Origin of the sequence: Vibrio sp. OPT24 (assembly GCF_015163545.1) — a bacterium.
Classification (GTDB): Bacteria; Pseudomonadota; Gammaproteobacteria; order Enterobacterales; family Vibrionaceae; genus Vibrio; species Vibrio cyclitrophicus.
Genome location: NZ_JADDYI010000005.1, coordinates 37,988 through 95,658 on the forward strand (window position 1 = coordinate 37,988; position 57,671 = coordinate 95,658).

At 43.8% G+C, this 57,671-nt stretch carries 45 protein-coding genes (1 of these 45 cut by a window edge); 20 read left to right on the forward strand and 25 right to left on the reverse strand.

Annotated elements, in window-relative coordinates:
- Positions 1-562 (forward strand): hypothetical protein (locus IQO02_RS01950; protein ID WP_228005988.1); only part of this gene is annotated, 562 nt, incomplete at its 5' end.
- 155 nt (positions 563-717) lie between these two features.
- Here IQO02_RS01950 and IQO02_RS01955 read toward each other — a convergent pair.
- The 3 genes from IQO02_RS01955 to IQO02_RS01965 all read right to left on the reverse strand — a co-directional run bounded on the left by IQO02_RS01955 (position 718) and on the right by IQO02_RS01965 (position 6,937).
- A complete protein-coding gene (locus IQO02_RS01955; RefSeq protein ID WP_010441347.1) occupies positions 718-1,212 on the reverse strand; it encodes an outer membrane beta-barrel protein in 495 nt (164 codons plus the stop codon).
- Positions 1,213-1,355: 143 nt separating this feature from the next.
- Positions 1,356-5,399: an ATP-dependent RNA helicase HrpA gene (gene hrpA / locus IQO02_RS01960; RefSeq protein ID WP_016788761.1), complete on the reverse strand. Its 4,044-nt coding sequence runs from the start codon at positions 5,397-5,399 to the stop codon at positions 1,356-1,358.
- A gap of 221 nt (positions 5,400-5,620) precedes the next feature.
- Positions 5,621-6,937 carry a MipA/OmpV family protein gene (locus IQO02_RS01965; RefSeq protein WP_010441351.1) on the reverse strand — a complete coding sequence of 439 codons (1,317 nt, stop codon included), beginning with the start codon at positions 6,935-6,937 and terminating at the stop codon, positions 5,621-5,623.
- A gap of 135 nt (positions 6,938-7,072) precedes the next feature.
- On the opposite strand from IQO02_RS01965, the gene IQO02_RS01970 reads away from it, so the two are divergent.
- The 3 genes from IQO02_RS01970 (at position 7,073) to IQO02_RS01980 (ending at position 10,164) form a co-directional block, all read left to right on the forward strand.
- Positions 7,073-7,591 carry a hypothetical protein gene (locus tag IQO02_RS01970; RefSeq protein ID WP_016767263.1) on the forward strand — a complete coding sequence of 173 codons (519 nt, stop codon included), beginning with the start codon at positions 7,073-7,075 and terminating at the stop codon, positions 7,589-7,591.
- A 22-nt stretch (positions 7,592-7,613) separates the two neighbouring features.
- Complete coding sequence (locus IQO02_RS01975) at positions 7,614-9,602, forward strand: alkaline phosphatase D family protein (protein ID WP_102282782.1); 1,989 nt, start codon at positions 7,614-7,616, stop codon at positions 9,600-9,602.
- 112 nt (positions 9,603-9,714) lie between these two features.
- Positions 9,715-10,164 (forward strand): TerB family tellurite resistance protein, encoded by a 450-nt coding sequence (locus IQO02_RS01980; RefSeq protein ID WP_010441358.1) that lies wholly within the window; start codon positions 9,715-9,717, stop codon positions 10,162-10,164.
- Positions 10,165-10,195: 31 nt separating this feature from the next.
- Here IQO02_RS01980 and IQO02_RS01985 read toward each other — a convergent pair whose 3' ends face one another.
- Together IQO02_RS01985 and IQO02_RS01990 are read right to left on the reverse strand one after the other, a co-directional pair.
- Positions 10,196-10,633 (reverse strand): hypothetical protein, encoded by a 438-nt coding sequence (locus IQO02_RS01985; protein ID WP_010441360.1) that lies wholly within the window; start codon positions 10,631-10,633, stop codon positions 10,196-10,198.
- Positions 10,634-10,638: 5 nt separating this feature from the next.
- Positions 10,639-11,355 carry a winged helix-turn-helix domain-containing protein gene (locus tag IQO02_RS01990; RefSeq protein ID WP_029203055.1) on the reverse strand — a complete coding sequence of 239 codons (717 nt, stop codon included), beginning with the start codon at positions 11,353-11,355 and terminating at the stop codon, positions 10,639-10,641.
- 844 nt (positions 11,356-12,199) lie between these two features.
- Here IQO02_RS01990 and IQO02_RS01995 point away from each other — a divergent pair.
- Both IQO02_RS01995 and IQO02_RS02000 read left to right on the forward strand, forming a co-directional pair.
- Positions 12,200-12,721, forward strand: a complete 522-nt coding sequence (locus IQO02_RS01995) for a hypothetical protein (RefSeq protein ID WP_016784558.1) — start codon at positions 12,200-12,202, stop codon at positions 12,719-12,721.
- A gap of 11 nt (positions 12,722-12,732) precedes the next feature.
- Complete coding sequence (locus IQO02_RS02000; RefSeq protein ID WP_193838494.1) at positions 12,733-14,418, forward strand: LruC domain-containing protein; 1,686 nt, start codon at positions 12,733-12,735, stop codon at positions 14,416-14,418.
- 119 nt (positions 14,419-14,537) lie between these two features.
- On the opposite strand, the gene IQO02_RS02005 is transcribed toward IQO02_RS02000, so the two are convergent.
- Positions 14,538-15,068 carry a 3'-5' exonuclease gene (locus IQO02_RS02005; protein ID WP_016767256.1) on the reverse strand — a complete coding sequence of 177 codons (531 nt, stop codon included), beginning with the start codon at positions 15,066-15,068 and terminating at the stop codon, positions 14,538-14,540.
- Positions 15,069-15,155: 87 nt separating this feature from the next.
- Complete coding sequence (locus IQO02_RS02010; RefSeq protein WP_016793766.1) at positions 15,156-16,694, reverse strand: sensor domain-containing diguanylate cyclase; 1,539 nt, start codon at positions 16,692-16,694, stop codon at positions 15,156-15,158.
- 350 nt (positions 16,695-17,044) lie between these two features.
- Here IQO02_RS02010 and IQO02_RS02015 point away from each other — a divergent pair, with 350 nt between their 5' ends.
- The 3 genes from IQO02_RS02015 to IQO02_RS02025 all read left to right on the forward strand — a co-directional run bounded on the left by IQO02_RS02015 (position 17,045) and on the right by IQO02_RS02025 (position 22,751).
- Positions 17,045-17,677 carry a DUF2760 domain-containing protein gene (locus IQO02_RS02015; RefSeq protein ID WP_010441373.1) on the forward strand — a complete coding sequence of 211 codons (633 nt, stop codon included), beginning with the start codon at positions 17,045-17,047 and terminating at the stop codon, positions 17,675-17,677.
- The gene (locus tag IQO02_RS02020; RefSeq protein ID WP_016799385.1) at positions 17,677-19,641 is read left to right on the forward strand and encodes an Hsp70 family protein; all 1,965 of its coding nucleotides are present in this window, start codon (positions 17,677-17,679) and stop codon (positions 19,639-19,641) included. The genes IQO02_RS02015 and IQO02_RS02020 overlap by 1 nt, the downstream gene beginning before the upstream one ends.
- Positions 19,642-19,910: 269 nt before the next feature.
- Positions 19,911-22,751: an Hsp70 family protein gene (locus IQO02_RS02025; RefSeq protein ID WP_102282783.1), complete on the forward strand. Its 2,841-nt coding sequence runs from the start codon at positions 19,911-19,913 to the stop codon at positions 22,749-22,751.
- Between the two features lie 207 nt (positions 22,752-22,958).
- On the opposite strand, the gene IQO02_RS02030 is transcribed toward IQO02_RS02025, so the two are convergent.
- The 8 genes from IQO02_RS02030 to IQO02_RS02065 form a co-directional block, all read right to left on the reverse strand.
- The gene (locus IQO02_RS02030) at positions 22,959-23,174 is read right to left on the reverse strand and encodes a hypothetical protein (RefSeq protein ID WP_010441378.1); all 216 of its coding nucleotides are present in this window, start codon (positions 23,172-23,174) and stop codon (positions 22,959-22,961) included.
- Positions 23,175-23,429: 255 nt separating this feature from the next.
- Positions 23,430-23,903, reverse strand: a complete 474-nt coding sequence (locus IQO02_RS02035; protein WP_010441382.1) for a DUF2947 domain-containing protein — start codon at positions 23,901-23,903, stop codon at positions 23,430-23,432.
- Between the two features lie 167 nt (positions 23,904-24,070).
- A complete protein-coding gene (gene rimJ / locus IQO02_RS02040) occupies positions 24,071-24,658 on the reverse strand; it encodes a ribosomal protein S5-alanine N-acetyltransferase (RefSeq protein ID WP_010441383.1) in 588 nt (195 codons plus the stop codon).
- A gap of 65 nt (positions 24,659-24,723) precedes the next feature.
- Positions 24,724-26,268, reverse strand: coding sequence for a transcriptional regulator TyrR (gene tyrR, locus IQO02_RS02045; RefSeq protein WP_010441386.1), 1,545 nt, complete (start codon positions 26,266-26,268; stop codon positions 24,724-24,726).
- Positions 26,269-26,391: 123 nt separating this feature from the next.
- Positions 26,392-27,444: a YcjF family protein gene (locus IQO02_RS02050; RefSeq protein ID WP_016793763.1), complete on the reverse strand. Its 1,053-nt coding sequence runs from the start codon at positions 27,442-27,444 to the stop codon at positions 26,392-26,394.
- A 14-nt stretch (positions 27,445-27,458) separates the two neighbouring features.
- Positions 27,459-28,832: a YcjX family protein gene (locus IQO02_RS02055; RefSeq protein WP_016795314.1), complete on the reverse strand. Its 1,374-nt coding sequence runs from the start codon at positions 28,830-28,832 to the stop codon at positions 27,459-27,461.
- A gap of 207 nt (positions 28,833-29,039) precedes the next feature.
- Complete coding sequence (locus IQO02_RS02060) at positions 29,040-29,225, reverse strand: hypothetical protein (RefSeq protein ID WP_010441392.1); 186 nt, start codon at positions 29,223-29,225, stop codon at positions 29,040-29,042.
- A gap of 164 nt (positions 29,226-29,389) precedes the next feature.
- Positions 29,390-30,907 (reverse strand): fumarate hydratase, encoded by a 1,518-nt coding sequence (locus IQO02_RS02065; protein WP_010441395.1) that lies wholly within the window; start codon positions 30,905-30,907, stop codon positions 29,390-29,392.
- Between the two features lie 254 nt (positions 30,908-31,161).
- On the opposite strand from IQO02_RS02065, the gene pabB reads away from it, so the two are divergent.
- The gene (gene pabB, locus IQO02_RS02070) at positions 31,162-32,559 is read left to right on the forward strand and encodes an aminodeoxychorismate synthase component I (protein WP_016789486.1); all 1,398 of its coding nucleotides are present in this window, start codon (positions 31,162-31,164) and stop codon (positions 32,557-32,559) included.
- Positions 32,560-32,697: 138 nt separating this feature from the next.
- On the opposite strand, the gene IQO02_RS02075 is transcribed toward pabB, so the two are convergent.
- Both IQO02_RS02075 and IQO02_RS02080 read right to left on the reverse strand, forming a co-directional pair.
- The gene (locus IQO02_RS02075; protein WP_016795313.1) at positions 32,698-34,416 is read right to left on the reverse strand and encodes an ATP-binding protein; all 1,719 of its coding nucleotides are present in this window, start codon (positions 34,414-34,416) and stop codon (positions 32,698-32,700) included.
- A 1-nt stretch (position 34,417) separates the two neighbouring features.
- Positions 34,418-34,960, reverse strand: a complete 543-nt coding sequence (locus IQO02_RS02080) for a heme NO-binding domain-containing protein (RefSeq protein ID WP_010441399.1) — start codon at positions 34,958-34,960, stop codon at positions 34,418-34,420.
- A 369-nt stretch (positions 34,961-35,329) separates the two neighbouring features.
- Here IQO02_RS02080 and IQO02_RS02085 point away from each other — a divergent pair, with 369 nt between their 5' ends.
- The 3 genes from IQO02_RS02085 to IQO02_RS02095 all read left to right on the forward strand — a co-directional run bounded on the left by IQO02_RS02085 (position 35,330) and on the right by IQO02_RS02095 (position 38,974).
- The gene (locus tag IQO02_RS02085; RefSeq protein WP_016767251.1) at positions 35,330-35,929 is read left to right on the forward strand and encodes a CoA pyrophosphatase; all 600 of its coding nucleotides are present in this window, start codon (positions 35,330-35,332) and stop codon (positions 35,927-35,929) included.
- Positions 35,930-36,238: 309 nt separating this feature from the next.
- Positions 36,239-37,492, forward strand: a complete 1,254-nt coding sequence (locus IQO02_RS02090; protein WP_010441402.1) for an aromatic amino acid transport family protein — start codon at positions 36,239-36,241, stop codon at positions 37,490-37,492.
- A gap of 120 nt (positions 37,493-37,612) precedes the next feature.
- Complete coding sequence (locus IQO02_RS02095; protein WP_010441404.1) at positions 37,613-38,974, forward strand: L-serine ammonia-lyase; 1,362 nt, start codon at positions 37,613-37,615, stop codon at positions 38,972-38,974.
- A 227-nt stretch (positions 38,975-39,201) separates the two neighbouring features.
- Here the strand turns inward: IQO02_RS02095 and IQO02_RS02100 are convergent, their stop codons facing one another.
- The 3 genes from IQO02_RS02100 to queD all read right to left on the reverse strand — a co-directional run bounded on the left by IQO02_RS02100 (position 39,202) and on the right by queD (position 41,450).
- Positions 39,202-40,344, reverse strand: coding sequence for an amino acid permease (locus tag IQO02_RS02100; protein ID WP_016767250.1), 1,143 nt, complete (start codon positions 40,342-40,344; stop codon positions 39,202-39,204).
- Positions 40,345-40,424: 80 nt separating this feature from the next.
- Positions 40,425-40,622, reverse strand: a complete 198-nt coding sequence (locus IQO02_RS02105) for a hypothetical protein (protein WP_022570769.1) — start codon at positions 40,620-40,622, stop codon at positions 40,425-40,427.
- Positions 40,623-41,087: 465 nt separating this feature from the next.
- The gene (queD, locus tag IQO02_RS02110; protein ID WP_010441408.1) at positions 41,088-41,450 is read right to left on the reverse strand and encodes a 6-carboxytetrahydropterin synthase QueD; all 363 of its coding nucleotides are present in this window, start codon (positions 41,448-41,450) and stop codon (positions 41,088-41,090) included.
- A gap of 353 nt (positions 41,451-41,803) precedes the next feature.
- Between queD and IQO02_RS02115 the strand changes: the two genes are divergently transcribed.
- On the forward strand, positions 41,804-43,438 hold the full coding sequence (locus IQO02_RS02115) for a methyl-accepting chemotaxis protein (protein WP_010441410.1): 1,635 nt from the start codon (positions 41,804-41,806) through the stop codon (positions 43,436-43,438).
- A 151-nt stretch (positions 43,439-43,589) separates the two neighbouring features.
- Here the strand turns inward: IQO02_RS02115 and IQO02_RS02120 are convergent, their stop codons facing one another.
- Entirely contained in the window at positions 43,590-45,080 is a 1,491-nt protein-coding gene (locus IQO02_RS02120) for a SulP family inorganic anion transporter (RefSeq protein ID WP_016799392.1), read from the reverse strand.
- 737 nt (positions 45,081-45,817) lie between these two features.
- Here IQO02_RS02120 and asnS point away from each other — a divergent pair.
- Positions 45,818-47,218, forward strand: a complete 1,401-nt coding sequence (gene asnS, locus IQO02_RS02125; RefSeq protein ID WP_016767247.1) for an asparagine--tRNA ligase — start codon at positions 45,818-45,820, stop codon at positions 47,216-47,218.
- Positions 47,219-47,365: 147 nt separating this feature from the next.
- On the opposite strand, the gene IQO02_RS02130 is transcribed toward asnS, so the two are convergent.
- The gene (locus IQO02_RS02130; RefSeq protein WP_016784568.1) at positions 47,366-47,572 is read right to left on the reverse strand and encodes a hypothetical protein; all 207 of its coding nucleotides are present in this window, start codon (positions 47,570-47,572) and stop codon (positions 47,366-47,368) included.
- 144 nt (positions 47,573-47,716) lie between these two features.
- The gene (locus IQO02_RS02135) at positions 47,717-49,120 is read right to left on the reverse strand and encodes a PLP-dependent aminotransferase family protein (RefSeq protein ID WP_016789482.1); all 1,404 of its coding nucleotides are present in this window, start codon (positions 49,118-49,120) and stop codon (positions 47,717-47,719) included.
- A 220-nt stretch (positions 49,121-49,340) separates the two neighbouring features.
- Between IQO02_RS02135 and IQO02_RS02140 the strand changes: the two genes are divergently transcribed.
- The 3 genes from IQO02_RS02140 (at position 49,341) to IQO02_RS02150 (ending at position 52,871) form a co-directional block, all read left to right on the forward strand.
- Complete coding sequence (locus IQO02_RS02140) at positions 49,341-49,640, forward strand: hypothetical protein (protein WP_016788028.1); 300 nt, start codon at positions 49,341-49,343, stop codon at positions 49,638-49,640.
- Positions 49,641-49,975: 335 nt separating this feature from the next.
- Positions 49,976-51,478 (forward strand): HD-GYP domain-containing protein, encoded by a 1,503-nt coding sequence (locus IQO02_RS02145; RefSeq protein ID WP_010441426.1) that lies wholly within the window; start codon positions 49,976-49,978, stop codon positions 51,476-51,478.
- A gap of 202 nt (positions 51,479-51,680) precedes the next feature.
- Positions 51,681-52,871 (forward strand): amino acid aminotransferase, encoded by a 1,191-nt coding sequence (locus IQO02_RS02150; RefSeq protein WP_010441428.1) that lies wholly within the window; start codon positions 51,681-51,683, stop codon positions 52,869-52,871.
- Positions 52,872-53,006: 135 nt separating this feature from the next.
- Here the strand turns inward: IQO02_RS02150 and IQO02_RS02155 are convergent, their stop codons facing one another.
- Positions 53,007-53,648: an outer membrane beta-barrel protein gene (locus IQO02_RS02155; protein WP_016795218.1), complete on the reverse strand. Its 642-nt coding sequence runs from the start codon at positions 53,646-53,648 to the stop codon at positions 53,007-53,009.
- 150 nt (positions 53,649-53,798) lie between these two features.
- On the opposite strand from IQO02_RS02155, the gene IQO02_RS02160 reads away from it, so the two are divergent.
- Positions 53,799-55,688 carry a DUF294 nucleotidyltransferase-like domain-containing protein gene (locus IQO02_RS02160; protein WP_010441436.1) on the forward strand — a complete coding sequence of 630 codons (1,890 nt, stop codon included), beginning with the start codon at positions 53,799-53,801 and terminating at the stop codon, positions 55,686-55,688.
- A gap of 5 nt (positions 55,689-55,693) precedes the next feature.
- Positions 55,694-56,410, forward strand: a complete 717-nt coding sequence (locus tag IQO02_RS02165) for a 3'-5' exonuclease (protein ID WP_016797407.1) — start codon at positions 55,694-55,696, stop codon at positions 56,408-56,410.
- A 94-nt stretch (positions 56,411-56,504) separates the two neighbouring features.
- On the opposite strand, the gene IQO02_RS02170 is transcribed toward IQO02_RS02165, so the two are convergent.
- Positions 56,505-57,671, reverse strand: partial view of a GGDEF domain-containing protein gene (locus tag IQO02_RS02170; RefSeq protein ID WP_016793759.1) — the 3' portion only. Its footprint extends 849 nt past the window's final position; the window shows 1,167 of its 2,016 coding nt (coding positions 850-2,016); the start codon falls outside the window, past its right edge — the gene reads right to left on this strand; it ends in the stop codon at positions 56,505-56,507.

The following is a 57,671-nucleotide window of genomic DNA, read 5'->3' on the forward strand; positions in this document are numbered from 1 at the left end:
TCCGGCAGAGTTAGAGCTGACTGATTGGTGTATCCATGTGTTTGGTTCTTTCTTAAGCGTGTACGAAACACAATGGGAATACCAATACGGGAGCGAGCCGAGCGGTAAGTTTATTGAATTTGCTAACTCAGTCGATTCAGACGGCCTTAACCGCGTGCTAATGCACTGTCATGAACGTATTCAACTTGGCAACAGTTGGCCGCCGCAAATGGGTGAGCTTTGGATCCTGAAAGATTCTTTGACTGAAGAAGAGTTGTTGGATAGCCGTATTCGAGTGTTGTCACGCTCTGCAGATAATAAGATTGAGCAATGGTTAATCCAGAATAAACTGTACGATTTAAAGCGTACGGCTGAAAACAAACTCGATGGCCTGTTCAAGAAGTATTACTTGGAAGCGAAACGTTTAGATGAGAAAGGCATGCTTGAAACTGAGTTACCAGAATTCCTTCTTGCCGCTAACTCTGTAAAGAACCTGAACGATTTAAAACGTGAAGAGTACGAAAGTAAACACGGTAAAGCGATAAACCCAAGAATTCAGCGTATTCTGAACAATAAAAAATAACCATCCGCTTGCTATCTGTTATAAGAAAACAGAGTAGCGATTACACGGTTAACAGATACAAAAATGCCAGCTATCAAGCTGGCATTTTTTACGAATTCTTACGAACTCTACAAATATCCGTGACCAACGGTACGTCCGTCACTGACTGCAAGTAATTACAGTAGGTGGATAGTTGCGTTTAGCGTGAATACGCCAGAGTCGTCATCTTTCATTTTGAAGTTTTGGTAGCTAGCGCCTACAGATAGTGGACCAAAGATGAAGTATTCAGCGCCTACACCGTACATGATATCAACATCGTCTTGCTTGAAGCCATCAGCTTTAAGCTCGTAAGAGTGAAGACCACCCTTCGCGTATACGTGAAGAGGACCAAAATCGATGCTTGGTTTAATCGCTAAGTAAGCAGTGCTTGCGTCTAAATTCTTAAGATCGCGGTTGCCGTAATTAACGCTGCCGAAAGAACCAAGATCCCAGTAACCCGCTTCAACGCCGATTAATGGAAGAATACCAGTACCTACGTGGATACCCATCGCTGTCTCTTCTTTATTGCCTAATGAGTTTTGACCACCCATTACACCACCGTACAACCAAGAATCAGCCATTGCTGTTGAAGATGCACCTAGTAGTGCTAATGCCAATAACGTTTTTTTCATATTCGACCTTTTTCGTCCTAGTGGCAGGCCTTGAGTGGTAATAAATTGCCACCAAGTCGCCCTGTATGTAATAACTATTCAATTAGTAATGTAATAAGCAAGATTTATACCCAAACCTTGCTATTGCGTCTAGCTTTATTCCTTTAGCAAGCATCAATCGCGTTTTTAACACGCTTATCTGATACTGGGTAAGGCGTACCGAGCTGCTGTGCGAAGAAGCTTACACGAAGCTCTTCAATCATCCAACGCACCTCTTTTACGTTTTCTGGAACCGCGATCCCTTTTGGAATTTTATTCAGCAGTTCTTTGTAATCATTCATTACCGACTCAACTTTGATCATATGTAGGCGATCTTTGTTAGGGTCAATCGGCAGTTTTTCCATTCGACGCTCAATAGCTTTCATATAGCGTAGAATATCCGGCAAGCGTTTCCACCCGCATTCTGTGGCAAACCCCTTAAAAATCAAACCTTCTACCTGAGCTTTGATGTCTGAAAGTGCAAATGCCATCGAAAGATCTACGCGGCCCTTCAGCTTCTTACTGATACTGAACGCCGTAGTTAGAATAGTTTCTACCTGTTGAGCAATCTCAACAACCGTATCGCCTAACTCTGCACGTACGTGTTCTTTCAGTGCTTCAAACTGCTCTGGTTCCCAAACCAAACCGCCCTTCTCTTCAATTAGCTTATCAATACCACAAGCGATACAGTCATCGATAAGATCGAGTACTTGTCCGTATGGGTTGAAGTATAAGCCTAACTTAGATTTGTTCGGCAAGTTAGAGTGCAGGTATTTGATCGGCGATGGCACGTTCAACAGGATTAAACGACGCTGACCCGATTTCATTGCCGAGATCTGCTCTTGTTCGGTTTCGAACAGTTTGATCTCTACGCTGTCTTTAGAATCCACCAGCGCTGGGAAGGCTTTAACATCGTAGCCGCCGCGTTTCTGCTGATACACTTTTGGTAACTCACCAAAGCTCCAGGTATGCAGGTTCTGTTGTTCAATATCGTCGTCAGCAACCTTAGAAAGCGTTTCTTGAACCTTGTCTTTCAGACTTTCTTTTAGCTCATGCAGGTCTTTCTGTTCTTTCAGCTTACGCTTGCGATGATCTACAGCGCGGAATGTTACCTTTAAGTGCTCAGGGATCTGGTCTAACTTCCAGTCGTCACGTACCACTTCAACACCTGTCATGCGGCGTAGCTCTTTCTCAAGAGAATCCAACAACGGTGCTTCTAATGGGGTTACACGTGCCAAGAAAGCATCGGCATAGTTTGGCGCAGGCACAAAGTTACGGCGTAGCGTTTTTGGTAGTGACTTAATTAGGCTAATCACCAGTTCCTGACGCAGGCCTGGGATCTGCCAATCAAAACCGTTTTGGTCAATTTGGTTCAAGATAGGCAGCGGAATGTGTACCGTTACACCATCATTGTCGTCACCTGGCTCAAATTGGTAGCTCAGTTTCAACTTAATACCGTTTTGGTGCCAGAAGTTCGGATAATCCAAATCAGTAACGTGGCTAGCATCGCCTCGGAACAGCATCGACTTTTCAAAGTTAAGCAGCTCAGGTGTTTTCTGACTGGTCTTCTTCCACCACGTATCAAAATGACGGCCTGACACTGCCTCTTCGCCAACACGTTGATCATAGAAGTCGAACAGTTCATCATCATCGATCAAGATGTCGCGACGACGCGATTTATGCTCAAGCTCTTCCACTTCTTGCAGGAGCTTGCGGTTCTGTTTGAAGAACGTATGTTTGGTTTCCCACTCACCTTCAACCAATGCACTGCGTACAAACAATTCACGGCTGACAGTGGCATCAATCGCACCGTAGTTAACTAAGCGTTTTGGAATGATTGGGATTCCGTAAAGCATCACTTTTTCGTGTGCCATTACTGCCGCTTGCTTCTTCGACCAATGTGGTTCGCTGTAACTACGTTTGATCAGGTGTTTCGCTAGCGGTTCAATCCATTCCGGTTGAATCTTCGCGATAACACGACCCCATAGTTTTGAGGTTTCCACCAGCTCAGCAGACATGATCCACTTAGGCTGCTTCTTGAATAAGCCAGACGCAGGGAAGATATGGAAGCGTGCGTTACGAGCACCTTGATATTCATTCTTCTCTTGGTCTTTCATACCGATGTGCGAAAGCAGACCTGACAGCAGAGACATATGAATACCATCGTAGCTACCCGGCTCAGTATTCAGCTTGGTATCCAATTCACGCATTGCTTGGTGAATTTGGAAGTACACATCTTGCCATTCACGAATACGTAAATAGTTCAGGTAATCTTGCTTACACTGTTTGCGGAACTGATTACTCGACAGCGCTTTTTGCTGCTGCTTGATGTAATCCCACAGGTTCACAAACGTGATGAAGTCCGACTCTTTATCGAAGAAGCGCTTGTGTTTATCGTCAGACGATTGCTGCTTATCCGATGGACGCTCACGCGGATCTTGAATCGACAACGCAGACGCAATCACCATGACTTCGTGCAAGCACCGGTTGCGTGGCGCTTCAATTACCATACGAGCCAAACGCGGATCAATCGGCAACTTAGCCAATTTACGACCAATAGCGGTTAGCTTCTTCTTGTCGTCGCCTTGATTCTTATTTTTGTTCGCAGCGGGTTCGGCTGTCGCTATCGCACCTAGCTCTTCAAGTAGCCTTACACCATCTTGAATGTTGCGCTTATCTGGCGCTTCAACAAATGGGAACGCTTGAATGTCGCCTAGGCCAAGAGCTGTCATCTGAAGGATAACGGAGGCTAAGTTAGTGCGGAGAATCTCTGGGTCGGTAAACTCTGGGCGTGATTCGAAATCTTCCTCAGAGTAAAGACGAATACAGATACCTTCAGCAACACGTCCACAACGACCTTTACGCTGGTTTGCGCTTGCTTGAGACACTGGCTCAATCGGTAGGCGTTGTACTTTGGTGCGGTAACTGTAACGGCTAATACGTGCTGTACCCGGGTCGATGACATACTTAATACCAGGAACGGTTAACGAAGTTTCTGCCACGTTGGTTGCCAGAACGATACGTCGGCCAGTATGAGACTGAAAGATACGGTTCTGCTCGCCCGCCGATAGACGTGCGTAAAGCGGAACTATTTCAGTATCACGCAGGTTACGTTTACTTAATGCATCTGCGGTATCTCGAATCTCTCGCTCACCGTTCATGAAGATCAAGATATCGCCTTGCCCTTCATCACACAGTTCATCAACAGCTTCAAAGATGCCTTCAATTTGGTCGCGATCGGAATCACTTTCATCACCACCTAACGGGCGGTAACGCGTATCTACAGGATAAGTACGACCTGATACCTCGATGATAGGCGCATTATTGAAGTGTTTAGAGAAACGCTCTGGATCGATGGTTGCCGATGTGATGATCACTTTCAGATCTGGACGCTTTGGCAGCAACTCTTTCAGGTAACCCATGATGAAATCTATGTTAAGGCTACGTTCGTGCGCTTCATCGATGATGATGGTGTCGTACTGATTTAAGAAACGGTCGTGTTGGATTTCCGCCAGTAGAATACCGTCGGTCATCAATTTGATTTGTGTGTTTTCAGAGATTTGGTCGTTAAAACGAACCTTATAACCAACAAACTCACCCAGTTGCGTTTCCATCTCTTCGGCAATACGGTTCGCAACCGAACGGGCCGCAAGACGACGAGGCTGAGTGTGACCAATTAAACCAAAGCGGCCACGACCAAGCTCAGAACAGATTTTTGGTAACTGCGTGGTTTTACCTGAACCTGTTTCACCCGCCACGATAACCACTTGGTTTTCAGCGATGGCTTTCGCGATGTCTTCGCGCTTCTGGCTGACGGGTAGAATTTCTGGGTATTCAATCGTTGGCTTTTGCGCAGCACGCTGGGTTGCCGTCATCATCGACTTGGCAATGTCCAATGCAATCTCATCAAAGACAGCATTTTTAGATTGTTCATTTTTGATTCTGCTTGCACCAGCAATTCGCTTACTCAAACGGAAGCGATCGCGCATCATACATTCGTTGAGCGCTTTACGAAGAGAAGCTGGGCTATTCTGAGAAGTTTTAGCAGGTTTTACTGATTGTTTGGCAGACGAGTTCGATGCAGGTTGAGTCGATGTCGACTTTTTGTTTGTCGCTTGAGATTGCACTGCATTCTTGTTGTTGTCTGCTTTTTCCGGAGACGAAGTCAAAGCGTGTCCTATTCTTGTACTTATTAAACTCGCGCGATTGTACCACAACTCTTCAACAAAAAAGCCTGACATAAAAGGGAAAACCTTTTGCTATCAGGCTGATTGTTCAAGCCAACACTAACGAAGGCTATGAAAGCTAACTCGGATACACATCATATTTATCCAAACGATGGTTAAAAATGACAACATAAACCATCGTTAAAACACGGCTGAAACCGCGCTTAAAATTCGTATTGGAAGTAAACCGTGTTGTAGTTACTACCGCCTTTGATACGTCCAAACTGAGAGGCGTTTTCAAAGATCGCAGAACGATGATGCAACGAATAACCGAACCATAAATTGTTTAAGTCGTTCTTGCCGATCAAATCACCCACATTGACATCAAATGAGAAGTCTAGGTAATTCAACAAGTGGCTTGCGGTGTAACCTTTACGATCCATCTCAGAGCCTTCGATGTAGGTGATCGAGTCGATGTACGACATACCTTCAGCCACACCAAATCGCCACTGTGTCGGCCAATCAAAGGTGTAATACGCTTTGATCGCAATAATGTACTCGGTGCTACTCGATTGAACATCTGAATTCCAGTGATGCGCGATACCCGGTGTTAGGTAGATATCCAGCGGGAGACCAAAGATTTCGTCTGTTAGCGGGTGGCCGTAGAAAAACGAGGTCAGTTGGTTATTGTATTCGTCTTTCTCAGTATTGAACTTCATAATCTCGCCAATATTCGATGGCGTTGCCCAACCGTGCGCGACACGTAAATACGGCGCGTTACTCAATTTCGGTTTCGGCGCTTTCTCTTTGTCATTGAAGAAGCCAAAACCAAGATAAAGTTCACCTTGATAACGATCTTCAACTACTGATGAATCATAAGCGTTGTCGTCTAATCGAGTGACACTAGTTGAACCAAGTAGGTATAAGTTGGAAACCACGTGGTAACGTGCTTCAACACCCACATTAAGATCGATACCTGCGCCAATCGACTCGCCTTCGGCTGAATAGTAAGCACTATTGAAATCGGCACTTTTATAACGAAGTGTCGCACTCGGAGTAAACTCCCAATCGCCCGTTTCATACTTTGCTTTGGCGCGTAGATTTCCGTGAAAATTGTATTCACTGTCGCTCATTAGCTCGGTTTCAAGCTTCCACTGCTCATCCCACTGATAACTGACTTGCGCACCAAAATCGGCAGTATCACCCTCAATGGCATTTTGTTCTGAAGCAGGGATATCAATAAAACGCATACGCGATATCGCATTAAGAGACCATTTTTCGTCGTCAGTCTGGTAGAGGTAAGCCCCCATTTCAGTACCGTCGATAAATACATAGTCATTCTTAAAAAATAGCATCGGAACAAAAGAACCGACGGTTTGATCCCCACCTGATGTATCGTAGGGAATACTCGCACTGCGGAACATTGCAGCAATGCCCCATTCTTGCTCTTCGGCAGCCCAGGCTACGCTATTACCTAGAAAAGCGTTACTTAATAAAACCGCTCCATACGAAATGAGCTTCGGTGAAAATTTGTGCTTCATTCTTGTGTAATTACTCTTTGTAATAATTTTTGTGTTACTGAATAGACATTTATTGGCCATGCCAGCCAACTAGTTTTAGGTTTGATCGACTTTGACCGTTACAATGAAGAATATTCTCGGTTAAATGAAAGTATTGTGAAAGTCTCAGAATTACAAAACATTATAGACCACTTACCCCAAGATTCCGATCCAGATATTGTCATGGGCGAAGAGTGGTTGCCTGAGCGTTTGGTTAACACCAGACTCGATAGCGACATGCTGTTTCTTGAGTTTGATAATGCCCCTGAAGAAAACCAAGGGGACGATGAAGGCCGTGGTTTCGTCGAACACGAAATCGCTATGATTCGAGAAAAACTCGAACAAGTACTGGACGATCCGTCCGATACCAAAACAAAAGCCGATGCCCTATTGGCAATATTTCTAATGGGCCATGAACTTTCTAGTTCAGAAGTTATCGAAATACTTGAAATGACAGAGCTTGAGGCAACGGAGTCTGAAATCCCAGATCAGGCAACGACAGAAGCTGAAACAACGGAACTCGAAGCAAATCAATCTGAAGCGATAGAGCAGGACATCTCTGCTCTCGAAATTAACGAGCCTGACACACCAGAGTTCGAAACCTCTGATCTTGAAACGAGACAACTCAAAGACTAACGCTACCGATTTAGGAACCGCATTGAAACGTTTGACGACATCATCTCTTCCCTTCTTACTTGCAGGCCCAATTTTAAGAAAAACCACCGCCAACGAGGTGGTACTGTGGATGGTGACGAGTTCACAACCTACAGGCTCAACTGAACTATTCAACGCAGAGCAAGATTCGCCTTTTTATTCGTCGCCACTTGATGAACAAGGGTCAATTCAAGTGGGGACACATGCTTGGGTAACCCTGATTCAATTAAAGGGTGAGTTCCCTACCAATACGCCCCTTGAATATGACATTCACACCGAACTAGGGTCACTGGCCACATGGGCTCCTCACCTTGTTTATAGCGACAAGTCTCGCGTTGAATTTAAGATCTCAACGACTGCTGATTATATCCTGCATGGCTCTTGTCGTAATCCTCATCACCCAAGCAAAGACAGCCTAGTTGCCGCAGATAACAAGGTCGGAAAGCAAACGGTACTTGAACGGCCAGATATGCTAATGATGAGCGGCGACCAGATCTACGCCGATCATGTAGCAGGTCCAACGCTTGATGCTATTCAACAAGTGATTCAACTGCTTGGTCTTGTGGGCGAGAGCTTGCCGACGGATTCACAGGTAAGCACAATCGACAGTAGTGAAGCCTTGTTTAAGAGTGAATATCAGCTGTATCGACGTCATCATTTACTGCCACACCACAACACCTCTGCTTCGTTGCTTGATAAGCTATTTCCTAAGCGCGGAATCCCTATTTTCAGCTCGACCGATTGTAAGAATCACTTGGTCACCTTGTCAGAATTCATCGCGATGTATTTGCTGGTTTGGTCTCCGACATTGTGGCAATGCATCAACCGAGAGCAATTGATCGAAAATGATTTCACAGAAGCTGGACGTCAATTATCACCGGCAGAGCAACAACAATGGCGTGACGAGAGCATTATCATTGATGACTTCATAGCAGGTCTACCGAAAGTGCAGCGTCTGTTCGCTCATATTCCAACGTACATGATCTTCGACGATCACGATGTCACCGATGATTGGAACCTGACTGTGGGTTGGGAACATGCTGTCGATCAAAATCAGTTTGCTACTCAAGTGATTGGTAACGGCCTTGCCGCCTACTGGATGTGTCAGGGTTGGGGTAACAAACCGGAGAGCTTTAACAAAGAGTTCATCAAGCAAGCAAAACAGCTCTTTGGTTTTCAATGGCATGCTGAAAATCAAGCGCAGAATGAAACTGGCGGCAACAATACTGAACACTCTGTTGGCAACATAGAACCAAACAAACACCAGGCCTTCATTGAGATGCTCGGTCGCTTTGAAGAGTGGCATTACACGATAGATACGTCTCCAAAAGTCATTGTGTTGGATACTCGAACGCGTCGCTGGCGATCAGAATCTCGCATGAATAAACCTTCTGGTTTGATGGACTGGGAAGCCTTAATTGAGTTTCAGCACCAGCTGCTCCATCAAGATAAGGTGGTGATTGTTTCTGCTGCGCCGATGTTTGGCGTGAAGTTTATTGAAACACTGCAAAAAATGGCGACCACAATCGGTAAACCATTGGTGATTGATGCGGAAAACTGGATGGCACATCCGGGCAGTGCTAACACACTCATCAGTATCTTTACCCACACCAAAACACCAACCAACTTCGTCGTGCTTTCTGGTGATGTTCACTACTCCTTTGCTTACGACATTAAACTTAGATACCGCCGTAACAGCCCGAATATCTATCAGATTACTTGCAGTGGTATTAAAAACCAGTTCCCTACTTCATTGCTTAAATTCTGTGATGTATGGGACCGATTGCTGTATAGCCCACGCTCAATTCTGAACTATTTCACCAAGCGAAAACGCTTAAAGATTGAAAAACGTAGCCCTGATAATCAGACTTTCTATCGACTTTCAAACCGAAGTGCGATTGGTGAATTAAAGTTAGATAGCGAAGGCAAACCGCAAGCAATAACGACACTAAGTGGTGATGGGAAAGTCACACGATTCCCTGAGCCTGATTAACAAGTGTTCTTTATTGCTCGCTCATCCGTAATGTCAGTTTTGAGTAAAGACGCTTGCGATCACACTCTGTAGGCCCAATAGTAATAATATTCATCATAACTGGAATGATCTTATGTTTAACTCACTTACCTCGTTATTTAAACAATTAGTTGAAGGCTCTGATTTAGGTAAAACGCCAACCGCCTCTCCTAACTTAGCTATCGCCAGCTTGTTATGTGAAGTCGCCGGTGCAGACCACGCGATTAACGAATCCGAACAAGAAGCTAAACTTCACTTGCTTCAACGCCTGCTGAACATAACTGAAGACGAATCCAAAGCCTTATTGGCGCAAGCTGAACCTCAAGTTGAACAATCTGTCTCTCTTTACGACTTTACTTCTCAACTGCGAGAGCTGTCTCAACCAGTCCGCATAGATCTAATAAAGGCAATGTGGGAAGTGGCACATGCTGATGGAGAGATTGATCCACTTGAAGATTCAGTGATCCGCAAAACCGCAGAACTGCTTTACGTTGACCACAGTGACTTTATTAAGACCAAGCTGAACGTCTTGGGTAAAAGCTAACCAAAGGCTTTCTACTCGTTGATACTCTCAACTAGAGTAAGCGATCACCATACATTATGCCTTTCAGCTCTAACGGCGTGCCTTTTTTTGTCACATAAAGGCCACGCTGATTTGACACCAATACACTACGCTTGCCTTGCGTTTGTTGGATGTATAAGTGTTTGATATTGAAAGTCTGTTTATCTTGGGCTTGGTCTTGGTCCAATTGATAAAGGTAGTAGTGATTCCCCCAGCGAAAGAACACTCCAAACATTTGCTTGGTTTGAGCAACATTTCCATCGATGTCGTAACCAATGTACTGCATTTTTACCCGACCACTTTCCAATCGAAGTGAGGTTTTTTCCCAGCCTACCATTGGATACTCTGCGGAAAATTTATAGGTACTTTTAGTTGCGAGCCCAGAGATTAAGCCTACATTTATAATCACAAAAAGCGTGAGCAAGATAGGCATCCAAAACTTACGATTCATATCGGTTAGCCTCGCTCATCGTCATTATCGCCATCACAAGAGAGAGATTTAAACTGATGACTCATCTCTCTCCAGCGCCCATTTATCAGCGCAACGGCTTGAATATTCTGGCACCCAACTCCGATACGATGTAGGTAAAGTAAATCAACACCGAGTTTTGAGACAGTGTTCAACTCAGTTAACAGCGATTGATCAAAGTTCAAATTATCGTGATAAACATCCATGCCACGATAACGACTCTTATCCATAAAAAACGCAAACTGATAAGACAACATGACAAGACACAAGCTGACTACGATTCCAGCGATACGAGATTGATGACGAGCGATAAAGTGCTTCACTATAGACTGATGAGATTGTGGGTACTGTTGCTTTGATTTTCCACCTTGTCTGTTCATGCCAGAAGGCGTGAGCTTTGCTACAAATGTTAAGTCATCTGTGGTGGCGGCATTCTCTGAAAATGTCGATTCAACAATTGCCGATTCAACATGTATGTCAGTCGTAGGCGTTGGCATCGATAAATAGCTACCAACCTGTCTCGGGCCATTGAAGCTATACCCTTCCTTTTGAACCGTTAAAATTTTGCAATCACACTCAAGCGAATTTAATGCTGTACGAATGTTCTTGACCGCAACATTCAGTGAACTGCCCGTCACCACTCGTCCCGGCCAGCCGTGTTCAAGTAAAAAGTTACGACCAACGGCTTTTGGGCTGTTCTTCACTAAATGTTCAAGGATCAAGCTTTCTGAGGGAGATAAGGTGGCCTGATTACCTGATTACCTGATTCAGAATCAATGAGTGTGTTATTAATCAGCTCGATACCCGAAGCGTCTAAGGTGATTTTTTCAGGGCTATTGGCGTTCATTTCAGCGAGGAGTTCATAAATAAAAAGGTCATCAAAAAGGTGTTTGCTTGGTTATTCTAATGCCAAGCTATATATAGAAAAGAGTGGCGCGAAGTTTAACCAATAATTCAGTCAAATATAAGTTCGACGAGTAACAAAATGAAATAACGACAAGGTGAGTCAGTCACGTAAACTCACTCATCTTTAAACATAGCCAAGGTTTAACTCTAAACTTGCCATGGAATAGACAGGCCTGATCATCGCTTTTTGGTTTGGCTTCTCTTGTGCTATTTGTTTTGGGTGAACTAACGCTACCATCTAGCTCTGCCCAATCAAGGTCGAAACCTGCGATTTAATATTAATTAAAGCGCTTCTGACATTTATTAAGAATTAACATTCTTTTCATTCTGTTTGTGTTGATGTAAAAACCGATACCCACCACCTATTGAACAAGAGAAATACCAGTCAAATGTCTCTTATTACAGATTCAACTTTCCTCACTCAGCATTCGTGAAAACTGAATCTAATTCCCTATCCAATCTCATTATCAGGCCGTCATTTATTCGTTATCGTCAGATTGATTCTCTAATTGAGATGCTGATATACAATTAATTTCAAACCACATCAAAAAATCAAATTTTTCCTTTTTTATCAACAACATAAAAACTGGCACAGTCATTGCTCTTTAAGTTTTACACGGCCTCAATTAATTACGGAAGATTATGATGATGAAATTAAAAACACTCCTCTTAACATCGGTCACATCAATGTCTCTCATCGCCTGCGGCGGTGGTGGTGGCGGGTCCGGCAGTTCTGGTGGCGGAGGTGGTGCAAGCGGCTCAACTGACAGCGCTGCGAGTCCTGCCGCAACAGCTGCCAATACGACTTTTGTTGATATTGCTGTACCAGACAGTTTTGAGTGGCGTGGAACGGCTTCGCGAACAATGAGCGTCATTGTCGTCAGTAGTTTTTCATACAAAGACGGTGAGCCGGCTCCGATTCGCGGTTCCCACATCATCAAATTATACAGCGTGACCTCAGACCAAACAGATTCTCAAGCCTTCTACTCTGGTATGTCGAACCGCGATGGTGAATTAGTGAGTGACTTTAGCATTCCAACCAACTGGGAAGGATTGGAAATCGTTGCTCAGGTGCGTGGTCAAGAGTGTAGAAGTACCGTTGACCTAGATAACGTCACTACTGATTTGCTAGTTTCTTGCGACATTGTTCTGGATTCTGACTAAGGATAGCTGCCATGAAAAATATTAAAAAATCTCTAATGGTGATGGGTTCAGTCGCTATGTGTTCTTTCTCGCAACAGACGTTTGCAGCTGCAACAGAAAACACAACAACCACTAACGGTGATGGCTCAATAACAGTGACTCAAAAGATCGATGCAAGTAGTACCTCACCACATTACATCGCGCCTTCTGGTTATGGTTTCGACATCTACAGCCGAGCAAACGAAGACTACTCTTGGCAACATAATTTAACGGTCCCTGATGGCGCACAGATTACCGCAGCGACACTCACTATTTACGCTTATGATGTTGATTCAGAAGCACACCACGGAGAAAACGGAGAATACGACAGTATCGCTGTTGACGGTTCTTTACTTACTCCCGGGTTCTTACAAGGTACCAACAATAACTGGTCGACAACCGTTTTTGACCTCCCTATCGCTTCACTTGACGACAGTCTTGTGAATGTAGACCTAGATATTGATGTGAATAACGACGGTTGGCTAACCACGCTGGATTACAGCCTTATCAGTGTTACTTATGTCACCATTGCTAATAACCCTCCTTCTACACCAACTCTAAGTCGCAGCACTGGACTCGGTGATAATGACGACTTGGTTGTGACAGTAACCGGTCCAACACCGGAAGACCCAGACGGTGATTCTGTAACTTATAGCTACCGTTGGTTTGTCGATGTAGGTCAAGGGTTCTATGTGGATGATGAGTTTGTCGGAAAAAATGACAACAGTAATGCTACGTTGCCGGCCAGTGAAACTGAAGTTGGAGAACTTTGGAAGGTTCAGGTCATCGCTATTGACCAGAATGGGCTGATCAGTGAAATCGCTGAGATTGCATGGCCTTCAATTGGGGATAGTGACGGTGATGGTGTATCAGATGCAAACGACTACGCACCAAACGATCCGACAATCGCTTTTTATAGCCGAACACCAACCAGTGGATGGTACACATTAGCCTACGAAGATTTATGGCCAAATGAAGGTGACTACGATCTAAATGACTTTGTTAGCCACTACGCATTAGGTGTTTATACAAACGCGAATAACCAAATAACTCGTTTTGATTACTACGGTCAAGCTATTGCTCGTGGAGCGGCTGAAGACAATGGTTTCGCTATTTCGTTAGCAGGGCTTGAAGACACGGATGTCACTTCACTGACCAAAACATACAACGGCTCTACCGTAGCGTTAACACCAGAGGCCGGTCACTCAGGCGAGTTGGTATTTGTTGTGATTGATAGTGTCGCGGCGATGCTGCCAAGTACAAGCACTTATAGCTTTTACAACACAGAGTCGGGTGATGCACGAAGCTTAATCGATTACAGTGTCTCGCTGGTGATTGATGGTTCAATTCCTGCGCTAAGCAATACGGATTTTAACCCGTTCATTTACAAAGCCAACGCGAGAGGCAGAGAGATTCACTTGATGAACTATCCAAATACAGATGTAGCAGATACCGCAATATTCGGTGCTGGTGATGATGACACAGTAACAAGTGAAGGTGAATACTATCAAAACACGACTGGCCACCCATGGGCTCTAGATATCCCAGGCCAATGGTCTCACCCATACGAACGTATTGATACTTGTGAATCATATGAACATCTAACCACGTGGGCAGAGTCTGGCGGTACACTTCAAACGGACTGGTTCACATCACCGACAGGGTCGAAGGTATGGTAAGTAACTCGAGCTTGGTCATTAAAAAATGAGTTAATCTTTAGAAATACCGATAAAAATTAAACCAAAAAGCCATCTACAAGTAGATGGCTTTTCTATGTTCGGGTGTTCACTGCTGCTATCTAGAGCATCGTTAACGCCAACTTCGCGAGGTTATACGCATCGACATACCCAGAGTGCTGACGGCCTTCCCACTCAATATTTTTCGCTTCTTGAGCCGCGCGGTGACCAATGCGTTTTTCTTTCAATCGATTCTGAATTCGATAAAGTGTTGCGATATTTATAAACTCGCTAAACGGAGGTTCTATGCCTTTCTCTTTACACTCTTTATGTAAGATCAGATCATCTCGTCCCCACGCTGCATAGATTTTCTTTGGGCCACCGAAGTTCTTAATCATCGACTTGATAACAGACTCTAATGGGCGCCCCTGTTTTTCGATTTTACGAGGTGTAATGCCCGTTAACTCGGCGCAGAACAGAGAGACTTCGTCTTTCTCTGGCTTAACGTAGTATTGCGCTCGCTTCACGATAGTGCCAGATGCTAGATCAATCTCAGCAAGACCCACTTCAATGATCTCCCCTGTTGTTCCTACACCATTTTCGCTCCAACAGCACATTTCCAAATCGAAACACACCACTCGATTGTGATTCATACGTCGCCTAATTCTCTCGTCAAAAATTTCGTGAAATTGTACATGAGCACAGTCAGGAACTCGACCCTTGTTACATCAAGTGCTCATTTAGCCTGCAATTGTGACTCGATTTCGACCGTTTAGTTTACTTTGATACAAGATGCTGTCGGTTCGCTGCTGAATTTCTTCGGTATTTTCATTGCTACGAATAGAAGCGCCAATACTAAGCGTACAACTCAATTGGCGACCTTTGTGCTCACAATGAGAGCGGCTAACAGTATTTAGTATACATTCTAAATAACGCTCCAACGCTTCGTGATCTGAGATACTCGAAATGATGCAAAATTCATCACCTCCTAAACGGAACAGGTCATCACCATCTTTCAAATTAACAGAGATCAGTTTGACGACGTGAATCAGCAATGCATCACCCGCTGGATGACCAAATTGATCGTTGATGTTTTTGAACTTATCGATATCAAAACCAATAAGGCTAAATGGTTTATCGCTGTCGATCGCTTTGTCTAATTTCTTATTAAACGCTCGTCGGTTGTAGACCTCGGTTAAGCTGTCATGATTGGCTAAAAAGCGCAGCTCTTCCGTCCTCTCATATAGCATTTGGTACAAACGTTGTTTCTCACGAATTTGTAGATTAACTATGTAGGCCAGCAGTAAAGAGATAGTGGTCCCAACTAAAGCAATGCCGGCGAGTACCAAGTAGCCGGAAAATGAGATGCATGAACCTATCTTGTAATCAATTTTCCAATCACGGTTGGTTAGGCTAATGGTTTTGGTAATAAGGTGCCCAGTTACGCCTTCAAAACCTTCAGTTTCAAACAAAATGGGAGAATCTTCTGCTTCAAAACCGGTATCGGTCACTCGCACATATACATTCATATCACCCGCAGTGGATGCCAGTAAGTTCTCAAAATAATAAGTCGTACGAACCACACCAATCACAACACCGAGCAAATTGTCACTTTCACCCTCAAATACAGGGTGATACACCAACATGCCACTTTTCGGTGTTTTTGGGTCTAAACCATCTTGTATTAAACGAACTTTGTCTGAAATATTCGCTTGGCGTGTCTGTTTAATATTGTCTAAAACACGCTTAAATCGTTCACGAGAAGAGTAGAAACCAAGAACTCTGTTATTAGGTTCGGTATTTGGGTAGATATCAGTCGCAACAAAGGCTGGCTCACCATCTAAGATGTAACCAAAAGCTTTTGATTCATGTTTTGGAATAGTGAATAACTTATATGATGGGTACTTTTCTTCCATCTGAGCAGTGTGTTCTTCAATCTCATCGGCTGTCACTTTTTGCATCCATTGCAAACCAATTAGACTTTTTGAAACATTAATCGTTTGTTGTGCAAAACGATCAAACTTATCCCAGTTTTCAGGATCATTTGCGTAGAAAAAATTAGCACCAGAACCAATGTAAGCAACATCGTTATCGATAAACGCTTTTAGGCTTAGAGTTTGGTGTTTAGCAAAGCTCTCCAAATTCATGTTCAAGGCACGATTTTGATTGAGAGCCACCAACACAACGCATAACACCGTAATCAGAAAGGTGACCAAAAAAGCAACTACTGGCAAGGTTCTTCTCTTCAACCCTGTCAACGGGTCGATTGTATGCGGCATACATATCTCATGTCGGATTATATAAAGTCATAAGTATATAACGTTAAGGAACCCTGCTCCATTCATGTTTAGTCCTAAATCTGACACAAAATGGGCAATGTTTACCTTCCCCTTACATCAAAGGCTATTATTCAAACAAATCTCGACTAATTTTCACGCTAACACACTAAAAACCCACTTGAATAAAAACATTAAATACAGCCCTTAAGCCTTGAATATGCTAGTATCCATCCATATTTATAGCTTGAAAGATACCGTTTTGCCTGAGTGCGACAGAGTTTTCTTTCCAACCCGTATGTTCAACTTAACCAATGAATATACCGTTAAATCAATTTAAAGAGAAAATCACTATGATCGTTGATTTGAACCTAATTCCACAAACGTTTGATATGCTTCACGCAGGCCTCACTGCATCAAGCGTTTTACTGCTGCTTATTGCCGTTTCTCGTAAATCCAAAGTGGTTGAGAAAGTCGTAGAAAAACCAGTAGAAAAGATCGTTGAAGTTGAAAAACCAGTAGAAAAAATTGTCGAAGTAGAGAAAGTTGTTGAAGTTGAAAAAGTGATTGAAAGAGTCGTTGAAGTTGAATCAAAACTAGCAACAGCACCGACCGATTCAGCAATGCAGCTATTGTCTATCATGCAGCAAGAAGCACGTTTAATTGACTTCCTAAAAGAAGATCTCACTTCGTTTTCTGACGAAGAAGTTGGCGCAGCTGCACGTGTAATCCACACTGGCGGTCAAAAAGTACTTGCTGATTACGTAACCCTCTCTCACATCCGTACGGAAGATGAAGAAACGCGTATCACGGTAGTAGAAGGCTTCAACCCACAAGAAATTCGCCTAACAGGCAACGTAACAGGCAACGCACCATTCAATGGCACATTGGTTCACAAAGGTTGGAAAGCCACTGACATGAACCTGCCTAAGCTTGCTGAAAATTACGATGCATCTGTCATTGCACCGGCAGAGGTGGAGCTATAATGGAACACCAAAACCATTCTTCATCGCAAGAGCATTCACAAGAGCCATCTTCTCAAGAGCAACATCAGGCGCCTAAGTTCAGTGTTGGTATCGATTTAGGTACTACACACTGCGTTTTGTCGTTCATCGACACAACGAATGAAGACGCTCGCGTTGAGGTGATGCCAATCCCTCAACTCACGGCTCCTGGTACAGTAGAAACTCGCAGCCAACTAGGCTCATTCCTATACCAACCGCACGAACATGAAATGAATGCGGGCTCTCGCGTTCTACCTTGGTCTTCTGAGCCTAAAGCACTGGTTGGTGCTATTGCTCGTAACCTAGGTTCTAAAACCCCTATCCGTTTGGTCGCAAGCGCAAAATCTTGGCTATGCCACGGTGGTGTGAACCGTCGTGATGCGTTCCTTCCTGCAGGCAGCCCTGAAGAAGTTGAAAAAGTATCTCCGCTTAAGACCACTGAATTGTACCTTGAGCACCTTAAAGACGCTTGGAACCACGCTAACCCAGAACACAAACTGGCAGACCAAGATGTAACGATCACGGTTCCTGCTTCGTTTGATCCTGCGGCTCGTGACCTAACAGCAGAAGCTGCACGTAATGTGGGTTTCACTCACCTAACGCTTCTTGAAGAGCCACAAGCGGCTCTTTACAGCTGGATTGATAACAGCAACGACACATGGCGTGATGAAGTGAACGTTGGTGACATCGTTCTTGTTGTCGATATCGGTGGTGGTACAACCGACCTTTCGCTAGTTGAAGTAACACAAGATGACGGCAACCTAAGCCTGAACCGTATCGCAGTAGGTGAACATATCCTACTTGGCGGCGACAACATGGACCTAGCACTGGCTTACCGTCTGAAAATGAAACTGGCTCAAGAAGGCAAAGAGTTGGCTCCTTGGCAGGTTCAAGCAATGACTCACGCATGTCGTGATGCAAAAGAAGCACTGCTTAACGATGCTGAACTGCAATCTGTGCCTATCGTTGTACCTAGCCGTGGCTCTAAACTACTTGGCGCAACACTAAAAACAGAATTGACTCAGCAAGAAGTACAACAAACATTGGTTGATGGCTTCTTCCCGAAAGTAGCCGTGAATGAGCACCCAGTTCAAAAGACGCGTGGCGCACTGACTCAAATGGGTCTGCCTTACGCTCAAGATGCGGGTATCACTCGTCATATAGCTGCATTTCTTTCTAAGCAAGCCAATGCGCTTTCTGGAAACAGCGAAACGGCTCAGCAAGATTTCAACCCGTTTGCAAACATGCCCGGTATGCCAGGTGCTGAAGCGCCAGCGGCAGATTTCATCAAACCAACAGCGGTACTGTTCAATGGTGGTGTTCTAAAATCTAACCTACTTGCTGATCGTCTTTCAGATACGATCAACGAATGGTTGATCAATGCTGATGCAGAATTTGCTAAACAGCTTTCAGGTTTGGATCTAGACCTAGCGGTTGCAAGTGGCGCTTCTTACTACGGAGCAGTGCGTCGCGGCCAAGGCGTTCGTATCCGTGGTGGTATCGCTTCTTCTTACTACGTAGGAATTGAAAGCGCGATGCCAGCTATCCCAGGTATGGCTCCGCCAATGGAAGCACTGTGTGTTGCGCCATTTGGTATGGAAGAAGGTTCAAGCGTTCAAGTGCCTAGCCAAGAGTTTGGTTTGGTGATTGGCCAGCCAGTTCACTTCCAATTCTTCGGTTCAACCACTCGTCGTGAAGACGTAGCGGGTACGCACCTTGATCATTGGGCACCAGAAGACCTTGATGAACTTCCAGAGATTCAAGTGACACTGCCAGTATCTGAAGGTCGCCGTGAGGGTGAAGTGGTTCCGGTAACCCTAGCCTCTCGTGTTACTGAACTCGGCACGCTTTACCTAGAAGCAATTGCTGCTGATAACGGTCAGAAATGGCACGTTGAGTTTGATGTTCGTGAAGACGCGAATAACGACTCAAACGACCAAGCATAACGAATCAACGGCACCTTAACGGGTGCCGTTACTTTATCAATGCGATTCCCTACCGCAAGTACGAACAAACTAGGGAATCTGTTTTAACCCCTGTGTTTTTTAACCGCTCTGTTTTAACTTATAGGTTCTAATTTTTCGGTCTCAAACACAGTGTGATGATATTCCCGACTCAGTCGTACCTTCTTCTCGGGAATGACGTTCACGAATAGCAACAATAAGACCAAAACTATCAATAAACTGGTCATCACTTTGGCAGAATAAGGTTTTGTATGGCATCTCCTCGTTTTTTAGTCGGCATTGACTTAGGCACAACCAATACCGTTGTTGCTTACTGTGAAATCAACGACGACCTACAACACGCTCCCGTTTCTCTTTTCGATATTGACCAACTCATCGGCCCTGGTGAAGTGGTTCGAAAACCCCTACTTCCATCATTTCGTTACCACCCAGCACAAGGTCAGATCTCCCCTTTCGACCTCACCATGCCTTGGGCACCGAACTTAGTTGAAGGCGATATTAAAAACGTTATCGTCGGTGAATGGGCACGTGAATTGGGTGCTAAAGTCGAAGGCCGTCAAGTATCCAGTGCTAAAAGCTGGCTGTCACACCAAGCCGTCGATCGTAGTTCAGATATCCTTCCTTGGGCTGGCGCAGCTGATGTCGATAAAGTATCGCCGGTTGTCGCGAGTGCGAGCTACCTGAATCACATCCGCCAAGCGTGGAACTACCGTAATCCAAGCAACAAACTTGAAGACCAAGATGTTGTTGTAACGGTTCCTGCATCATTCGATGAGACAGCACGTAAGCTGACACTTGAAGCCGCAGAACTTGCTGGCTTAGGTAAGATTTTATTACTCGAAGAGCCTCAAGCTGTTTGTTATGACTGGTATGCTCGTCATCAACAAACGGCTGCGGAAGAGCTTCAACAGATCCCATTGATCTTAGTGTGTGATGTCGGCGGTGGTACTACCGACTTGAGCTTAATCGAGGCTAAGTTCGATTCGAACAACGATGGAATTAACGAGTTAGCACTTGATCGTATCGGTGTTGGTGAACACTTGATGCTTGGTGGTGATAACCTCGATTTAGCGCTTGCTCACCTTGCTGAGCAACGCTTCAATCAAAACAAAAAGCTGAATGCTTCTAGCCTAACCAAACTAATTCAACAAACTCGCGCTGCAAAAGAGAGCCTGCTTTCTGCCAATGCGCCAGAAGACGTGAAGATCACCATGCTCGGTAGTGGTTCGAAGCTACTAGGTGGTACCAAGAGCATTGGCTTAACTAAGCAAGAAGTTCATCAAATCGCTTTGGAAGGTTTCTTCCCGCTTTCTGAGTTTACTGAAACACCCGACAAACGCCGCAGCGCCGTGGTTGAATTCGGTCTGCCTTACGTGGCTGACCCTGCGGTGAGTAAGCACGTTGCAGAATTCCTAACGACACACCAACAAGTGTCTAAAGCCGCATTGGAAAACTCAGGCTCTGTTGAGTTCGATGACACCAAACCTGCAATTCCTGTAGGTGTACTACTCAATGGTGGTGTGTTCAACAGTGAACTTGTGACTGAGCGTATTACTCAGCTACTAGGCAATTGGAACGGTTCTCCAATCACAGTGCTTGATAACCCTCACCCTGATTGGTCTGTTGCCCTTGGCGCGGTCGCCTTTGGTAAAGCCCGCCGTGGTGCACAACTGAAAATCGGTGGCGGTGCTGCGCGTTCTTACTTCTTGCATCTACAAGAGAAGAACAAGATGGGTAAAGCACTTTGTTTGCTTGCCAAAGGTACTGAGGAAGGCCAAGAGATACGCTTAAACAGTCGTCGTTTTTCGTTGACGTTAGGTGAGCCAGTACGATTTAATCTACTGACTTCAACACACGACCAAATAGCTCACGACACTGCTATTCAAAATGGTGTGATGGTCAATGTGGATGCCGACTTGTTCTCGCCTCTCCCACCGTATATTTCTACGTTGGAAGGCTCAGGTACTGCAGAACTTCAAGCCAACCAAAAAGAGCGTGTTGAAGTACTGCTCGCTTGTCAGTTAACCGAAGTCGGCACACTAAAAATGGAGTGTGTGAGTACAGAAGATGACTCTAAGCGTTGGTTGCTCGAGTTTGAAGTAAGAAACAAGCAAGGCGATGAATCCGATAACTCTAAACTTCATCCAAGACTGGACGAATGTAAGGAGCTAATTTCTCGCCTATACAGCGGTAACAAGAAGAGTGCTGAATCTAAAGAGATCAAAACACTTGCTAAAGATCTTGAAAAGCTACTCGGTAAGCGCGAAGAGTGGGACTTTACTACTCTCCGTCACCTGTTTGATTCGTTCTCTTTAGGTCGTAAACGCCGTCGTCGCTCTGAAGCGCATGAGAAAAACTGGCTTCGTTTGGCGGGTTACTCTATGCGACCTGGCTTTGGTGACCCAACTGACTCATGGCGTATTGAACAAATTTGGGGACTTTACCAACAAAACATCCAATTCCAGAACCATCAAGGTTGGACAGATTGGTGGGTATTCTGGCGTCGTGTTGCGGGAGGCCTGAATCAAGAACAGCAAGAAACTATCTTGGCTGATATCGCGAAGTACCTTCACCCAGGCGCAATGAAGAACCCTAAAACAGCTAAAGATGCGCAAGACAATGGTTATGAAGCCATGGTTCGTTTAGCGGCATCACTTGAGCAACTGGAAGTGGAAGACAAAGTGCTGCTGGCAAGCTGGTTCTTGAGCAAAGCGATTAACCATAACCAATTTGAACAAGCTCACTGGTGGGCGCTAGGTCGATTAGCATCAAGAACGCCTTTGTATGGCAGCCAACATAGTGTGATTCCAAGAGAACAAGCTGAACAGTGGCTACCGAAACTGCTTGAGCAGAACTGGCACAAAGAACAAATGATAGCCTTCGCTGCTGTGATGATTTGTCGTAAAACCGGTGACCGTCAGTTTGATATCTCTGATGACTATCGCAATCAAGTGATTGAGAAGCTTAAACAAAGCAAGGTCCCTGATTCATGGTTAACACTGGTGAATGAAGTGACAGAACTTTCTGAAAGTGAGTCTAAGCGCGTATTTGGCGATGCATTACCAAGCGGATTAAGCCTGATCAATAGCTAGTTTTAAAAGCTGTTAGTTTTATAGCGATTAGCTTTAGTCACAAGTTAGAAAAGAAAAAGCCACTTTCGATTCGTTGAAAGTGGCTTTTTTATAGGTGGCTAAAGGCCTGTTTGCAAGTGTCTGGTTGGCTAGTGTTTCGCTGGCCAATATCTAATTGATTAGAGGCTCGCTGTTTAAAGGCCTTAGCCGTGTTGCAGTTCATCATTGTTAATGTTTCGTTCCTGTTGGGTTAATCGGAAAATCCGTGTTTTCATAAATATCTGATAGTTTTTTCGGTTTCTTATCCTTGGTTCCTTTAGTTGATTGGTTATGAGTTTCGCTTAAAAGCCATTGCTCATGCATTTTTGCCGAATCCAAAAATTCTGGATCCTCCATTGCTTCCTTGCGAAGTTTATTTACACGTTCGAGAGTATCCCAAATCATAATACTTCACCTCCACTAAGGCAGTAATATAAATATAGCCAAACCTCTTAAAACTTCAAGTGAGCCAATGGGATAGCGGTCTCAATTTCGTAAATCACCCGATCGACACAAACAGAAATACACATCAAAAGCAGGGCTCAAATAGTCGTAAACCCTCAACGATCATTAAAGATCATCGCGCACAAAAAAAGCGAGCTAAGTGCTCGCTTTTTATCTATAGCCCATACAACGTGGCTTAATTAAGCCACGTTGAGTTTAAGCGCGGTTACCGATTTTCACCGTGCCGTTTGTTGCAAACCAAAGCGCTTCCGAACGACGACGACCTAGCAAAATTGGTCCATCATCGTAGAACAAAAAGTTCTTCCAATGTTTCTTAAATACTGACCATTTAGTTTCAAGGACGTTGTATTTTTCGTAACAAAAATAAACAGTTACGTCATCTTGCCAATCAATGAAGTTTAAGATTTCTTCTGGCATTTCTGGTTCGTCGGCTTCCCAATTCGCCATCCAGCTGATCTCTTCGTTCCAGTTCGACGATTTGCTTGGCCAGTCTTGTGAACTCAGTCTTTCTGCATCTGGGCTTTGAGGGCTTACGTTCTCTTTCCAGAACTGAGACGCTCTTGCCTGAGTCATTGGCTTGATCTTTTCCAAGTCTTCCGCTGGCAGCGGCATTGACTGATGAGTGAAAATCCATTTTCTTTGGTATTCGTCCAAAGTTGTATATGACATCAAAATTCCTCAAATATCTTCTAAGGCAAGTGGATAACCATGCCTATATGTACTTTTTGATGCAGCGGCGACTTCATGGTCGCTTAAATGATTGCTGCCTCTAAAATTCTTTTATGTATGCGACGCTATTAGCGTTAAAAATCACTAGGTCTAAGTATTATTGGCGTTTAAAGAACGCGCTTATCTTCCCAGTTTGGGTTAACTAATGCCGTTAGTATATGATCTTCCCATTTACCGTTAATCTGTAGGTAATCTTTGGCAAAACCTTCGCGAACAAAACCAAGATGCTCCAATACACTCGCACTGCGTTCATTGTGAGGCATATAGCCCGCCATTAAGCGGTGCATGTTCTGCACATCAAACATGTAGTCTTTTGCCATGCTCAAGCCTCTCCGCATGTAACCGTGGCCTTGTGCACTTTCAGCCAATGAGTAGCCCACATTACAAGCGTAGAACGGGAACCGTGACAAGTTGCTGAAAGATATTGTCCCTAGCATCTCGTTTGAGTCTGCATTGATCAATAAACAGTAGTAGCCAAGCCCCATTTTATGAAGCTCATTTAACTTGATCAGTCGCTGAGCCCAACCTTCTCTTTCGAAGAACGCATCTTCGCGAATCGGTTCCCATGGCTTGAGGTGCTTTCTATTAATCTGAAAGTACTCACTGATCATACTCGCGTCGTCAACTTGCGCTGTACGTAGAATAAGGTTTCCATCGTGCTTATAAACGCGGGCTGGTGTACTTAAATCTTCCATTCGTTTTTCTTAATCCGTCAACTTGTCTTGTTTTTTTGCTCAGTACGATGGCTAAGCAGGTTCAATCAGTTTTTTCTGATCCCATAGTCACGAAGCTTGTTCGCAATTGAGGTATGAGAGACGTTCAAACGTTTTGCTAACTTACGGCTCGATGGGAAAGACTGATAGAGCTTTTCAAGGATCTGAGATTCATAATCTTTCATGATCTCGTCCAGAGAACCATCCAAGCTCAGATTCGCCATTCCAGCGGTCATGGTTTCAAGTTGAGGCAGATGGAATTGCTCAACCGTTAACGTGTCAGAATCTAATTCAGTGAGTGCACGCAAAACCATGTTGTCCAATTGACGAATGTTGCCCGGCCATTGATAGTTGCCCAATTGGTCGATCAATTCTGGAGTTAACTTTGGCTTTAGCATACCTAACTGCTGTGCGTACTTAGCAACAAACAACTCCAATAACGGTGCTACGTCGTTAGAGCGCTCACGTAAGGCTGGAATTGATAGCGTCAGTACATTCAAGCGGTAGAACAGGTCTTCACGAAACGAGCCTGAGTCAGCTAATTCAGAAAGACGGTGGCGCGTTGATGCAATAATACGAACATCAGCGTGCATCTCTTCTTCTTCACCAACACGACGGAATGAACCATCCTGTAGGAAGCGTAAAAGTTTGATTTGTAGATGCGGGCTCATTTCGCCAATTTCATCTAAAAATACAGTACCGCCATTTGCTTGTTCGAAAATGCCTTTATGTCCTTGTTCATGGTTGAATGAACCCGGAGCATGACCAAACAGTTCCGTTTCTGCCACGTCATCAGGCATTGATGCACAGCTTAAAATCAAGAATGGGAAAGACGATCGGTTTGAGCGGTTATGGCATGCTTTTGCAAGCATCTCTTTACCTGTCCCCGTATCACCTTCAATCAGAAGAGGTTGATCCAACATCGCCAACTTCTTAGCTTGACTGATCAAGGCTTTGTGACGATTAGAGACACCGACAAAATGTTCAAAGCCCAGGTTGTTCTGTTCTGGGATCGCATCTGTCGAGTTCATCTCTTGGTTGCAAGAACGAATCGTCATTACGGCGCTAGCCAGTACCGCTTCGTTCACGTCACCCCCAAGATAAATAGGCAGTATCTCGATAGAAAAATCCAAACCGTCTAGTACTACGACTTCACGATGACGTGTTACATCACCGTCGATCCAACGAGCAAAATTGAAGCTAGGAACAAACGTTGATAACGGCTCGCCAATAACTTCACTTTCTTGCTTACCAAAAAGGTTGAGTGCTGCGTGGTTTGCCATGTCGACTGAACCTTTAAGGTCAATCGCAATCACTGGATCTGGTAGGTTTGCAAGCAGTGCAATCAGCTCGGTGTTATGCCTTTCGCTCGGCATAAATTGGATTTTACGTACATCCTTCACACCTGAAATTCGGCGAATTTCAGCCATAAGTTCACTAAAAGCATCAAAATTAATATCAGGGCAATTTAGGTAAATAATGCCTTTTACATCAATTTCGATTCCTCTTAAATCAATGCTTTTTGAGGCCAAGATATCGAGCAACTCACGCGTTAAGCCGAGTCTGTCTTCACACAATACTTCAAGACGCACAAATAGTCCTATTATAGGTGTCAGGATAAGTTGACAGTAGTGTGGATTAAGGTCTGAGTTCAGTCAAGAAGAAGAGTAAACATATGTTTACCCTTCTTCTCAAACTATTGAGCCTCAAATACTTTATTTGAGAGTAATACGCTTTATTTCAGAAAGGACGGCTTTACGAAGGTCCGATAATTTTACTTTTCGCTCTTTATGCCAAGGCATAGGACGAAGCAAAGTCATGGCTTTTAAGCCCAGTCGAGCGGTTAAAATACCAACACCGAGCCCCTGCCCTGCTCTTGCAGAAATTTTGCCTGCTAAGTCCATCGATACGAGGTCCATGCTCGCATCAATCGCCAATTCACTTGCCCCTGCCGCTGCCATGTTGATTAACACTAATTTAAACAGCTTAATGCGCGACCAGTAGCCAAGTTCAATACCATACACATCGGCTAGCTTGTCTATCATGGTGAAATTACGCCACGCCACCAACAACATGTCTGCAGCAGCCAATGGGCTCACTGCAACCAAAGCTGCAGATTCAGTAGAAAACTTAGTCACGATCTGAGTGGCGACTTTATCCTGATGGCTAACGACCAACGCATCGTACATATCCAGCACTTCGGCATCGCTATGTGCCGGGTTGATACTGTTCCGCCACTTATCGTATGAAGGAGACTCGGCAACAATGCCCCCTTGTTTAGCGATGTGTTCACAAAACGCTTTTCCCTTACCAACGCTTTGACTTTGGAGTAGCTCTTCGCTCTGCTCTTGCACACTGAAATGGTCTTTCAGTGAACGTAGCTTCCATAGCTCTTTACCTATTGCACCAAGGCCTAATGACGCGATTGCAGCAATAAAACCGGCCCAACCTAATGCTAACCAGTCAGCGGCTTGAATCGCGGTGATCACAGAATCGACCGCTTGCCAGCCCACTAAGCCAGAGAAAGCGACCAACAAGCCAGAAGTAAACCACTTTTTCTTTTTACTCGGGCGTATCACTTGCTCCAGTTGTTGCTCAGCTTCGCCATCTAGGTCAATTTCTACTTGTGGTGCGACAGGTACAAATTTTTCTTGTTCGGTGAACATTTGTTGAGCACCTAAATCTGGGCTAACTTCATTCTTATCTTGCTCATCGAACGAGGTCTTCAACGGTTCATCAAAGACTTGTTTCGTTTTTAATTCACTCATTTTGATTGCCTCAATTACTTCAACTTATCGCCAATGAGATACTCTAAAACCTTATCGACTCGTAAGTGCTGACAAGGCTCATCGGAATGTTGTTCCATTGGCCTAAAGCTCGTGAAATCAAACTGATTGGTTTCCCAATATTGTTTGTTCGGCAGCTTACGCGGCACCTCGCCAGGATACATGGTTTGAGACACGTTATCTAAAGTGACCCCTTGCAACGCAGGAACATTGTCTGAACCTGACGAAATATAACCCGCACTGGTCGCTTGAATAGACGCGATGCTCATGCAACTCATGTCGATATGTTCAAACGCCGCCTGTTGCCACGCTGGGTGTACCATCTGTTGTAACAGCGACACCAAGTTCGGATGTTGATCCGGTGTCACATGGTCAGCTTTGGTGGCTGCAAACAAGATCTTGTCGATCTTCGGCGCAAACAGGCGTCTTAAGATATTGCTTCGGCCGTACTTAAAGCTCTTTAATAGCTGCTCTAATGCACCACGCATATCCATGAAAGAGTCGTAGCCCGCATTGAGCGGCTGTAAGCAGTCCACCAGCACGATTTGTCTATCGAACGTCGCGAAGTGATTCTTATAGAACGCCTTTACGACCTTTTGCTGATACTCTTCATAACGTGCTTTTAAAACCGCATAGTTACTTGTTTTTGAGAACTTGCCCTCAGGTGCGATGCACGGGAAAAATTGCAGCACAGGCGCACCTTCAAGCTCACCCGGTAATACGAATCGACCCGGTTGCACCCAATGCAGTCCGTTACTTTTACAAGTATGCAGGTACTGGGTGTAGCTATCGGCAATCGCGACCAGTTTTTTTTCGTCGGCTTCGGCTAGCAAGTCAATGTCACCGCGCATTGCGTTCCACTGTTGCGAGTAGACTTCTCTATCGCCTTTCAATGCGGAAAATTGAGATTGACTCCAAGTATCGAAATCCATATCCAGTAGGGGTAAATCAAGTAGCCACTCGCCTGGGTAGTCGACAATATCGAGATAAAGGGTGCTGTTTTTACTCAGCAGCTTCTTCGCGCCTTTGGCTGGTTTATATTTGATGGCTAAGCGAATCTCACTGACATCACGCGTTGGCACGGGCCATTCTGGTGGCTCCGCATTGAGTGACTCCATCGCTTCATCGTAAGAAAAACGCGGGATCATCATGTTATGTTGTGGAATACGTTTAGCACCAATGATTCTTCCATCTCTCGCCGAGGCAAGTAGAGGCAGATTTTTGTGGGTAGACGTATGAAGAAGTTGATTAACCAGCGAAGTAATGAATGCTGTCTTACCCGCACGAGAAAGCCCCGTGACCGCTACTCGAATATGAGAATCCGTTCCTCTGCTTATAAAGTCACTCATTTCTTGAGTTAGGTGTTTCATTTGAACGACTCCGTAATAGTTAAGCTAACTGATATAGTAATAGAAACGTTAGCCTGTGCTCTTTCCCAGTTGGGTTAGTTTGTATGCTTATGCTTGTTCTTTTGCTAATAGTAGTGAGTATGCAATACACATTCTTAATGCTAGATGAATAAAAGCCCCTGACTACATTCATAATCAGGGGCTTTAAAATTTTCAGTTAATGTCAGACTAATCGTCTTCTATCAGCTTGTAGATAACGAACAGTGTGATCTCAGAAATCAACCATAATACACATGTGATAGTTACGTACTTTTCGTTAAAGATGCTGATTCCGTGCAAGATCAAATCGTAACCAATGAAACTACCAATCACCACTGCCAAGATAATCTGTAGGATCTGAATAAAACGAGGCATTCCTCTCTCCTATGTTCTTATATCAAACGATGTGTTTATAACTATATCATTGATAATAAGACAAAAGTGCAGACAATGCTGCACTTTTATTCTTAAGTTTCTGTCAAAAATTGCAATTCAAACACTCAGGTCAAGGTTAATTGCGCCTTTCTAGCGTTCGTTAATTACGCTTTTTCGGCTTCTGCAATTTTCACTTTCCACGTGTCAGGGCCGATCTGGTGTGCGTTTACGCCGTTAGAGTCAACCGCTACCGTTACCGGCATGTCCTCAACTTCAAACTCGTAAATCGCTTCCATACCGAGATCTTCAAACGCAACCACGCGTGCTTTTTTAATTGCCTTCGCGACTAAATAAGCTGCACCACCAACGGCCATTAGGTAAACCGATTTATGCTGTTTGATTGACTCAACCGTTGCAGGGCCACGCTCGGCTTTACCAATCATGCCCATAATACCGGTTTCTTCTAGCATCATGTCGGTGAACTTATCCATGCGAGTAGACGTTGTTGGGCCCGCAGGACCTACCGCTTCGTCACCCACAGCATCGACAGGGCCAACGTAGTATATGAACTTGCCTTTCAGGTCGACGCCTTCTGGTAAACCTTCACCACTTTCAAGCATGCCTTGAATACGCTTATGAGCAGCATCACGACCGGTTAAGATCTTGCCTGATAGAAGAACCGTTTCGCCAGTCTTCCACTCTTGAACGTCTTCTTTAGTAATTTCATCAAGGTTAACACGGCGTGTATTTGCGCCTGCTTCCCAAGTAATGTCTGGCCACTCTTCTAACTTAGGTGGTGTTAGTTCTGCAGGGCCGCTGCCGTCTAGCGTAAAGTGAACGTGACGCGTTGCCGCACAATTCGGGATCAAGCAAACAGGCTTTGAAGCTGCATGCGTTGGCGCTGTTTTGATTTTAACGTCAACCACAGTCGTTAGACCGCCAAGGCCTTGTGCACCAATACCAAGCTTGTTTACACGGTTGAAGATGTCTAAACGAAGCTCTTCTTCTGCGTTCTCTGGACCTTTGTCGATAAGGTCTTGAATATCGATGTGTTCCATCAGAGATTCTTTAGCGAGTACCGCGGCTTTCTCAGCCGTACCGCCAATGCCTATACCAAGCATGCCCGGTGGACACCAGCCCGCGCCCATTGTTGGTAGCGTCTTCTCTACCCACTCTGCAATATCATCAGAAGGGTTAAGCATTACCATCTTGGTTTTGTTCTCAGAACCGCCGCCTTTTGCCGCGATTTGAATTTCAACTTTGTTGCCTGGAACCATATTAATGTGAACAACTGCTGGTGTGTTGTCTTTGGTATTAATACGCTTACCTGCAGGGTCCATTAGGACAGATGCACGCAATGGGTTATCTGGATTGTTGTAAGCTTGACGAACGCCTTCATCAACCATCTGTTGTACTGTTTGATCCGTTTCCCACCTAACATCCATACCGATGTTCACGAAACAAGTAACAATACCCGTATCCTGACAAATTGGACGATGACCTTCCGCAGACATACGCGAGTTAATAAGAATCTGAGCGATAGCATCTTTTGCTGCTTGGCTTTCTTCTTTCTCGTACGCTTTTTCTAGGGCTTGGACAAAGTCTAAAGGGTGATAATAAGAAATGTACTGAAGTGCGTCAGCGACACTGCTGATCACATCTTGCTTACGAATAACCGTCATTGCATGCCTCTTTATTGTTCTGGTTCCATGTGGGATCTTGGTTTAACTGTTTTTGTCTAACCGAATTAGTTGGCTTAGCTTTTTATTATGTTGAGCTGTATTTAGTTGCTGTAGCAATCGCTTGCATAGCTTTAAACTAAACCATGTGGTTTGCACCGTTCTAATCAAGAACCCATTTTATTTTCAATTTATGATACTCTTGCTTCCTCTCACACGCCATGCAGTGATCGAACTCTTTGTCACAAATTAAACAAATGAATAACAACGAATTTCGCTCTATCCAAATCAAGCCGCTTGAATATCAATCAACTTTAGCTAAACATCTGTTTTCTCATATTGAAAACCTACCGTGGGCAATGCTATTACGCTCCGCTTCAGAAAGCCATGTTGATAGTCGATACGATATTTTAGTTGCTCAACCCATCGCCACCTTCGAGACTATCGGTGCAGAAACGACCGTTAATGTTAATGAAGAAACTCTTGTTAGCAAAAAGCATTTCGTTTCAAAGTCGGATCCTTTCGAACTACTCGACCAATATCAACAGCAGTTATTACCGGCGACCAAAGAGCATGCTGATTTGCCATTCGTTGGCGGCGCTTTAGGCTACTTCAGTTACGATTTAGGGCGACGAGTAGAAGCTCTTCCCTCTCTTGCTAAGCATGATATTTCTGCGCCCGACATGGCGGTTGGTTTATATGAATGGGCAGTGATCGTTGACCATCAATTAAAAACGGCGTGTATTGTCGGCTGCAATATCGATGAACATCATGATTGGCTGATACAACAGGCCTCTAGGCCAAACCGAACACATGTGCGCTTTGGATTAACCACACCGTGGCAATCCAATATGAGCGAAGAGAGCTACGCCAATAAGTTTAATAGCGTGCAAGAGTATCTGTTATCGGGTGACTGTTATCAGATTAACTTAGCTCAGCGCTTCAATGCTCAATACCAAGGTAGTGAATGGCTCGCTTATGAGAAACTTGAACAGTACAACTCGGCGCCCTTTTCTGGTTTTATCCGATTGGCAGAGTGCGCAATCATTAGTGTTTCTCCGGAGCGTTTCTTAGAGCTTAAAGACAACATCATCGAAACTAAGCCAATTAAAGGTACGCGCCCTCGTTCTGAGGATCGTAAAGTTGATGATGCCCATGCTCAAGACTTGTTGAGTGCAGAAAAAGATCAGGCCGAAAACCTGATGATCGTTGACCTGTTACGTAATGATATTGGCCGTGTGGCAAAACCTGGTACGGTGCATGTCCCTAAACTGTTTGATATCGAAAGCTTCCCTGCTGTGCATCACTTAGTTAGTACAATCAGAGCCGACCTAGATTCTAAATACTCAGCAACCGACTTACTGAGAGCTTGCTTCCCTGGAGGTTCAATTACTGGCGCTCCAAAAGTGCGCGCTATGCAGATCATTGAAGAGTTGGAACCGCATCGACGCTCAGCGTATTGCGGCAGTATCGGCTACATCAGTAGGAATGGCAGAATGGACACCAGCATTACCATTCGTACGTTAGTTGCCGAGAACAACACGCTTTATGCTTGGGCTGGTGGTGGTGTGGTATTCGATAGTGATTGCGCCTCTGAATATCAAGAAACATTAGATAAGCTGAGTCGCATCCTTCCTGTGCTTGAAGAGTGTTAGGTAACGACACTGAAGGCTATCTAGCTATTTAGTCATAGGCAAAAGCTCGATATAAATAAACCGAAGGATCATAAGATCACTTCGGTTTTTTAGTATTTGAGTCTGAGTAGATAATTGACCACTCACTATTAACGTGACTTACGCTACCTTCACAGCAGAAACACCCCACTTCTTGAGCATCTCTGTGAGGTCATTCGCGGTATAAGGTTTACTAAGGATGTCATCCATTCCACACTGAATACAACGTTCACGCTCTTCTAATGTTGTGCCGGCAGTCAGTGCCACTATAGATTTAGCGTAACCTTTCTCTCTGAGCTTTTCTGTCGCTTCAAAGCCATCCATAACCGGCATTCTGCAATCCATAAAAACAATGTCGTAATCATTATTTGAGGCTAGCTCGAACCCTTCTACACCATTACTAGCGATAACAGGTTCAATATCATGCTTACGTAGCATTTGTTGGATGATGATTTGGTTCATTTTGATATCATCAACTACCAGAACTTTCAATAAAGACAGCTCAACGTTTGATTCGACATTTTTGGCCACTCGTTCATCTTCACGCGATATATCGATAACTTTTAAAGGTATAGAAATAGTAAAAGTTGTTCCGACTTCAACCACACTAGACACACTAATATGACCATTCATCAAAGCGACCAACTTACGGCAAATCGCTAAGCCAAGTCCGGTACCCTCATAGTTTCGGCTACTCGAATTATCAGCTTGAGTAAAAGGTTCAAACAAAGTTTTGTGTGCAGATTCGGCAATCCCAACCCCGGTATCTTCTACAGAAAAAACGAATTGGCTGTTGTTCCATTCGATACCAACATTCACATGTCCCTCTTCTGTGAATTTAATCGCATTACCGATTAGGTTTACAAATAGCTGAGTGATGCGTTCTAAATCCCCATTAAAATGAGTAGGTACATTTGAGGACACGCTGATATTAAATTCAAGCTGCTTCTCAATCGCACGATTGGTGAAGATGCTATGAATCGTGTTTCTCAAATCATCCAGTGCAAATGTCTTAGGAATCAGCTCCAACATACCTGCATTAATCTTACTGTAATCAAGTAGGTCATTAATGATGGTTCTTAGGAACTCACCAGATTGACTTAGGTTGTTGACTATTTCACGCTGAGAAAAGGTCAAGTCGGTGTCGCTGATCAATTCAGCACTACCTAACAAGCCGTTGAGTGGGGTTCTTAATTCGTGGTTAATCATTGCAACGAAATCACGAGTTGCTCTTTCGGACTCTTCTGCTCGTTTGCGTGATTCAATATTTCGGTTAATCGCGAGCTGATGAGTTAGCGCACTGCATATCAAATCCGTTACTAACAAAAGTTGACTCTCAATAAACTCATAGTCTTGATCGAGCAACCTAACCTTAACGATCAGTGCACCAACGATCACCTTCTCCACTTCAAGAGGCACCGTCAACAAGTTACCTTGCCATTGAGGTTCCTGAATCTCTTGATCTAACCCACCGACCGTTTCGTCGCCGTAATCATATGTGAGAAGTTGAGGTATGAGTTTAGGTGGCAGTATCAGACGACTGGCTTCAATTAAATAACTGTTCGTCACGTTTGTCGTTAATTCAGACAACATGATGTCATCGAGATCATTCCTAAGAAACGCGCGCCCAAAATCGATCAACAAATTGTCGATTTGCTCTTGAAACTCAATGCGGCGAATATTCGCGTTCGAACGTTTTTCTAACTGACGCAAAGCAAGCTCAAGCTGTTGGTTTGCCTCAAACAATTCAAGACTCTTTTGTTCCAACAATGCTTCAGCCGCTTTCCGTGCCGCGACTTGACGTTTAAGCTTCTTCTCTAAGGCTGATGCCAGATCCATATTACTTTTCGACTTTCAAATTAAACCTAACCACGCTTTGGTCATCATTCTGAGGTGTCATTTCTACCAAGATAGACTCCCCGTGATATTCAGCGCATCCTTCAATTAGTCCCAAACAAACATGAGACATACACCTTGCGCTTTTGTAGTCAAAAATAAGTTGTGCTTCGGTCGTAGTAATAAAACTGAATTCTGGTGGTTCAGCGTCGGGATAGAGCTTCTTCACTTCTACATGAATATAGCGCTCTACGTGTTGAATAAATTGAAAAGTGGTATTGCTATGTGCAAGGCTGGCTTTGTTCGGCAAAGAGGCTAACAGGTTTTTAAATACAGATTGCCCAAATACGCGTTGCAAACTTCCTGCATCGATATCGGTTTTCTTACTCAGGTTAATGATGAGTTTCACGAGATCTTTGTGGTCGTAACTTCCGACCGATGTATAGATCCCTTCGTCTTCTGACATCTCTAAAACTTCTTCCAAAAGTTCTAAACCAAACTTTTCTTCAACAAGCTCTAAAAATTCGGTGAATATGATTCCTTTCATCTCATACCTTTTATTCTATTTCTTTTTAGAATGAGCCACTAACTGAGGGTTATCAAATTCTTAAGGACAAAATAACCATCCACCACTCAATTTTATGACATGAGTAACGCTTACCGGCTCATATGCTCCTATTGAATATAGCAAAAGCCACTGAATTTTAGATACACCCCTCCTGATTGGGTGGACGTATCACATATCAACCTGCTATTTGCGATTTAAGAGTGCCAATAAAAATAGACAACGGAGACATTAGTACAACGTTAAAACTGGTACCAAACAAATCGTTCAGCAAACAGAAAAGCGAGATTGGCTTTCGACTCGGTGTTGTGACTATACTTAAAAGCATAACAATCAATATATTGGCATGATATGAATAAAGATAACTTCCTTCAGCAATTCCAACTTAACCCAACCGTTGGCTATCACCCAGAGTCTGTTGAGCGTGTTTCTCATATAACAGAGGATCAACTTCGTAAAGCAGCAGTAGTGGTAGGTTTAGTTGAAAGAGAGGATGGTTTACATGTCATTTTTACTAAAAGAGCAGCTCACCTTAAGCACCATCCTGGCCAAGTCAGTTTTCCTGGAGGGAAGCACGAACTTTCCGACCCATCCATGCAGTTTACGGCACTGAGAGAGCTCCACGAAGAGGTCGGAATTCGATCAGATCAAGTTAAAATTGTTGGGCAATTACCAGCATTGAGTACCATTAGTAAATTTTCTGTGACACCGATTGTTGCCATGGTCGATCCTGACTATGAAGCCATCATCGATGAGAACGAAGTTGCCTCAATTTTTGAGGTTCCAGCCACCTATGTTTTAGACCAAGCCAAGTTGCACAGTCACACGGTGAATTTTAAGAAAATTAAGCATCGTGTTTTTGCGATGCCCTTCGAAGAGCACCTAATTTGGGGCGTTACGGCTCAAATCATCCAATCACTGCAGCGACACGTAGTGCAACAAATTACATAGCAACTACGTTTTGTTTAATCTCTGTTAACAAAATCCTGTCTTTCCATGGAACAGATTTATTAATGCAATTTTACGCAAACGATTCCCTGGTATAAAACTATACAAGCCCCGCCAATTCATAAGAAAAACTAATACCCAAGCCAAATATAAATCACCTGTAGCACACCATTTTCGTGATCAAAAATCCGTTTTTCGCATATCATGTGCCACGCCGTTTCATTACATGATTTAGATCTATTTTTTGCAGAAGAAAATTCTGCAGAATTGGCGCCGACTTATTTCCTGTTCCCAAAAAATGAGTAATTTAACATGAACACAACAACTTCTTCGGCAAATGCCGTTAAAGATTCAAGCAAGTTTAACTACAAAGATTTTACCTGGTGTTTATCACTATTTGGTACAGCAGTTGGTGCTGGCGTACTATTTCTTCCAATCAAAGCTGGTGCGGGTGGTTTTTGGCCATTAGTTATCCTAGCTCTAATCGCGGCACCAATGACTTGGTTCGCACACAAATCTCTAGCTCGTTTCGTACTATCTGCTAAAAACCCTGAAGCCGATATTACAGACACAGTTGAAGAACATTTCGGTAAGACTGGCGCAAACATTATTACTTTTGCTTACTTCTTCGCTATCTACCCGATCGTTCTAATCTACGGTGTTGGTATCACAAACACGGTTGACTCTTTCTTAGTAAACCAAATGGGTATGGAATCCATTCCACGTCCTCTTCTTTCTGGTGCACTTATCCTTGCTATGACAGCGGGTGTTGTATTCGGTAAAGAGTTGATGCTTAAAGCAACTTCAGCGATGGTTTACCCACTAGTATTCATCTTACTAGCGTTATCTTTCTACCTAGTTCCTGATTGGAACACTTCAATGATGGAAACAAGCCCAGAATGGTCAGCAATGCCTTCTATTATCTGGCTTGCGATTCCAATCATCGTGTTCTCTTTCAACCACAGCCCAATCATTTCACAGTTCTCTAAAGAGCAACGTCGTGTATACGGTGAAGACGCAGTTAAGAAAACTGACGCGATCACTGGCGGCGCAGCAATGATGCTGATGGGTTTTGTAATGTTCTTCGTATTCTCTGTAGTGCTTTCTCTATCTCCAGAGCAACTAGCAACAGCACAAGCACAAAACATCTCTGTTCTTTCTTACCTAGCTAATGTTCACGAGTCTCCACTTATCTCTTACATGGGTCCTCTTGTAGCGTTTGCAGCGATTACTTCTAGCTACTTCGGTCACTTCCTAGGTGCTCACGAAGGTCTTGTTGGCCTAATCAAGTCTCGCTCTGGTTCTTCAATCAGCACGATTGAGAAAGCATCTCTAGCATTCATCGTTGTTACAACTTGGATTGTTGCGGTAGTTAACCCAAGCATCCTAGGTATGATTGAAACAATGGGTGCTCCAATGATTGCAGCTATCCTGTTCCTAATGCCTGTATTCGCGATGCAAAAAGTACCAGCAATGGCTAAGTACAAAACTTCAGCACCTGTGCAAATCTTTACAGCTTTATGTGGTCTAGCGGCTATTAGTTCTGTAATCTACGGCGCTCTTTAATCTCCGCTACTTTTTATAAGATGACATCCATCTTATATCGCGAGATTAGACAAAAAATATAATGATAATAAATGAGCCTCCCTACTCGACGTGGGAGGCTCTCTTTTTGAGGTAATCGCTATGATTAGTGTATTTGATATCTATAAAATCGGTGTTGGTCCATCGAGCTCACACACAGTTGGACCAATGAAAGCGGGTAAAGAATTTATTGATGACCTACGTTCAATGGGAAAATTGCGCGACATCACTAAAATCACCGTGGACGTATATGGATCACTATCACTGACAGGGAAAGGTCACCACACAGATATCGCAATCATCATGGGTCTTGCTGGCAATACTCCTGAGCGTGTTGATATCGACTCTATTGCTGGCTTCATTGCTCGCGTAGAAGAAACTGAACGTCTACCTGTTGGTATGCACTGTCATACTGTTTCATTCCCACGCGATGGTGGAATGAACTTCCACACTAGCAACCTTTCTCTGCACGAGAATGGCATGAGCATTCATGCTTGGGTTGATGACGAAGTAGCATACTCAAAAACATACTACTCCATTGGTGGCGGTTTCATCGTTGACGAAGAGAACTTCGGCAAAGAAGAAGAAAACCCAATCAAAGCACCTTACGAATTCACAACAGCTGAAGAGCTAGTTAATCAGTGTAAAGAAAGCGGTCTTTCTATCAGTACATTGGTTATGAAAAACCAAGCGGCTTTCCACTCAGACGAAGAGTCTCGCACTTACTTCGCTAACATCTGGAAAACGATGCGTGAGTGTATGGACCGCGGTATGAATACTGAAGGTATCCTACCTGGTCCACTGCGTGTGCCTCGTCGTGCAGCAGCACTTCGCCAACAGCTAATGACTTCAGAAAAAACAACCAATGACCCAATGACGGTTGTTGACTGGGTAAACATGTTTGCTTTCGCCGTAAACGAAGAAAACGCAGCTGGCGGCCGTGTAGTAACGGCACCAACAAACGGCGCATGTGGCATCATCCCTGCTGTATTAGCTTACTACGATAAGTTCATCCAAACGGTTACAGAGAAAGACTACATCCGTTACTTCGCAGCTTCTGGCGCGATCGGTGGTCTTTACAAACGTAACGCTTCTATCTCTGGCGCTGAAGTTGGCTGTCAGGGTGAAGTTGGCGTGGCATGTTCTATGGCGGCGGCTGGTCTTGCTGAACTTATGGGTGGTAGCCCAGAGCAAGTATGTATGGCTGCAGAAATCGGTATGGAGCACAACCTAGGTCTAACGTGTGACCCAGTTGCTGGCCAAGTACAAGTACCATGTATCGAGCGTAACGGTATTGCTGCAGTGAAAGCAATCAACTCGACTCGTATGGCACTGCGTCGTTCTTCTGCTCCCACTGTTTCTCTAGATAAAGTTATCGAAACGATGCTAGAAACAGGCAAAGACATGAACGCTAAATACCGTGAGACGTCTCAAGGTGGTTTGGCTGTTAAGGTTGTTTGTTAATTAACATTCGTTTGTTAGTTAGCATTCGTTTGTTAGTTAGCATTGGCTTGCTAGTCCGTATTAATTTATTGGCCAGCATCAGTTAAAAAACCAACGCTTAACTCAGTTTGCTTGATAACGAGCAGATAATGAAAAGGAACGCCGATGCGTTCCTTTTTTTGTTTCTGAAGCTTCTGTATCTGAAGGAAGCTTGGTGACTGATTTATTCAACCCACCAAATTGTTTTGTTAAATCACTTGTGAAACAAGCAAGAAGCAACCAAACAACAGTGAAAACAGCATCATTACGTTGCCACCTTCGGCGCGGTACCTATCGTCAGCAACTTTCATGAAACGCTGCTTGTGAACCATTACTAAAGGAACAAACACCGCCAAGAATACCAAAATGATGCCTGCGTAGTTCAATACTTGTAGGAACTTATCTGCAGCAAGTAATGAGCCCACCAACGGTAATATGAAGCTAATGCAATAAGTTACCGCCGTATTTTGATTGAACATATCTTTGTTCTGGTTGAACAACGCCATCGCCACACCAAAGAAAGAGGTTAACAACGCCAAACCTGTAAAGGTAGAAAGTATATTACCCACCCAAGGAGACTGAGCCTCAAACGCCGCCATCAAATCTGATACGTTTTTGAAGCTTCTGAATTGCTCTTCGCTCAAGTTACCCACTACCGCAAACAACCAACATAAGTAACACACTAATGGGATCAGAGAACCGACGATCACCATGTTACGCAGCTGTTTGTCTGTCGCTTCATGGTTGTAAGAAACCAAAGTTGGAATCACAACCATAAAACCAAAACTGGTAAACAGAATTGCACTGGTTTTAATGAGATCAACGTGGTCATGACTTGTCACCTGCATCAGGTTTTCTTGAGTCATACTCGGCGCCAAAAAAGTCATGGTTGCAAACAAGCTCGCTAGCATCACGAAGAACAGTGCACGGTTGAGCTTATCAATTACGCCAGTACCACTTGCGACGACGGCTCCGGCAATAAGCGTGAACACGATTTGGCTCGTGGTCGCGGTGATCTCTATTCCAAAGTTAGACAGTAACTTACTCAGCAAGTCACCTGCGCCCAAAATATAAGCCATCAATAGGCAAATCAATAACGCGTATAGCAAGCCGTTAGTGAGTAGCTGGCCTTGTCTACCCAAGGTTTTTCGGGCAATAGAATTTAATCCTAAACCGCCACCCGCTTTGATGGTCGCTTCTAGAAGTAATAATGCTGCGTAAGTGGTGCCGAAACAGATCAGAACCATCAGCAGTGTGCCGTAAAGCAATCCAAATTGAGCTAATACCATTGGGATCGCAAGCATACCAGCACCGAGAGCGGTACCAGCGATAATTAGGGAGCTCCCTATCATTTTAATATTCATTGTCTTTAACTTATTTGTTTAGTTTTTATAGGTGTAAGTCTTCGTCATCGAGCAGATGACAAAGGTGTTCAGATAGAAATAAAGTTATAAAACGAATAACAATAGGAGCGATAAGCGGTAGAGAAGCGTGCAGAGACATTGTCGAACAGGGCGTTCAAAGGGGAGCTTGTTTTAAAAGAGGTAAAACGAGAAGCGTGAGTGAGCGTTAGCTGATGTGGTGAACCTTCCGTAGGTTCAATAATCGGCGATGTAATCTTGAATTTCATGTATGTGTCCAATAAGTCACATTCCATAGTATTTGAAGCAGCGTATCCGTTGCTGCCTTACCTCTCTCATAGAGGTCTTTTCATCTTATAGAATGAGCCTCGAAACACAACGCTATAGCCACAATTTTTGCTATTAAATTAAACAAAATGGCCATTTGAATACAAATTAACCACTTAACTTTGTAAAACAATAATCATTATTGATAAAAAGCCGCTCCATAAATACATCAAACCCAATAAAATCAGAGCTTGTGCGCAGAGTAACCAAACCAGATAACAAGCACAAAAAAGGCGCTCTTGTGAGCGCCTTTCGTAACTTTGAAACTTTGAAACTTTGAAACTTTGAAACTTTGAAACTTTAAAAACTATAACCTTAAATGCGATATTGAATACTATCGTATTGAAGTTAATTGCTTTGAAAATACAGTTTTCTAAGTGCAGTCTCAAAATTACAGTATTGAAAACTTATTCACCGCGGTAGATACAACCTGCAGTACATGTTTCTTTAATCTCAACTTTGCTTAGAAGCGGCAAGTTTGGTTTTAGCTCGTTCCAGATCCATTTAGCTAATACTTCACTCGTTGGGTTCTCTAAACCTTCAATATCGTTCAAGTAATAGTGGTCGAGACGGTCGTAGATTGGTTTGAATACGGCTTTGATTTCAGAAAAGTCGATTACCCAACCAGTATGCGGATCAACTTCGCCTTCTACGTACAAACGAACAAGAAAAGAGTGGCCATGCAAACGACCGCACTTATGCCCTTCCGGCACGTGTGGAAGATGGTGGGCTGCTTCAAACATAAACTCTTTGTATAACTCAGATCTCATTGTGTTTCTCAGGCTAAAAAAATGACACGCAATTTTACGTAAAACCCTGCCACTTCACAAGTTCTATCAATCGTAAGCCCTCAAACTGATTTATAAAATCAAACACCATCAATCGCATCTATTAATAGATTTAACATTTAAAGTTCGAGAACACGGAAACAAGGTCATACTTATCGCTATTTAATGATAAATTACTGACACTTACGCGCCAAAAAAAACAACACAAACTTGTTACATCACAGAAACATCATCATAAGCGGAGAATGGTCACACTATTTGTTATACCCCATAGGTAGTAGGGTCTCTGACACGTAAAGTATGCGCGTCATTATAAATAATAAAAACTATTCCCTATGCGCTCAACAATCACTTTCAAAATCCTGGTGGCTTTGGCCGTCGTGTTTACCTTCCTGCTTGCCATATCGACCTATTTTCAATATTCGCAACAAAAAGAGTTGGTTAACTCGGTACTCAGTGAACAACTACACGACAAAGCGAGTAACTATTTCGATAGCCTCAATATGATGATGCTCACTGGTACCATGGCGCAAAAAGAGACACTCCGTCAAAAAGCGCTAGCTCAAGACGGTATTGAAAATGTTCGAGTCTTGCGTGCAGACGCAGTGAGTAAACTATACGGTCCCGGCAATGAAAACCAAATACCCGTTGATGATATCGACAAGCGCGCATTGGCTGGCGAAACCGTTATCGAACCATTTTCTTCTGATTGGGGAAAAGGCCTTGTTATCGCCCTACCAATGAAATCGAGTGAAAACTATCGCGGTACAAACTGCATCACTTGTCACATGGCACCGGAGGGGGAAGTTTTAGGGGCGATTCGACTTGAATATAACCTTAGCCATGTCAACTCGCTGATCAATACTCAAACGATGACCGCGATCGGTATTATGGCGGTGATCTCTTTTGCTGGTTTCGTGTTAACCATGGGGCTGATTCGTAAAATCATCGTTCGCCCTCTTCAACAGACATCTCGCTTTATGACCCAAGTCAGCAGCGATAAAAACCTATCCACTCGGCTGCCCGAACAAAGTAAAGATGAGATTGGAACACTGGCTAACTCTATTAACTCGTTCATGGGCACCGTTTCCGACAGTTTGGAAAAGGTACAAAACACCTCACATAAGTTGAATGCGTCTGCCAATCAACTGACCAGCGTTGCGCACATTACCGAACAAGCAGCCAGTGATCAGCAGAATGAAACGGCTGAAGTACAAAACAATGTTGAAGGGATACAAGCTCAGCAGATCAACGTAGAACAAGCGACGTTAACGGCCTCCGAACTCATCAACCACACAGCTGATGTAGCGTGCAAAAGTGCCAACCAGGCACATGACGCAAGTGGTGAAATAAAGAACCTAGTCACCAGCATTGAAGAGGTGAAACACAAAATACTGACACTCAATGAGCAAACTGGAGAGGTTTCTTCAATATTGAGTGTTATTCGAGGCATTGCCGATCAAACTAACCTTCTTGCCTTGAATGCAGCAATTGAAGCCGCTCGCGCAGGTGAACAAGGTCGTGGCTTTGCGGTAGTTGCTGATGAGGTTCGTAATCTTGCCTCACGAACGGCTGAAGCGACAGGCAGTATTGAATCGATTATCCATCAGTTCCAACAAGGTAGCGAAGAATCTTTAACTTCGGCCGACCGAGTTTGCGAGCAAGCACATCAAAGCTCAACAGATATCGATGCACTATCGCATGAAATGAACAGTGTCGTGGAAGAAATGAAACAAGTGCTGGCCCATGCACAAAATATCCAGCAGCAAACGCAATCCACCACACTGGCGACCAAAGACGTTCAGCAGAAGGTCGAGACCATCACTTCACATGCCGATAATACGTCACAATCTGCTGGTGAAACCCGCGGGATCAGTAATGACCTTGAAGAGCTGTCTGACCACCTTGAATCACTGATAAATCAATTCACTTTGTCGAGCGCAAACGCCAGAGATAAGAAAAGGTCATAACGCCTAACGCCATAACGCCATAACGCCGCAGTGTGGCGCTGTTTTTGAAGTTGCTTTTCTTTCCTTTTCAACAAAAAAAGCGCTCAATTTTGAGCGCTTTAAGTTATTAGCTTTCTTTATTTAGGACTCGAATTCCCAATTAAACAATCATTTAGTGTGTAATAGAAACCGCAGTTAGGTCTTTATGCTTATGATACATCGCATGCTTGTAGATGAGACTTGCACTCACGGTATCCATTCCAGCCACTTCAACGTAAGCGCCTTTTTTACGGAATTTAAATACCACCTTATCGAGCGCTTCAACCGAGGTGTTATCTAGGAAGGACGCGTCAGAGATATCGATGGTCACCAAAGATGTAGTTTTGTCATAATCAAATAGGTCAACAAACGCTTCCGAAGAGGCAAAAAATACATGCCCTTTTACTTTATGAACCGTGTGTATTTCGTTAGTCATCACTTCATCTGAAATAAACACCATTGACTTGCTGACATCAGCGTAAAACAGAGCCGATAGCACCACGCCAACCGCAACACCTATTGCGAGATTGTGAGTAAACACCACCATCGCCACTGTTGCTAGCATGGTTACGTTAGTTGGGAGTGTGTGGTCTTTAAGCTCAACAACAGAACGCCATGAGAATGTGCCGATAGAAACCATGATCATCACAGACACTAACGCCGCCATCGGTATCAGCTTCAACCAATCAGAGACAAACACTACCATTAATAACAAAACAACCCCTGCAATTAAGCTTGATAACCTCGTCAAACCGCCAGATTTGATATTGATTATCGACTGGCCGATCATCGCACACCCCGCCATTCCACCAAAAAGGGAAGCCACGATGTTCGCAACGCCCTGCCCTTTACATTCATTGTTTTTATTACTTTCAGTATCGGTCAGATCATCGACGATCGTCGCTGTCATTAAGGACTCTAATAAGCCGACGAGGGACAGAGCAATAGAATAAGGAAGTATGGTCGCCAACGTATCAAACGTGAATGGAATATTAGGAATTAAGAACACAGGCAGTGAATCAGGAAGCTTACCCATATCGCCAATTGTTCTTACATCCAAACCAAAGAGCAGACTGACGATAGTAAGTACTACGATGGCAATCAATGGAGACGGTATCGCACTGCCTAATTTAGGGAAATAAGGAAGCAGATAAATAATGGCTAAACCAAGAGCGACTAACAGGTAAACGCTTGATGGCACATTGATGAGTTCAGGGAGTTGCGCCATGAAGATAAGAATCGCGAGTGCGTTAACAAAACCCGTTATGACTGATTTTGAAACAAAGTTCATCAGGTTTCCTAGCTTGAGATATCCAGCCGCAATTTGAACCACGCCTGCAAGAAATGAAGCCGCGAGCAGATACTCTAACCCGTGCTCTCTAACTAAGGTGACCATCAACAGTGCCATAGCACCCGTTGCCCCAGAGATCATCCCCGGGCGACTGCCAACCAACGCAGTGACGACACAGATACAGAAAGAAGCATAAAGCCCTACTTTAGGGTCAACGCCTGCGATAATTGAAAATGCGATAGCTTCTGGGATTAATGCGAGTGCAACCACAATCCCAGATAATGAATCTCCTTTAACGTTTGATAACCAGTGTTTTTTTAAATAATTAAGCATGTAATTCTCTTTTACTTGTACAGCCAGTCCTGCCTTGTTCAGACATAATTTGATCGACTGTTTTTCTTGAATGAGCGAGCGCTCGAAAAGTGCGGGTGTAGAGAGAATGCAGGGGCTAAGGCGGCGTAATTAACACGTGAATATTAAACTCCTCTGGTTTGTGATTTATTTGCTATTGAATAAGTAAGCTCAAGCCTATTGATAATAGGTACTAAGATAAACAGTACAAATTAAGCTAGCGAGTAAACATTAGACTAGATCGTAAGTATTAAGTTGGATCGTAAACATTGAGCTAGCTTGAGCCGCGCCAATATAAAGTGAGTCTTGATGCAATCACACATTCATTATTGCAAACAAAGATTCCAAACCTATACCACCTCGTCAACGGTTACGGCTATTCATTAAAACGGTTACGGCTATTGACCAAAACGGTTACTAACCTAGTTTAATAACCTAACTCCGACATAACGTTTATAAACGTCTAACGGCAATTGCACCGCATGAAATCGAACAAAAAAACAACCCTTAGTGGTTTTTCTTGTCTGCAGACACAATATTTCTTTCGTCGAGCAAGAATAAAGGTTGAAGCTGTCCGTATGACAGGTAATATGTTCAATCGATTTAAAAAGTTTATACAACTCGATGTTTCGGCTAATTATTGTGCGAATATCTATATATTTGCAGTAACGCTAGTAACTTTGAGTTGAATTTGTCCCTCAATGGAGAATGAAATCAACATGACTTACGCGCCTGTAACAGACGTACTTGGCGGCAAGCTAGCGGTAGACAGTGAAGTAACTGTTCGCGGCTGGATCCGTTCACGTCGTGATTCCAAAGCTGGAATCTCTTTCCTTGCCATTTATGACGGCTCTTGTTTCGACCCGATTCAGGCCGTGGTTCCTAATAATCTTAATAATTACGAAAACGAAGTATTAAAGCTAACAACTGGCTGCTCTGTTGAAGTAACAGGTAAGATTGTTGAGTCTCCTGCGAAAGGTCAAGACTTCGAACTAGCAGCAACTGACGTTAAAGTTGTTGGCTGGGTTGAAGACGCTGACACTTACCCAATGGCTAAGACACGTCACTCTATCGAATACCTTCGTGAAGTTGCTCACCTGCGTCCACGTACAAACGTGATTGGCGCAGTAGCACGTGTACGTAACTGTCTATCTCAAGCGATTCACCGTTTCTACCACGAGCAAGGTTTCTTCTGGACGTCTGCTCCGCTTATCACTGCATCTGATGCAGAAGGCGCTGGCGAAATGTTCCGTGTATCTACGCTAGACATGGAAAACCTACCTCGCACTGACGAAGGCAAAGTTGACTTCAACGAAGATTTCTTCGGTAAAGAAACTTTCCTAACGGTATCTGGCCAACTTAATGCGGAAGCTTACGCTTGTGCACTAAGCAAGGTTTACACGTTCGGTCCTACGTTCCGTGCTGAAAACTCAAACACAAGTCGCCACCTAGCTGAATTCTGGATGGTTGAGCCTGAAGTTGCGTTTGCAGACCTTGACGATGTAGCGAAGCTGGCTGAAGACATGCTTAAGTACGTTTTCGCTGCTGTTCTTGAAGAGCGCCGTGATGACCTTGAGTTCTTCGCTTCTCGCATCGATAAGCAAGCGATCACTCGTCTAGAGCAATTCGTTGACGCTGATTTCGCACAAGTTGACTACACTGACGCAATCCAAATCCTACTAGACTCTGGTAAGAAATTTGAATTCGACGTTGAGTGGGGCATCGACATGTCTTCTGAGCATGAACGTTACCTAGCTGAAGAGCACTTCAAAGCGCCTGTTATCGTTAAGAACTACCCGAAAGACATCAAAGCTTTCTACATGCGCTTAAACGACGACGGCAAAACAGTTGCGGCAATGGACGTACTTGCACCAGGCATCGGTGAAATCATCGGTGGTGCACAACGTGAAGAGCGTCTAGACATTCTAGACGAGCGTATGATTGCTATGGGTATCGACCCTGAGCACATGAGCTGGTACCGCGACCTACGTAAATACGGCACAGTGCCACACGCTGGTTTCGGTCTTGGTTTCGAGCGTCTCGTATCTTACGTAACAGGTATGGGCAACGTTCGTGACGTGATTCCATTCCCACGTACACCACGCTCTGCAAACTTCTAATTCGATATTGAGAGCTTAGCTCTTACTAGAATCTAAAAGTTAAGAACAAATAAAAACCTCCGCAATTTGCGGAGGTTTTTTATATTCGGAATAAAAGAAACGACTGATGCTTCGGCATACCACCAGCAGAAACTAATCATTCAAAAGCTAATCGACATCTTGGTCTTTCGCGTATTTAATGGCAAAGCCACAGATTGCCATCATAACGAATGGGATTGCTGCAGTTGTATATTCAGCCCAAGCCATATCTGCGAATGCTTTGGCCAATAAAACATGGCCGATGATAAGCAGAAGTGCGCACACAATCGCCACAATAATAAGCTTAACTTCGTTTCCCATAGTCACTTTCAACATAACGGTATCTCCAAAATTTGGTCTACCGTTATTGAATCACAACTCTTTGATCAACAAGGCGTACAGTTACAGCGTAATCAGCCCGTACAGTTGAAATCACTCGCTGTTTTATGAGTAACTTAACCTTTTGAGCAAGCTGCCAGACTATGAATTCATTAATTGATGCGCCAATTGCCCAAGTAACTTCAGAGCTTGCTCTTTCTCTTTAGTCAGTTCATACGAAAAGTTCAACCGAATCGCGTTGTCTACTCTGCCCTGTTCGCTAAACAAATCGCCAGATGCGACGCTAATACCTTGCTCAATAGCCAGTTGATGAAATTGTTGGCTGTCGAATTTCTCAACAAAACGAATCCAGACAAAATAGCCGCCAGTGGGCTCTTCAATTTGGATAGAATGTGGAAAGTATTGCCTGATCACGTTGATAAAACTCTCTTTTCTTAGCAACAGGTTTTTGCGCAGTTTACGAAGGTGGTTATCGTAGCTTTCATGCGTCAGAAAGTGTGCGACTCCGAGCTGAACAGGCGCGCTACTCGACAGTGTAGAAAGAAGCTGAAGCTTTTGAATGGCATCATTGAAACGCGTGTTCACAACCCAGCCGACCCGATAACCCGGACACAGACTTTTTGAGTACGAACCACAAAGCAGAACAGAATCAGTCTTATCGAAGGCTTTTAGTGGTTTGGGTTTATGACCCTCGAAGTAGAGGTCACCATATACGTCATCTTCAATAATGTAGGTTTCGTGTTGTTCTGCAATCTCAACCACACGGCGCTTTGCCTCTTCAGACAAACTTGTCCCCGTCGGGTTTTGAAAAGTCGTCATCAGCCAACACGCTTTTACATCTTGGTTTTGTAGTGCGCTTTCAAACTGATCAATATTCAATCCATTGATTGGACAAACATCCACTTCAATCGGATTGAGCCCCAACCTCTCTACGGCCTGTAAAGCGCCATAGAAAGCTGGAGATTCAATCACAACGTTGTCACCTGAATTGGTGACCGTTTGTAGGCTCAAGTTGAGCGCTTCCATCGCACCTGAAGTAATCACGATGTCTTGATGATTCACCGTAATACCCTGCTGCAAATATCGTTGGGCAATTTGCCTTCTGAGTGACTCACTGCCCGGCGGTAAATTATTAATGACACTCGCTCCCGTCATCTTTCTTCCTGCACTCGCGAGGTTTCGGGTCAAGGTAGGCAAAGGAAAAAGGTCAGGATCTGGGAAGGCTGAGCCAAAAGGTATTACACCTTCTGCGGAACTCGATTTTAAGAAATCAAACAAGCGGTCATTGATCGCTTTCTTCTCACGCTCTGGCGTTAATAGGTAATCCATATCATCCATTCTGGGCGCGACAAAATAGCCAGATTGAGGCTTGGCGATAATCCAACCTTCACTTTCTAACAATTGATAGGCTTGTAGAACAGTACTATTACTGACGTTGTAATTTCGACAACTCATGCGCACAGAAGGGATCTTCTCCCCGGACCGCCAAGTGTTGTTAGCAATCTGAGTTCGAATGTCCTTTGCAAGCTCTTCATAACGCGCCATCTAACTGTACTACCTAGATAAATTCTAATAAGCCGGAGATTTTATCACTAACGTTAACAACTATTGCTGCTATCCATATGATTACCCCTGATTTCTATAATTGTGTGAATTGGTTCACAGATAACTTTGTAAGCTTTGCTAAGTTTGTAATCAAGGCGAGAGCCAAGTTCGCTCTAAGCCTCAATAATTTGATGTAACCCAAAAAACATGCGAGATAACAATGACAAAAATAAAAGCAGACCAATTAAGTTATAAAGGAGAGTCAAACGGTGTTCATAGTTGGACGACACCGAGTGGCCAGCCATATTACTGGCACCCAGACTGGCTTCATATCGCTGAAGATGCAACAGGTTCGCATCCAAAGCAGAAGATCGACGTAGAGCAAGATCAAGCGCCGACAGAGAAACACGCGGTGTCTGCAATTCTTAAGCACTTAAACCAGTGGGCAACTGACAAACTGGCGTCTCATCCTGATATTGAAACCAGTTCTATTGAAGCTGAGATCAATCTAAAAAAATAATACACAATTAAACGTAACGGCTTTCGCTGTTCTTCAAGAGCAAGCCAAGATCGACCACAGAATAGCCTCGACTCTCTATCGAGGCTATTAACGTATACTCATAGTAATGCTGTAATAATCCCCACTTAGTTAACAAATCACTTACACACATCAATTTCTTGTATCAATCAACGAAAGCTATCGATAGAATTTCCGGTCTTATTTACGCAAGTCATTCAAGTTATTTATATTTCAATACAGGCAATGCGTATTTCACAGCAAGTATGCGTGCTTAAAACTCGTGAATCTAATAAGCATTATGTAGATCAGAAACGAAAACGAATAAAGGCTTATCGATGGATACATCAAACTATAATCAGTCGCTAACAACTCAACTGTACGTTATCGCTGGCGTACTTTTTGGCACCTATTGCAGTCGAGTATGCCCTATGCTCGACACCTTAACGACCCTAGAAATATTCACTCAAGTGAGCATCGTTTTTGCCTTGGTTTGGCTTGTGCGCCATTTCCTGTTTGCACACCACACTTTGGTTAAACAAGGTCGGTTTGCACAACTCGATTCCCTGTTGTTTTTTGTAGCAAGCGTCCCTTTCGCTCTTTATTACAACTTGAGTTACGACTTCACTATCGATAGTAATTTAAAAGTGGTCTTCGGAATGACGTTGTTCGGCTTTTTTACGGGAAGCATTCTGCAACTGAAAGCCAAATTGAATCAGATAGACAAGATGGAAAAATCTGGGCAATTTGACTTCCAACTAGTAGGAGAGCGAAGTTCATTAGTGAATCAGATGATCGGTTTAGTCATCGTACTTCTAATCACACTGACCACTATGCTGACGATGGTGGCTGTTAAAGATATTTTTTGGCTGGAGAACAACCCTGAACGCTTGTTGGATGGCACCGGCAAAGTCAGCGTGATTAAAGAGTTCATCTATTTAGCGCTAGTACTTGGTGGATACGCGATAACCATAATGACACTTTGGAACAAGTTGATTAAACGTATTCTCCTTAGCCAAGAGTGCGCCTTGAATAAAGTTACCCAAGGTGAACCAGGCATTCGTCTACCGATTTTCGGCTACAACGAGCTAGGTTCTATGGCATCCATGACTAACATCATGCTAGATAGCCTTGAAACCGCGCAGAACGAAGTAAAAACCACACGTGATGTTGCGATTGTTAGCTTGTCGGCGCTTGCAGAGTCTCGAGATAATGAAACGGGTGCTCACATTCTGAGAACTCAAGAGTACGTAAAGGTACTGGCACAAGAGCTTAGCAGGTCGGAAACACACGCTAATTTGTTAACTCCGAATTATATCGAATTACTTTATAAATCAGCTCCCCTACATGACGTCGGCAAGGTAGGTATTCCTGACAAGGTTTTACTAAAACCCGGTAAATTAACCGATGAAGAATTTGAAATAATGAAAGGTCACCCTGCAATTGGTGCTGAAGCCCTGTCTATTGCAGAAAAGCAGTTGGGAAGCTGCTCATTCTTAAAAGTCGCGAAAGAGATATCACTGACGCATCATGAGAAATGGAATGGCAGCGGCTATCCAAATCAGTTGTCCGGTGAAGAAATCCCGTTATCTGGCCGATTAATGGCATTAGCAGATGTTTATGATGCGCTCATATCGAAGCGCGTGTACAAGCCAGCCTTTACTCACGAGCAAGCTAAACAGATTATCTTGGAGGGCAATGGGACGCATTTTGATCCGCAAGTTGTTCAAGCATTTCTTACTGTTGAACAGCGGTTTGTCGAGATTGCAGCGACCTATAAAGATGGCAAAAACATCCCAAGTGAACTTGAACGCGAGAGCTTCATTGCTCAACCAGCATAATCTATTCAAAAATCACTAACTTCTTACACCCTATAGGTTAACCCGTAGGGTGTTTTGTTATCAAATACCCTCTTTAGTCAATAAATCTGATTGAAATGGATTTTTTTTGGTCTTTCTGTTCACTTCGTATTGTCTTAAAAATTCCATACAGGTATAACTACCAGTAGATACTATCCCCTCTCAATTGACATGGATGAAGATTATGTTTGAAAAAGTGTTAGCTGCTCCCGCCGACCCTATCCTCGGCCTTACTGAAGAGTTTAAAAAAGACTCTCGCGCAGAGAAAATCAACCTTGGTGTTGGCATCTACAAAAATGAAGATGGTCAAACGCCTGTACTTAAAACAGTAAAGAAAGCAGAAGCTGCACTTCTTGAAAACGAAAAAACCAAATCTTACCTAACAATTGAAGGCACGGCTGAATACGGTCTAGCCGTTCAGAAACTTCTTTTCGGTTCAGATGCAGAAATCGTAACGTCTCAGCGTGCTAAAACAGCACAAGCTCCAGGTGGTACGGGTGCACTTCGCGTAGCAGGTGAATTCATCAAGCGCCAACTGGGCGACGTGAAAATCTGGATCAGTAACCCAACTTGGGCTAACCACAACGGCGTTTTCGCTGCTGCAGGTATCGAAACCGCTCAATACAGCTACTACAACGCTGAAACAAAAGACAAAGATTTCGCAGGCATGGTTGCTGACCTAGAGAAAGCTTCTGCTGGCGATATCGTTCTTCTTCACGGCTGCTGTCATAACCCAACAGGTATCGACCCAACAACTGAAGAGTGGGAAGTACTGGCTAAACTAGTTGCAGAGAAGAAACTGCTTCCTCTATTCGATTTTGCTTACCAAGGTTTTGCAAAAGGCGTTGAAGAAGATGCGGCTGGCTTACGTATTTTTGCTCAATACAACAAGGAGATCCTTGTTGCTAGCTCATTCTCTAAGAACTTCGGCTTGTACAACGAACGCGTAGGTGCATTCACTCTTGTTGCTGAATCTGCAGACGTAGCAACGACAGCGTTCTCTCAAGTTAAGAGCATCATTCGCTCTATCTACTCTAACCCACCAGCGCACGGTAGTGCTGTAGTAACTCACATCCTTGGTGATGCTGATCTACGTGCTGAATGGGAAGCGGAAGTAGCAGAAATGCGTGATCGTATCCAAGAGATGCGTGAGCTGTTCGTAACAACACTGAAATCTGAAGGTGTTGATGCAGACTTCACATTCATCGAACGCCAAAACGGCATGTTCTCGTTCTCTGGCCTAAGCAAAGAGCAAGTAACTCGCCTGAAAGACGAATTCGCTATCTACATTGTTGGCTCTGGCCGTATTAGTGTTGCTGGTATGACTAAGTCAAACATGGGTCCTCTGTGTAAAGGTATCGCTGCGGTTCTTTAATCGTAAAGCATAAACCTGTACTTGAAGACGTATAGATATCAAAAAGCCAGCAGTTACGCTGGCTTTTTTACGTCTGAGTTTTGATGTATGAATCACTTACTTTGTGTATCAAACACTTAGTCTTCATATCGTTGACTAATACTCTAGAACAAACTCCACTCCAAGCTCATTGGTGCGTTCACTGCGAATCTTACCTTCACCGTCTCGGTGTTGATAAGAGCCACCAATCGCAAACTTATTGGTCACTAGATAACGTAAACCCACGTGGTAAATTTCTTCATCAAACAGGTCACTGCGATTCACTTGCACACTGCCGTTTGCAATCCAACGTTTCGCAAATCCATAGTTAAGTTCGGCTTTTATCCCTTGGATGAACTCAGTGTCCGAAGATTCAGTTCGGTTGGTATCATTATCTTCAACCTTACCCTTAGTAATACCAAGCAGGTAGTAAGCCACCACATCTAAATCTTTTTTAATACTATATCGATAACCAACACCCGGCGTAAGCGTATCAATTCGGGTTGTCGTTTCATCCGGGTGGATGAAACGTGCACTGTAGTCACCTAGCAACAACCAGTCGTCAGTCATGGCGTAACTCACACCCAACCCATATGACGAAGCATTGTTATTACTGCCGGCATCTTCATTTAAACTGCCCGAATGCGCGGTGGCGTATATATGGTCATAATCAAGAATATCCACACTATGAGTTTCTGCCCACAAATTTGGAGAAAACATAAAAACTGCAGATACCAAACTAAGCTTCCACTTCGACATTCCTATTATCCTTAAGCAATCACTCCATTAACTGAAAGATTAGTCTATCCATAAGACTTTAAAAAGGTTTTAGCTCACAGATTGATTTGTCACGGCAAATTATTATCAAATGTTGTACCATGAAATCATACAAACTAATGGATGATCATTATGGATGCTGAGTTATTAGAGATTCAGAACTTTCTGGCACAATACCCACCTTTCACAGAACTCCCTGAGGAGGCCTTGATGAAAGTGACCAGTAGCGTAGAAATTTCTTATTACCGCCAAGATACACCTATCATTCACTTTGGTGACCAAATTCATGATCTCTATATCGTTCGAAGCGGTGAAGTAGAAGTTTATCGTCGTAAAGGCGAACTCTATAACCGCCTTGATGAAGGGCACTTGTTCGGCCAAATGGGCTTGCTGACCAACAACAAGGTTCGTTTTCCAGTGAAAGCGACCGAAGATACCCTACTCTATTGCATTCCTGAGCCAATCTTCCAAGAACTCTATGACAACTATGACTCTTTTGCCGACTTCGTTGAAGTCGAAGACAACGCCCGCCTTCGTCAAGCTAATTCAGACAGCAACGACGCTAATGATTTAACGACCTCTAAGGTGAAAACACTGCTCACCAGTGAAGCACCGATGATCGAAAAAACGCGCACGATTCAGCAAGCTGCCACCATGATGGCCGAAGACAACGTCTCTTCACTGCTCATTATTGACCCAGATATTGTTGAAGACGATGAAGACGACTCAACGCCTGTTATCGGCATTATCACGGACCGAGACTTGTGTACACGCGTTCTCGCAGAAGGCCTCGACCCATCCGATGAAGTATCAAGCGTAATGACAGCCGAGGTTATCTCGCTAGACCATAACGCCTATGTATACGAAGCAATGATGACTATGCTTCGCTACAACGTGCATCACCTACCAGTACTAAAAGACAAGAAGCCAATCGGTATAATCGAAGCAACTGATATCGTGCGTTACGAATCTCAAAACTCCCTATTATTGGTAAGCAGTATCTTCCAACAGCAGAGTATTGAAGATCTCAAAGTGCTCTCAGAACAAGTAAAAGACAGCTTTGTTCGTCTAGTCAACGAAGACGCCAACGCACATATGGTTGGTACCGCTATGTCAGTAATTGGCCGTAGCTTTAAACAACGTATTATCGAGTTAGGTGAAGAGAAACTGGGTAAAGCGCCCATTCCTTATTGTTTCCTTGCACTCGGCTCTATGGGCCGTGACGAACAGCTGCTAGTCACAGACCAAGATAATGCCATCATTCTTGACGATACGTACGACGAGAAAAAGCATGGTAAATACTTTGAAGAGCTTTCCACTTTTATCTGTGACGGTTTAGATCAATGTGGTTACGTTTACTGTACTGGCGACATCATGGCGACAAATCCTACTTGGCGCATGACACGTCGCCAATGGGAAGAGTGCTTTGCCGATTGGATTGATGATCCGAACCCGAAAGCACTACTAAATGCTTCCATCTTCTTTGATTTAGATGGCGTGTATGGCCGCTTAAAATGGGCTGAGCAATTGAACAGCTTCATCGTAAGACGTGCACGTAAGAATAATCGCTTCTTAGCGTGTCTTGCTCGTAACGCGCTCAACCGCACACCGCCTCTGGGTTTCTTCAAAGATTTCGTAATGGAGAAAGATGGCCGTCACAACAACTCGATCAACCTTAAACGTCGTGGCACCGCGCCACTCGCAGACTTAATTCGTGTTCACTCTTTAGCGGTGGCTTCTCGTTCAAAGAACTCATTTGAACGTTTGGATGACATTATCGACGCCGGTATTTTGCCAAAAGGTAGAGCACAAGACTTGAAAGACGCCATGGAGTTTATCTCTCTAGTTCGTATTCGTCATCAAGCACACGATGTTGACAATAACATCGAGCCTGATAACAACATTGAACCCGAAAACCTTTCAGATTTTGAACGTCGTAACTTGAAGGACGCATTCCAAATTCTTAGCAACGCGCAAAACTTCCTTAAGTTCCGTTATCAAGCTAGCAATAAGTTTAAGTAGGGACTATGAGTAAATTATTTAGAACTCCTGCGGTGGACTGGCCTTTTAAGTTTGCGCAAAAGCTAGAGCGTTCAAAAGATGAGCGTTTGCAGAAATTTTATAGTGAGCCACTTCCGGCTCCAGATACACCACTTTCTGAAGTGACCTTTTTAGCAGTGGACTTTGAAACCACAGGCTTAAACCCTGTTAAAGATGGCATCATTACCATTGGGTTAGTCCCGTTTACGCTCAATCGTATTTATCTACGACAGGCAAGACACTGGACACTTAGGCCTAAACAAAAACTAGAAGAAGAATCAGTCGTCATCCATGGCATTACTCACAATGACATTATTGATGCTCCAGATTTAAATGAAGTGCTTGAAGATATTTTGGGGGCAATGGCAGGCCACATTCCAGTTGTTCATTACCGTCGAATTGAGCGTGATTTCTTGGACAACGCGTTAAAAGTAAGGCTAGGCGAAGGCATTGAGTTTCCAGTATTAGATACACTAGAAATAGAATCTCAAATTCAGCATAAATTGGCCGGTGGCTTGTGGAATAAACTCAAAGGCCAGAAGCCGGCATCAGTAAGACTTGGGCAAAGTCGTCGTCGATACCACTTACCGGACTACACGCCACACCACGCACTAGTGGATGCCATTGCAACCGCAGAGCTACTCCAAGCGCAGATTGCTCATCACTACAGCGATGACATGCCTTTAAAGGATTTCTGGCTGTAGTGGCTGCTACATGGCGAATCGGTGGCAGAAGAGCAATATAGAGTTAGATATATGAAAAAAGAGGTGCATCATGCTCCTCTTTCTCTATTCATTGTTATTTGTCTGTCGAAAGCAAAGACTGATAATAATGGCGTTTCTGTTTATACATATCCTCATCGGCGACAGCGAACAGATTATCGAGATCGGTAGATTCGCTGCACGAAGACCCGATAGAAAATCGAACCGGAATAGAGATACCAGCTTTAGCTTCAATAACTTGTCCTTCTTGGTCCGCATACAGACACTGCACCAATGAACCTGCACTTTGAAGATCTTGACCGTGACCGCTTAAAGTGAGGATCCCAAACTCGTCTCCTCCTAAACGGTACAAATTACTCATACTATCCAGTCGCTTACGAATAACTTCCACACTACACTGTATCAACTGATCTCCGACCTTATGCCCGTAGACGTCATTCGTATTTTTCAATCCGTTGATATCAATAATAAATAAAGACAGTGTATCTCGGTTGTTGACGACACACCGCTTACTAAACTCAAAATCTTCGTTAAACGCTTTTCGGTTATAGCAGCCTGTCTGCATGTTAACTCGAGTGATGTTTTCTAGCTCTATCCAACTGGCTAACTGTTTTTGGTACAAATCGAAAATTAATACGTCTTCTTCGCTCAGACGATCAAACTCTTTAGAAACAAAGTAGCCAATAGTGGCGCCTTTAGAATCCACCAATACTTTAGAATCCAAGAGCACTTTAGAACCCAACAGCGCTTTAGAATCCAATAGCGCTTTGCTGCTCTCGGGCTTATCACTAAAACTGAACTGCATACAACAGTTAGGCAATATCGATACAAGTTGTACATTAACCAGCTCTGGAATTAGGCGATATTCAACACTTTTTCTCATCGAAGCAAACTGAACAATCTTGAGAATTCGATGCTTATGTGATTCTTCACGGGCTAATGAATACGCTAGGCTGCTGGTTTTCTCTTCTACCGTTTTCTCTAACTGTATATTGAAATTTTCTAGCTTGTTATTACTCTCGGCAATCTGATAGTTAGCAGAAATTAACTGCTCATTTCGTACCGTTAATTCACTGAGTTGATGCTGTATTCGAGCCCACATTTTTCCTAATAAACTGCTGAGAGTGAAGAACTCCGTAAAACGATGCTCTTCTAGTTTATGATTAGGCAACTTATTACTCGAATATGACCCAACCGACTCTGTTAGCAAGTTCAACTGTTGTGAGAACAAACGACTTAAAAG

What these genes read in the sequence shown, in the direction of transcription:
- IQO02_RS01955 (WP_010441347.1), bottom strand. Translation starts at nt 1,212, where the DNA reads ATGAAAAAAACGTTATTGGCATTAGCACTACTAGGTGCATCTTCAACA.
- IQO02_RS01965 (WP_010441351.1), bottom strand. Translation starts at nt 6,937, where the DNA reads ATGAAGCACAAATTTTCACCGAAGCTCATTTCGTATGGAGCGGTTTTA.
- IQO02_RS01980 (WP_010441358.1), top strand. Translation starts at nt 9,715, where the DNA reads ATGTTTAACTCACTTACCTCGTTATTTAAACAATTAGTTGAAGGCTCT.
- IQO02_RS01985 (WP_010441360.1), bottom strand. Translation starts at nt 10,633, where the DNA reads ATGAATCGTAAGTTTTGGATGCCTATCTTGCTCACGCTTTTTGTGATT.
- IQO02_RS01995 (WP_016784558.1), top strand. Translation starts at nt 12,200, where the DNA reads ATGATGATGAAATTAAAAACACTCCTCTTAACATCGGTCACATCAATG.
- IQO02_RS02000 (WP_193838494.1), top strand. Translation starts at nt 12,733, where the DNA reads ATGAAAAATATTAAAAAATCTCTAATGGTGATGGGTTCAGTCGCTATG.
- IQO02_RS02005 (WP_016767256.1), bottom strand. Translation starts at nt 15,068, where the DNA reads ATGAATCACAATCGAGTGGTGTGTTTCGATTTGGAAATGTGCTGTTGG.
- IQO02_RS02010 (WP_016793766.1), bottom strand. Translation starts at nt 16,694, where the DNA reads ATGCCGCATACAATCGACCCGTTGACAGGGTTGAAGAGAAGAACCTTG.
- IQO02_RS02015 (WP_010441373.1), top strand. Translation starts at nt 17,045, where the DNA reads ATGATCGTTGATTTGAACCTAATTCCACAAACGTTTGATATGCTTCAC.
- IQO02_RS02020 (WP_016799385.1), top strand. Translation starts at nt 17,677, where the DNA reads ATGGAACACCAAAACCATTCTTCATCGCAAGAGCATTCACAAGAGCCA.
- IQO02_RS02025 (WP_102282783.1), top strand. Translation starts at nt 19,911, where the DNA reads ATGGCATCTCCTCGTTTTTTAGTCGGCATTGACTTAGGCACAACCAAT.
- IQO02_RS02030 (WP_010441378.1), bottom strand. Translation starts at nt 23,174, where the DNA reads ATGATTTGGGATACTCTCGAACGTGTAAATAAACTTCGCAAGGAAGCA.
- IQO02_RS02035 (WP_010441382.1), bottom strand. Translation starts at nt 23,903, where the DNA reads ATGTCATATACAACTTTGGACGAATACCAAAGAAAATGGATTTTCACT.
- rimJ (WP_010441383.1), bottom strand. Translation starts at nt 24,658, where the DNA reads ATGGAAGATTTAAGTACACCAGCCCGCGTTTATAAGCACGATGGAAAC.
- IQO02_RS02050 (WP_016793763.1), bottom strand. Translation starts at nt 27,444, where the DNA reads ATGAGTGAATTAAAAACGAAACAAGTCTTTGATGAACCGTTGAAGACC.
- IQO02_RS02055 (WP_016795314.1), bottom strand. Translation starts at nt 28,832, where the DNA reads ATGAAACACCTAACTCAAGAAATGAGTGACTTTATAAGCAGAGGAACG.
- IQO02_RS02060 (WP_010441392.1), bottom strand. Translation starts at nt 29,225, where the DNA reads ATGCCTCGTTTTATTCAGATCCTACAGATTATCTTGGCAGTGGTGATT.
- IQO02_RS02065 (WP_010441395.1), bottom strand. Translation starts at nt 30,907, where the DNA reads ATGACGGTTATTCGTAAGCAAGATGTGATCAGCAGTGTCGCTGACGCA.
- pabB (WP_016789486.1), top strand. Translation starts at nt 31,162, where the DNA reads ATGAATAACAACGAATTTCGCTCTATCCAAATCAAGCCGCTTGAATAT.
- IQO02_RS02075 (WP_016795313.1), bottom strand. Translation starts at nt 34,416, where the DNA reads ATGGATCTGGCATCAGCCTTAGAGAAGAAGCTTAAACGTCAAGTCGCG.
- IQO02_RS02080 (WP_010441399.1), bottom strand. Translation starts at nt 34,960, where the DNA reads ATGAAAGGAATCATATTCACCGAATTTTTAGAGCTTGTTGAAGAAAAG.
- IQO02_RS02085 (WP_016767251.1), top strand. Translation starts at nt 35,330, where the DNA reads ATGAATAAAGATAACTTCCTTCAGCAATTCCAACTTAACCCAACCGTT.
- IQO02_RS02090 (WP_010441402.1), top strand. Translation starts at nt 36,239, where the DNA reads ATGAACACAACAACTTCTTCGGCAAATGCCGTTAAAGATTCAAGCAAG.
- IQO02_RS02095 (WP_010441404.1), top strand. Translation starts at nt 37,613, where the DNA reads ATGATTAGTGTATTTGATATCTATAAAATCGGTGTTGGTCCATCGAGC.
- IQO02_RS02100 (WP_016767250.1), bottom strand. Translation starts at nt 40,344, where the DNA reads ATGATAGGGAGCTCCCTAATTATCGCTGGTACCGCTCTCGGTGCTGGT.
- IQO02_RS02105 (WP_022570769.1), bottom strand. Translation starts at nt 40,622, where the DNA reads ATGAAATTCAAGATTACATCGCCGATTATTGAACCTACGGAAGGTTCA.
- queD (WP_010441408.1), bottom strand. Translation starts at nt 41,450, where the DNA reads ATGAGATCTGAGTTATACAAAGAGTTTATGTTTGAAGCAGCCCACCAT.
- IQO02_RS02115 (WP_010441410.1), top strand. Translation starts at nt 41,804, where the DNA reads ATGCGCTCAACAATCACTTTCAAAATCCTGGTGGCTTTGGCCGTCGTG.
- IQO02_RS02120 (WP_016799392.1), bottom strand. Translation starts at nt 45,080, where the DNA reads ATGCTTAATTATTTAAAAAAACACTGGTTATCAAACGTTAAAGGAGAT.
- asnS (WP_016767247.1), top strand. Translation starts at nt 45,818, where the DNA reads ATGACTTACGCGCCTGTAACAGACGTACTTGGCGGCAAGCTAGCGGTA.
- IQO02_RS02130 (WP_016784568.1), bottom strand. Translation starts at nt 47,572, where the DNA reads ATGTTGAAAGTGACTATGGGAAACGAAGTTAAGCTTATTATTGTGGCG.
- IQO02_RS02135 (WP_016789482.1), bottom strand. Translation starts at nt 49,120, where the DNA reads ATGGCGCGTTATGAAGAGCTTGCAAAGGACATTCGAACTCAGATTGCT.
- IQO02_RS02140 (WP_016788028.1), top strand. Translation starts at nt 49,341, where the DNA reads ATGACAAAAATAAAAGCAGACCAATTAAGTTATAAAGGAGAGTCAAAC.
- IQO02_RS02145 (WP_010441426.1), top strand. Translation starts at nt 49,976, where the DNA reads ATGGATACATCAAACTATAATCAGTCGCTAACAACTCAACTGTACGTT.
- IQO02_RS02150 (WP_010441428.1), top strand. Translation starts at nt 51,681, where the DNA reads ATGTTTGAAAAAGTGTTAGCTGCTCCCGCCGACCCTATCCTCGGCCTT.
- IQO02_RS02155 (WP_016795218.1), bottom strand. Translation starts at nt 53,648, where the DNA reads ATGTCGAAGTGGAAGCTTAGTTTGGTATCTGCAGTTTTTATGTTTTCT.
- IQO02_RS02160 (WP_010441436.1), top strand. Translation starts at nt 53,799, where the DNA reads ATGGATGCTGAGTTATTAGAGATTCAGAACTTTCTGGCACAATACCCA.
- IQO02_RS02165 (WP_016797407.1), top strand. Translation starts at nt 55,694, where the DNA reads ATGAGTAAATTATTTAGAACTCCTGCGGTGGACTGGCCTTTTAAGTTT.